This is a genomic window from Streptomyces sp. NPDC046915, from assembly GCF_040644935.1.
Taxonomy (GTDB): Bacteria; Actinomycetota; Actinomycetes; order Streptomycetales; family Streptomycetaceae; genus Streptomyces.
This window is the reverse complement of record NZ_JBEYXB010000011.1, coordinates 1-55,753: the sequence shown is the minus strand read 5'-3', so window position 1 is coordinate 55,753 and position 55,753 is coordinate 1. Positions and strand designations below refer to the sequence as shown.

Below are 55,753 nucleotides of genomic sequence, written 5' to 3'. Positions count from 1 at the left end.
CGGCTCACGCTTCACCGGCGTCGACCACGGGCGTGAGATGGAGGCGACCCTGCGCCTCTTCACGGCCGCCGGCTTCACCCTGGCGCGGACGGTCCAGGCGGCGCGGACAGCGAACATGTACACCATCGGCTTCGTCACCGAGGAGCAGGGCGTGCGGCCCCTCCCGGACGAGCGCCGGGAGGGCTACGACATCGAGGAGCGCGCCCGGCGGATGGCCGACTACCCCCTGGCGGCCGAGGCCGGGAAGCTGCTCTTCGACGATTACGACGACCAGTTCGAGGAAGGCCTCGCGCTGGTGATCGACGGAATCCGGGCGCGCTACGGCGTCGGCTGAGACGCCGGCGAGGAATTCGGCGTCGCCTTCCCCAGCGCCGCCCGCATCCTCGGGGTCAGCGGCTTCTCCACGTAGCGGTTCATCAGCCAGGCGAGGAGCAGCATGAAGGCGACCGTCAGCAGGAAGGTCCCGTAGGACGGAATGTGCAGGCTGCGGTGCAGGACCTTGATGACCACCCAGCCCAGGTGCTCGTGGACCAGGTAGAAGGGGTAGGTCAGCGCCCCGGCCACCGTCAGCCAGCGCCAGTTCGCCCAGTGCAGCCAGCCGAGGGCGATCGCCGCGACCGCGACGAAGCCGAAGGTGACCACCAGCATGATGCCGAACGAGGTGCGGTGGGCGAAGGCGTGCGGGTCCGCGGCGTTCCACAGGCTCCGCACCGCGTAGTGCTGCCCGATCAGCCAGCTGACGGCCACGATGCCCCAGGCGTAGACGTCGCTCCGGTCGCGGTGGACCAGGTAGAGGCCGACGCCGCCGACGAAGAACGGCGCGTACTCCGGCATCAGCACGATGTCGAGCAGCGGCTGGTGCGCGCCCTGCGTGATGGCCGCCGCGAGGATCCAGCCCGCGCAGAAGAAGATCACGCGCCGCCGGCTCGCCCCGGGCAGCACGACCAGCAGTGCGAAGAGGGCGTAGAAGCGGATCTCCGCCCACAGCGTCCAGCACACCCCGAGCACCCGGTCCACGCCCAGCGGCTGCTGGAGCATGGTCAGGTTCACCAGCGCGTCGCTGGGCGACACCGCCTTGAAGGTGACCGCGGGCAGCGCGAACACCGCCGTCACCAGCACGATGGCCAGCCAGTAGGCGGGCAGCAGCCGGGACGCGCGGGAGGCGAAGAACGACTTCAGGGTCCGGCCCCAGCCGCTCATGCAGATCACGAATCCGCTGATCACGAAAAAGACCTGGACGCCGAGGCAGCCGTACGCGAAATACGTGTGCAGGGTGGGGAACTGGTGCTGCGCGGAACTCCCCCAGGCCTTGGTGACATCGCCGCCCCGGCCGCCGTAGTGGTACCCGGCCACCATCAGCGCGGCGATCAGCCGCAGCCCGTCCAGGGCCCGCAGCCGCGGCTCCGGGCGGGGCTTGGCCCGCTCCGGCAGAGGAGGAACCTCGATCGCCGGTGGGGCGGTCATGCTGGTCACGAAATTCCCCTCGACGGGCGTTCCTGTGGGTGTACCAAGGCACATTAGTCCGATTCACAGACATGCCTTGGTTGACGACCCAACGATTAGCCGCCTGGTCCCGGGGCGTTCACCTGAATGTCGTTTTACCTTTCTAATTTTTTCCAGCATCCCCCCACGGAACAGTAAACCCACCTGATCAAAGCTTTGTTTGGCAAAAACCAGGAGTGTCATGACGACGGTCCAGAAGAGGCGTGCACGTGCGCGTGGCGGGGAGCTGGACGAATGCCTGCGCGCCTGCGCGGTGCACAGCGGCAAGCTGGTCGGCAGCATCGACCGGCGCCGTGTGGAACTCGCCGAGCAGCTGCGCAAGTTGCTCGTGGTGTGGGGCACCACCGGCACGGCCGCCGCCGCGCCCGCACCGGCCGGCGCCACCGCGCTGCTCAAGCGTGCCGTCAAGGGCACGGCCGCACCGGCCGGGGGGATGGCCGGAGAACTGCTCGACGCCCTGCTCGCGGTCGCCAACAAGGCGCTCGAGTGCGGGTACGACGACGAACTGAACCTCGCACTCGTCATCAGCGACACCGTGCTCGCCCAGCGCAAGAACTCCCGCGCCGGCTGGCGGCTGCGCGCCCGCCTGCTGGAGACCCTCGGCGACGAGGAAGAGGCGCTGGAGGCGTACGAGAAGTACCTCGCCCTCACCGACGACGACGGCTTCGGCGTCCGCGCCCGGATCGCCGGACTGCGCCTCGCCGGCGAGAAGGAGCGCGAGCTGCTGGGCCTGCTGCGCCGCCAGAGCCCGCGCGCCGGGGAGTTCACCCGCCGCCCCGCCACCGACGTGTGGGCCGAGGGCCTGGCCGCGCACGCCGTCGGCGACTGGACCGAGGCCGAGCCGCGCCTCGTGGGAGCGCTCCTCGCGCTCGCCGCCGACGACGCCCCGGTCGCCGACCGGCAGGAACTGCTCAGCCAGTACCTGGACCTGCGCACCACCGTCCCCGGTGTCGACCTCGCCGCGCTCACCGAGGCCCTCGCCCTCTACGCCGAGCAGCGCCGCGCCCGGATGCGCGGCCCGGTCGCCGACCCGACCATCGGCGGGGTGCGGTGGATCAGCCTCGGCGAGTTCCGCAACCAGATCGCCGGCAAGTCCATCTGCCTGATCGCCAACTCCGGCCGGGTGGGCGCCAGTTCCATGGGCGCGGAGATCGACGCCTACGACCTGGTGGTCCGCTTCAACTCGTACCGGATCGACCCCGGGCACACCGGCAGCCGCACCGACATCCACGCCGCCATCCACAAGCACGGCTTCAACTGGGACCAGCGGGTCACCACCCGGCTCGTCTTTGGCGGCGTCTCCGGCGACTGGAAGTACTCGCTGCGCAACCGCCTGGTACCCGGCGCCCAGACCCACCTCGGCGACGACTCGCTGCGCTGGCCCGTGCGCAACATCGGCAAGCTCGGCACGGACGTCTGGTCGGGCATCCCGACCACCGGCTTCAACATGCTGTGGCTGCTGGACTTCCTCGACGTCAGCCCGAAGCTCGACCTGATCGGCTTCGACTTCTACGAGAGCGGCGCCTACCGCGTCCAGGAAGCGATGAAGCTGGCCATCACCTCCGTGCACGAATACACCAGCGAGAAGGCATGGGTCATGGAGCGGGCCCAGAGCGTGAGCGACATGAGGATTGCCCTGCGATGACCACCACCTCCCCGAACGCGGCCGCCACCCAGGCCCCCCTGACCGACGCGCACGCGCTCACCGGCAAGCGGCGCATCGCCTTCGCCTCCTACGTCGACGAGAACTACCTGCCCGGCTTCCTCGCCCTGCTGCGCAGCCTCGCCCTGTCCAACCCGGGCGTGTGCGAGGACTTCGTCGTCCTCTACGACGACCTGCGCCCCGGCTCGATCGCGAAGATCCGCGCCCTGCACCCGCGCATCGTGCTGCGCCGCGTCGACGACGGCCACTACGACTCGTACAAGAAGGGCGACCAGGACAACTACCTGGTCCGCAAGGCGTACTTCATCCTGGACGTGTTCCGGATCCGCGAGTACGACACCGTCATCACCCTCGACACCGACATGGTCGTCCTCGGCGACCTGGGCGAACTGCTCCAGCTGCGCGAGGGGCTGGCCGCCGTCCCGCAGTTCTTCTACGGGCAGCACAAGCTCAACTCCGGGCTGCTGGTCATCCAGCGCGAGTACCTCAGCGACGCGTTCTGCGCCCGGCTGGACGCCACCGGCCGCAGCGGCGACTACGAGCTCGACAAGCACGACCAGGGCATCCTGAACGCCGTCCTGGACGGCGACTTCATCCGCCTCGACGCCCGCTACAACTTCGTCAAGCGGCGGCTGTCCGGCGACCTGCCCGTCCCCGAGGACACCGCGATCCTGCACTTCACGGGCCGTCACAAGCCCTGGCAGGGCGGCGAGGCCGGCTACAGCCGGGCCGAGGACCGCTGGCGCGAGTTCGAGCTGTCCGACGCGGACTTCCACGCCGCCTACCTCGCCTCCTCCGGCAGCCTCCACCACGACCTGCTCGTCCACTACGGCACCCCGCACGTCGCCCGCACCGGCGACATCGAGACCGCCCGCAAGGTCGCCGCCGCACACATCGGCGCCGGCGACTACCAGAACGCCGTGGACATCCTCAGCGGCGTCCGCATCCCGCTCGACGAGGCCTGGCCGCACGAGGTCCTCGGCCACGCCCTGATGAGCGTCTCCCGGTACGAGGAGGCCAAGGCCCAGCTGCTGCTGGCCACCGCCGCCCCCAACCGGGCCGCCACCTCCTACGCCCGGCTCGCCCAGATCGCCTGGGTGCACGGCGACAACACGCAGGCCCTCAGGCACGCCACGGCCGGCATCTCCGTCGACCCCACCCACCGCTCCAGCCGGCTGTGGGCGCAGCGCGCCTCCGCCGTACCGTCCCAGGAACAGGGCAGCGCCGAGGACCAGCTCGCGCACGTCGCCTTCTACATGGACCGGCAGGGCAACGCGGGCGACAAGCTGCTCCCGGAGAGCGTCCGGCTCGCCTTCGGCCCGGACACCGGCTCCCGCCGCTGGCACCCGGTGCACGCCCACCGCCTCTTCGACGAGGCCGCGCTGACGCGGGTCAACGCCCGCCGGGGCCTGGTCATCGGCGGTGGCGGCCTGTTCATCCCGGACACCATGCCCAACGGCAACAGCGCCTGGCAGTGGAACGTCCCCGACGAGCTGCTGAACCGCATCGACGTGCCGATCGCCGTGTTCGCCGTGGGCTTCAACGCCTTCGACGGCCAGTCCTACCGCGCGGGCCGCTTCCGGGAGTCGCTGCGCCTGCTCGTGGAGAAGTCCTCCTTCTTCGGGCTGCGCAACCACGGCTCGATCGAGAAGGTCCGGGCGATGCTCCCGGCCCACCTGCACGACAAGGTGCGCTTCCAGCCCTGCCCCACCACGGTCACCCGCCGGCTGGTGGCGGGCTGGCAGGACCCGGCCCGCCGCGAGGACACCATCCTGATCAACGCGGCCTACGACCGGGCGGGCCTGCGCTTCGGCCACGACTACGGCTACTTCCTGGCCCAGATGGCGCGGGCCGTCCGGGACCTGGGCGAGCTGGCCGAGGTGCGGTGCGCGGCACACTCCCTCGACGACGAGAAGATCGCCTTCGACCTGCGGCGCGAGCACGGCATCTCGATGCCCGTCATCCCGATGTACGACTTCGACAACGACCAGATCCGCGACCTGTACGCCCGCACCAAGCTGGTGATCGGCATGCGCGGCCACGCCGGAATGATCCCGTTCGGCTGCGGCACGCCCATCATCAGCCTGATCTCGCACCCGAAGATGGCGTACTTCCTGCGTGACATCGAACGGCCCGAGTGGGGGGTGTCCGTGCACGACCGCCACCTCGCCGCCCGGCTGGTCGAGCGCTCGAAGGACCTGCTCGCCGACCACGCGAAGACGGTCGCCGACGTGCACGGCCGGCAGCGGGAACTGTGGAAGGTCACCGAGGCGAACGCGGCCGACCTGCGGATCATCCTGGGCGGCTGACCATGGCGACAGCACTGGCCGGCGATCCGCCGGTCGCCGCCCCGCCGCGCCAGGGCCGCCGCCGCTCACCCCTGTGGTGGGCGGCGGTGGCCCTGCCGTCCGCCGCGGCCCTGGTCTACACCGTGGCCACCCGGCGGCTCACCGGTGACCTCCACTACGTCCTCGCCGCCCTCCGCACCGGCCGGGCGGCCGGCTACTCGCCGTCGGAGGTCTTCACCCACCGGCCGTTCTTCTACCGCTGGTTCGTGGCCGGCCTCGACCGGCTCGCCTTCGGCGGTACGGCGGCGCGCGAGGCCCTGATGGGGGCGGCGGGCGTCCTGCTCGCCGCCGCTGCCGCGTACGCCCTGTACGCGGCCCTGCTGCGCCGGGTCACCGGGCGCGAGGCCGCCTTCACGGCGGGCGCGACCGGGCTCGCCCTGGCCCTCGCGCCCCGTAACGACTTCCTCCAGCCGGAGTGGGCGGCGGTCGTGCTGACGGTGGTCGCCGTCGCCGCCGCCCTCGGTCCCGAGCGGCCGTGGCGGGCGGCGCTCCTCGCCGCGGTGCCGCTCGGACTCGCGGTGATGATGAAGTACTCCACCGCCGCGACCGCCGCCATCGGCGTGCTGCTGGTGTACGTCGTCGACCGGGGCCGGGCCGTCCGGCTCGCCGTGCTCGGCGTACCGGCCGCGGTGGCCCTGCTGGCGCTCAGCCTCCTCGCCGGCTCCCACGAGGGGCAGTGGATGGAGGACATGCCGCTGATCAACCAGTCGGCCCTCAGCCGTACCGGCATCCGTCCGGGGTTCATCCTCGCGCGTTCCGTGGACTTCCTGGCCGACCGGGCCGTCGCCGGCCCGGTGCTGCTGCTCCTGCCCGGGGCGCTGCTGCTGGTCCTGGCCCGGGTGCGCGGGCGCCGGCGGCGGGCCGAACTGCTCGGGGTGGCGCTGTTGATCGGCCTGGCCGCCCAGGCGGTCGTGGTGGTGCAGGGCAACTGGTTCCTGTACCACGCGGCCCAGCTGCCGGTGCTGGCCGCCGCTGCCTGGGGCCTGGCGGTGGGCGGCGCCCGTCGCTCGCCGCCCTGGTGCTTCGGCGCCGTGTCCCTCGTGTACGGCGTCCTGCCCGTGCTGTACGCCGGGGCGCCGGAGGGCGTACAGCGGCCGTGGGTGGTGTGGACGGCGAGCCTGGTGGCGTTGCTCGCGGCGCTGGTGGACGTGCTGTCGGAGAGGCGGGGGGAGAGAAGGCGGCCCCCCCGGGGAGTGCGGTCCGTCGTGCTGGTCGCCCTGACCGGCGTGGTGTGCCTGACCGCGAGCATCTGGCCCGGCTCCCCGCACCTCGTGCTGCACGGCAGGGTGACGATGACCGGCGCCGACTACCTGACCGAGATGCGGCGCACCCAGCGGGAGGCCGACCGGCTGCGGGCCCGGATGCCGGCCGGGGCCCCGGTGCTGTACCTGGCCTTCGGCGACACGACGTACTACGTCGACCACCCCGCCCGGTGCCGCTACCCGATCGCCACCTTCCTCCAGCGCACCCGCTACCTCCCGGACGTCGCGGACCTGCCGTCGTTCAAGGAGAACGCCGACTGCGTCGACCACCACCCCGCCCCGTACGCGGTGCTGGAGCGGCGCTGGTTCCGGCCGGGCATGGTGAATCAGGAACTCTGGCGGCGTGTCACCGCCGTGTACGACTGCCCGCGCGGTGACGCCGGGGCCAGGATGGTCCTGTGCGTGCGCAAGAGCGGCGCCGGGCAGCACGGCTGACCCGGTGCCAGGGGCCCCGGCCGGCACACCGGGGCCCCTCTTCTCAGCGCAGCCCGAGCGAGGCGGTGACCTCGCGGGCCAGCGCCACCGAGTAGCTCTGTCCCCGGTCCTGCGGGTAGATCTGGGCCATCGTCGCCAGGGTGACGCGGCTCATCGGCGTGTCGTGGCCGGGGATCAGCGAGCGGTACTCGGGCGTCACCACCGGCTGGGCGAACCCCGCCCTGGAGAAGTGCCAGTCCTTGATCCAGGACTCGTCGAAGTCCGGGTTGATCCGCCGCAGGTACGGCACGAACCGGGTGAGCAGCTCGGCCGGTTCGGTGGTGAAGCGCCAGTCCTCGCGCTCGACGTAGTTGCCGACGTAGAGGACGTGCCGGCCGCCGTAGACCGCCGGGTCGATCATCTTGGTGTGCTCGACCACCGCGAGGAACGGGAAGTCCGGCTCGTTGATGTTGAGCCAGTAGTACGGGATCACACTGCGGTCCAGCTCCAGCACGAAGCAGGTGGCGCCCAGGTACTGGTTCTTCCACACCGTGTCCTCGGCGGGCAGCCCGGCCGCCTTGGCGAAGGCGGGCTGCGGCGCGGTGACGACGAGGCGGTCGAAGCGGTACGTCGAACCGTCCGCGCAGGTGACGACAGGCGTGTCCCCCTCCTGCCGGATGGTCTCGACGGCCTTGCCGAACTCGACCTTCCCGCCGCGCTCCTCGATCCCGTCCCGCAGGGCGGCGTACACCCGCTCGAACCCGCCGTCCACATAGCCGAGTTCGAAGGTCCGGCAGTGGATGCGGGCCCACAGCCACGCCATCGACACCTGCTCGGCGCGGTCGCCGAACTTGCCCCGCAGCAGCGGCTCCCAGATGGCGGCGGTGGCCTTCTTCCCGGCGTGCCTGCGCAGCCAGGCGAGGGCGGTGAGGTCGTTGTACCGCTCGCCGCCCCGGACGGCCTTCAGCACCGCCGACGACCCGGCGAAGCGCACCGCGTCCACCGGCGAGAACTCCGGGAAGCGGAGCATGTCGAACGGGGTGGTGAAGTCGATGAGCCTCCCGCCCCGGTAGATGCCGGTGGTCGGCTTGTGGAAGCGCAGCGCGTCCCCGAGCCCCAGCTCCTCGATGAGGGCGATCATCGCCTTGTCGCTGCGGAAGATGTGGTGGTAGTAGCGCTCCAGCGGAACCCCGCCCACCTCCAGCGAGGCGGCGAGACCGCCGAGTTCGGCGGCGGCCTCCAGGATGGTCACCTGGTGCCCGGCCCGTACGGCGTCCCAGGCGGCCGTCAGCCCGGTGGCACCCGCGCCGATGATGCCGAGGTTCATGCGAAGCTCCATCTTTTGTTGAGCACGAACTGGAGCGCCAGGACCAGGGGCATCGAGCCCAGCTTGATGAGGTCGGCGTTGATCCCCAGGCCGTCGGTGAAGGCGAGGAAGAGCAGGTCGGTCAGGGCGATGCCGGTCAGGCCGACGGCGTAGAAGCGCAGGAAGCGGACGACCGGCCGGTCGCGGCGTTCGAAGGTGAACCGTGCGTTGAGGGCGAAGTTGTTGGTGATGGCGAGCGTGGTGCTGATCGCGTTGGCGAGCTGTTCGTCCATCCCCGCCCAGTTGTGAAGCAGCAGGAAGACGACGAGGTCGAGGGTGACCCCACTGCCGCCGATGAGGGTGTAGCGGACCAGTTGGCGCGTGGTCCCGGAGGACGACGGGGGCGCCTGGATCCTGGCCGTGGTCTCAGTCATCGGACCCGGAACCGCCGATCACCTCGCGCACCAGATACAGCGGACGGCCCTGCGACTCGCTGTAGATGCGGCCTATGTAGGTGCCGATGACGCCGAGGGAGAGCATCTGGACGCCGCCCAGGAACAGCACGACGCACATCAGCATCGTCCAGCCGGAGACGGTGATCTCGGGCCGGAAGAACTTCATCGCCAGCGCGTAGACGATGCCGGCCAGGGAGAGCGCCAGCACGGTGAAGCCCAGCCGCGTGATCATCTTCAGCGGCGCGGTGGAGAAGCTGGTGACGCCGTCGATGGCGAGCTTGGCCATCTTGCGCAGCGGGTACTTGGTCTCGCCCGCGAAGCGTTCGTCGCGGTCGAAGGCCACCTCGGCCTGCCGGTAGCCCATCGAGGCGACGATCCCGCGCACGAAGCGGCTGCGCTCGCGGTACTTGCGCAGCTCGTCGGCGACCCTGCGGTCCAGCAGCCGGAAGTCCCCGGTGTCCAGCGGGATGTCCACCTCGGTGGAGGCGCGCAGGACGCGGTAGTACAGGTGCGCGGTGGCCCGTTTGAAGGCGGTGTCCTGCCGGGAGCGGCGGCGGGCGTGCACGATCTCGGCGCCCTCGCGCCAGGCGTCGACCAGCTCCAGGCTGACCCGTGGCGGGTCCTGGAGGTCGGTGTCCATGACGATCACCGCGTCGCCCGTGGCCAGGTCCAGGCCCGCGGTGATGGCGAGCTGGTGCCCGAAGTTGCGGGCGAAGTCGACCACCCGGACGCGGCCGTCCTTCGCCGCCAGGTCCGTCAGGAGGGCGAGCGAGCCGTCGCTGGAGCCGTCGTTGACGTAGACCAGCTCGAAGTCGAGCTCCGGGCGGCCGTCGAGCGCGGCGCTCAGTTCGGCGTGGAACGCGGCGATGCCGTCCTGCTCGTTGTAGACGGGCAGCACGTAGGAGATGAGCGGCCGCCGGACCGGAGCCGGCGCCACGGGGGCGAGCACCACCGGAGCCGGGGCGTGGGCGGGCGGACGTATGTCCTGCTGGGTCATCGCGGTCCGCCCGCCGGGCCGAACGGTATGGGCGGGAAGGCTGTCTGCGGCATTGGGGGAAGCTATGGAGGCTCCGTAAACCCCAACCCAACGCTTCCCGACCAGCAGCCGTCTTTCCCGTTGCTCTTCGCCCCTTTCGCCCAGGACGCCCCAAAGGGCCGTCCAGGGCCGCTGGTTGGAAGAGTCCTAGCGTCGTACCGCCTTGCGCAGTGCCCGCGCCCGGCGCACCATCCGCCGGGCCGCGGCGTTTCGGGGCAGGAACGCCAGCCGGTCGGGGATGCCGCCGGGCAGGCCGAGGGAGGTGAGGCGCTTGCGCTTGAAATAGCGCCGGGTGCGCGGGCCGAAGTGGGCGGAGAGGTAGCGTTCGGCCGCCGGTCGCAGCCCCGGGTAGATCTGCGGCTGCATGGCGAAGCCGACCGCGGTGATCAGTTCGCCCAGGGTGCCGGCGCCGATGAGGTCCTCGCCCTTGCCGCCCGCCAGGTCCGGCACCAGCGCGTCGGCGAGGACGACGGGCACCCGGTTGCTGTTCTGGTACGGCGTCAGGCGGTCCAGGAGCCGCGCGGTGCCGAGCCGGGCGACGGGCAGGCCGTAGAACACGGAGGCGGTGAACAGCGCCGTGGAGAAGCAGCCGACGACCAGTGCGGGCGGGGTCTTCTCGAACAGCACCTCGGCGAGCACGGGCACGTCCAGGACGGTGAGGTCCACGCCGAGCTTCGCGGCCTCGGTCTCCAGGGCGCGGCTGTAGCGGGCCGGCGCGGTCGGGTGCGGCTTGAAGACGATCTCGCGGTGGCCGCGCTCGACCGCCCCGCGCATCATCCGCACATGCAGGTCCTCCTCCTCCTCGGGGGAGAGGATGTCCAGCGCGGACAGGTACTGGCCGAGCAGCAGCGCCGCGTTCTCGGGCACCGCGGGCACGTCCGTGACGGTGGCGGTGAGTTCACCCATCGCCTTGAGGAAGGCCTCCGTCGGCACGATCTCGGCCGGTACGTCGAACTCGGTGAGCAGCAGCGGCGTCAGCCCCGGCACCAGGTCCAGGTGGAGCAGGCGGCGCACCCGGGTGCCGACCAGCGGGTCCAGCTTGTTGCGGGTGGGGCCGTAGCTCATCAGGCCGTCGGCGTAGACGTCGATGACGGCCTCGGGGAACAGCTGGGCCATGGTCAGGGCGGGGGCGACCTGGATGGACTCCAGGACCAGCTCCACATCGTCGTCCCCGAGGTCCCACAGCAGCCGCAGATAGCGCTCGAACAGCGGGACGTCGTCCAGGCGAGGGGTCCAGGCGCCGGGGTGGAAGGGGCGGATGACCTCGTTCCAGGACAGCACGTCGTCGAAGTGGTCGCGCAGCGGCTCGAAGCCCGGCATGGCGTCGACGGCCGGGGTGGTCTCCGGGGTCGTGGAGTTGTTGAAGACCAGCAGGAGTCTGCGGTCCTCCTCGTCGAAGCAGTCGGAGTCGAGCGCGGCGGCCAGGGTGGCGGCGCCGTAGAGCGTGGAGACGCAGAAGATCCGCGTGGTACGGGGCATCAGGCAGCCGCCTTCGCTGTGGTGATCCGGCGCCGCAGCCGCCGCAGCTTGGAGGAACGGTCGAAGTCCATGGTGTCGAGTACGTCGACGAGCGCTTCCTGCGGCATGCGCTGGATGGCCGCCGCGCTCATCGACCGCAGCTGCTTGGCCACGGCCGGTTCCCACTTGGATTCGTCCGAGAGATGGTGGGCGATGATCGCGCAGTAGGTGCGCACCGCCTTCGGCAGCAGCCGGTCGGCGTCCGGGTCCGCGGCCGTCTCCTCGATGACCTGGTCGAAGGCGCGGATGAAGTCCAGCTGACGGGCGTCACCGATCTGCGTGAGGGAGGAGGCGACCCCGCGCCGGTAGAAGACGCCCAGCAGGCTCACCACGGCGAACGACTCCGCCTCGCGGTGCAGCTTCCAGATCCACGGCCGGTCCTCGGCCGTGCGCAGCCCGTCGGTGAAGTGCAGCAGGCGCCTGTCCAGCAGCCGGCGGTGGTAGACGCCGGCCCAGGCGTAGGCGTAGTCGACCGAGGTCGACCGGTCGGCGGGCAGGATCGCCTCGCGCGGGTTCATGACCCGGCGGCGCCGCCCGTGCGGCACCCGCTGCACGGTGCGCGCGCGGGCTGTGGCCTGGACATGGTCGGTTCGGACGAAGTCGCAGCCCAGCTCCTCGATGGCGGCCACCAGCTGGGCGTAGTAGCCCGGGGCCAGCCAGTCGTCACCGTCCAGGAACGTCAGGTACTCGCCCTGCGCCGCGTCCAGGCCGGTGTTGCGCGCGGTGGCGAGTCCTCCGTTCTTCTCATGGCGGATGTAACGCACCTGGGCGACGTCGGAAAGCTCCTCGGCCGCGCGTTCGAGAATCGCCGGCGTTTCGTCTTTCGAATGGTCGTCCACCAGGACGAACTCGAAATCGGAACGGGCGTTCAGTCGAAGGCTCCGCAGGGTGTCCGGGGCGTATTGCTGCACGTTGTAGAACGGCACGATCACGGAAAGCTTAGGCACCCGAGAAACCCTAGGAGGCCGCCCGGCTGCAAAACTTTCCGGTATTCGTACGGAGGGTGAACTCAATGTGTCGGAACGGTGCATCCCGTGTACTTCCTGGGCTTCAGCGGGCCAGTTCGGTTTGCGGCGATGTGTTGTTAACTTTTTGTTGAGATGCGGTTGGGCTTTACCTAGGAATTGCTTCCTAGCGTCTTCGTCGTGCCACCAAGTACACCGAAGCCCACGCGAATCGCGGTACTCGCGGACTCCGACACCCGCTGGAAATGGGGTGCGCTGACCGCGGCTCGTATCGCGCCGGGTCAGTCCATGGAAGCCGCAGCGCACGAGGGCGCGCAAGTCGGCCTCGAGCTCCGCGGATTCCTGCTGCGCGGCCGGGCGACACCCACCGCGCGCCAGCTGACCGAGGTGGGCGTCACCGCCGACTCCCTCCGGGAGGTCACGTCCGTCGAGTTCCTGCGCGCCATGGCCGAGGAGTCGTACGACATCGTCGTGCTCGCCCTCGTCGGCGGCGGGGTGCAGGCGGTGCTGCACGGCCTCAAGCGGGTCTGGGAGGGCCGCGCGAAGCGGCCCGTCGTCGTCACCGGCTACGTCGGCGTCGTCTACGAGAAGCTCGCCGACGGCCTGCTGCTGCGGCACGGCGCGGACCTCGTCCTCGCCAACTCCCGCCAGGACGCGGACCGTTTCCGGGCCGTGTACGAGGGCGTGGGTGCCGACGCCGCCGCGGTCACCGAGGTGGCGCTGCCGTTCCTCGGCGGCAGCCCGTACGAGGGTGAACACGAGCCCTACACCGTGGTGTTCGCGGCCCAGCCCTCCGTACCGGACAGCCGCAAGGACCGTACGTACCTGCTGGAGCGCCTGGTCCGGCACGCGCGGCTGCACCCGAACCGCGAAGTGCTGCTCAAACTGCGCTCCAAACCGGGCGAACACACCACCCACATCGAGGAACTGCCCTACCAGAAGCTGGCCCAGCGGCTCGACCCGCCGGCCAACTTCCGCCTGGTGTACGGGAACATGGGCGAGGTCCTCGACCGCACCGACCTGCTGGTGACGATCAGCTCCACGGCCGCGCTGGAGTCCCTGCACCGCCGGATCCCGACCGTCGTCCTCACCGACCTCGGCGTCCGCGAGACCCTCGGCAACCACCACTTCGTCGGCTCCGGCTGCCTCGCCTCCTGGGACCAGCTCGACGCCGGACACCGGCCGGTACCCGAGCCGGGGTGGGTGGCCCGGCAGGGTGTCGCCGCTGGGGGTCCCGCCGCTGGGGGAGGTTCGTACGCCACCGCCTTCGACGCGGCGCGCGAGCGCATCGCCAAGCTGCTCGCCCAGCCCGGCGGGCTGCCGCCGCTGACCCCGTACTACACACCCGCGACCGCGCCCGGCTATCTGCCCGGCATCCTCGCCCGCCACCACCTCGGCCCGGACGGCAGCCCGCTGCCCGGCGCGCCCGCCGCCGACAAGGAGCCCGGACCGGTCCGGCAGATCGTCCGCCGGGCGGCGCGCGGTGCCTACCGCCACGGAGTGCAGCGGGTGGCCCCCGTCATCCGGCGGATGGGGGAGCTGTGAGTCCTCAAGGAGAAATGCCCATGTCCGACACGTCAGTTGGGGTGCGCCGCGTACTCGCCGTGATCCCCGCGCGAGGCGGCTCCAAGGGAGTGCCCGCCAAGAACCTGGCCCCCATCGGCGGCGTCCCGCTCGTCGCCCGCGCGGTTCGCGAGTGCCTGGCCACCCGCCTCGTCACGGACGTGGTCGTCTCCACCGACGACCAGGCCATCGCGGGCGCGGCGCGCGAGGCGGGCGCGGAGGTCGTGCTGCGCCCGGCCGCCATCGCCGGGGACACCGCCACCTCCGAGGCGGCCGTGCTGCACGCGATGGACGCCCACGAGGCCCTGCACGGCGCTCCCGTCGACGTGGTCCTGCTCGTGCAGTGCACCAGCCCCTTCCTCATCCGCGAGGACGTCGACGGCGTCGCCGGGGCGGTCGCCGAGCAGGGCGCGGACACCGCCGTCACCGTCGCGCCGTTCCACGGCTTCGTCTGGCGCCACTCCGACGAGGCGGCCGAGGGCGGCTTCGGGGTCAACCACGACAAGTCCTTCCGCCCGCGCCGTCAGGACCGCCCCCAGGACTTCCTGGAGACCGGCGCCGCCTACGCCATGGACGCGGCCGGCTTCCGCAAGCACCAGCACCGCTTCTTCGGCCGCACGGAACTCGTGCGCACCGACCCCGCGCGCGTGCTGGAGATCGACGACCCGCACGACCTGGCCCGCGCCCGCGCGCTGGCCCCCCTCTTCGACGCGGACCTCCCCGGTTCGCTGCCGACCGCCGACGACATCGACGCGGTCGTACTGGACTTCGACGGCACCCAGACCGACGACCGGGTGCTGATCGACTCCGACGGACGGGAGTTCGTCTCCGTGCACCGCGGCGACGGCCTCGGCATCGCCGCCCTGCGCAGGAGCGGACTGAGGATGCTGATCCTGTCCACGGAACAGAACCCTGTGGTCGCCGCCCGCGCCCGGAAGCTCAAGCTCCCGGTACTGCACGGCATCGACCGCAAGGACCTCGCCCTCAAGCAGTGGTGCGAGGAGCAGGGCATAGCGCCGGAGCGCGTGCTCTACGTCGGTAACGACGTCAACGACCTCCCGTGCTTCGCCCTCGTCGGCTGGCCCGTGGCGGTCGCGAGCGCCCACGACGTCGTACGCGGCGCCGCACGCGCGGTCACCACCGTCCCCGGTGGCGACGGCGCGATCCGAGAGATCGCCAGCTGGATCCTCGGCCCCTCTCTCGATTCCCTCACCAAGTAAGGACATCTCCGCCATGAGCACCAACTCCCGTATCCGCACCTTCGGTTCGCGCGAGGCCGGTCCCGGCCGCCCCGTCTACATCTGCGGCGAGATCGGCATCAACCACAACGGTGAGCTGGAGAACGCGTTCAAGCTGATCGACGTGGCCGCCGAAGCCGGCTGCGACGCCGTCAAGTTCCAGAAGCGCACCCCGGAGATCTGCACCCCGCGCGACCAGTGGGACATCGAGCGCGACACCCCCTGGGGCCGGATGACCTACATCGACTACCGCCACCGCGTGGAGTTCGGCGAGGACGAGTACCGCCAGATCGACGAGTACTGCAAGAGCAAGAACATCGCCTGGTTCGCCTCCCCGTGGGACACCGAGGCCGTCGCCTTCCTGGAGAAGTTCGACGTCCCGGCCCACAAGGTCGCCTCCGCCTCCCTCACCGACGACGAGCTGCTGCGCGCCCTGCGCGCCACCGGCCGCACGGTCATCCTCTCCACCGGCATGTCCACCCCGAAGCAGATCCGCCACGCGGTCGAGGTCCTGGGCAGCGACAACATCCTGCTCTGCCACGCCACCTCCACCTACCCGGCCAAGGCCGAGGAGCTGAACCTCCGCGTGATCAACACGCTGGAGAAGGAGTACCCGAACGTTCCGATCGGCTACTCCGGCCACGAGACCGGCCTCCAGACCACGCTCGCCGCGGTCGCCCTCGGCGCGACGTTCGTCGAGCGCCACATCACCCTCGACCGCGCGATGTGGGGCTCCGACCAGGCCGCCTCCGTCGAGCCGCAGGGCCTGACGCGCCTGGTCCGCGACATCCGCACCATCGAGGCCTCCCTCGGCGACGGCGTCAAGAAGGTCTACGACTCCGAGCTCGGCCCGATGAAGAAGCTGCGCCGCGTCAACGGCGTCGTCGCCGAGGCGGAGATCGCGGCGGCGGCGGGCGAGCCGGTCGCGGTCTGACACCGCGCCACCCTCACCGGGCCACAGTGAGCCCCTTACGACGGGACGGTCGTACGTCGATGAGCCCCCGCGCCGGGAGAACCGGTCCCCGCACTCTCGCGTTCGTGGAGAGTCCGGTGCAGTTGCTGAACGTGCTGGAGTGGGCGCATGTCCACGGCCTGCGCGGGACGGACACGTCCGGCGCGGGCCGCGTGCTGCCCCTGCCCACGCAGGTACGGCGCTCGGCGGACGGCGGTCCGCCGCCGGCCGGCGCGGAGCTCACCGTCGTCGTGCTGGCCCCGACCGACCCCATGACCCGGGGCCAGCTGCGCCGCATGGCCGACCTGGCCCGGGACGAGGGCTACCGGGTCCGCTGGGAGGAGGCCCGGGGCGGTCCGGCCGCGCCCTTCCACACGATCGGCGGGCTCGCCGGGCAACTGCGGCGGGCGGACCGCATCGTCATGGGAGACCCCTTCTCCCGCTATGTACAGCTGCTGCTGACGATCACCCGGGCCAAGGACCTGGTGGTCGTCGACGACGGCACGGCGACGATGGAGTTCGTCGCCCAGCTCGCCCGCGGTGAGCGCCTGGTGCGCTGGCACCGCAAGGGCGGCCGCCCCGGTGCGCGCGACCTGCTGTTCGCGCCGGTGTCCTCCTCGGCCCGGCGCCGGCTGACCCCTGGCGCCGGCCGCCGGGTGGAGGTCTTCTCCTCGATGCCGGTGGAGGAGAGACCGGACGGGGTGACGGTCACGGCCAACGACTTCGGCTGGACCCGGGCCCGCTTCGGCCCGCCCCGCATCACCTCGAGCGCGGACATGGTCGGCACCTCGCTGGTCGAGACCGGGGTCGTCGACGGGGAGCGGTACCTGGAGGCGGTCCGCACCCTGGCCAAGGCCCACGGGGCCACCCGCTACTTCGCCCACCGCCGGGAGAGCGCCGAGAAGCTCCACCGGCTCGCCGCGGAGACCGGACTGGAGATCGTCCGCCCCGACCTGCCGCTGGAGCTGATCGCCCGGCGCGGTCCGATCGGGCGGACGATCCTGAGCTTCCCCTCCACGGTCGTCCACACCCTGCCCCTGGCCCTCGTGGGCACGGGCGTACGGGTCGCCGTGTGCGACATCGACCCCGCCTGGCTCACGGAACACGCCTCCCCCCGCGCCCAGGGCTTCCTGTCCGGAGTCACCGGAACCGCCCGCGACGTACATCGGCTGGCGGCGGTGAGCGCGGTCTGACGCCCGTCCGGCGGAGCGGCCCCGAGGGAATCGGCATGCGTGATCGGTGCGGCGGAGCGGGGCGGACGGGGGTGTCCCCGTGCGTTCGAGCGCGCGCGGGCCGGCAGCCGACGACGACGCCGGCGGGAACTCGCCCGTTCGGAAGAAGACGCGAGCGGGGGACGGCGTGCCGAGCGGCCCCCCCCGCCTCCGGCACGAGCCGGCGGACAGGTCCTAGCCCGCGCTCGCCCCGCCAGGCCCACCGTCCGTGCCGTCCGTGCCGTCCGGGTCGCCCTCGTCCTCCGGCTTGCGGGCCAGGAGGAAGGCCCGGGGGCGCTTCTCGTCCTCGACGGGTGCGCGGACGGTCGTGGCCACGGGTGGCAGGCCCGCCGCCGTGAGCGCGGCGGAGACGGTGTCCGGGGTGCGCAGGTGATAGTCCAGGTCGATCGGGTGGCCGAACCGCTCGGTGAGGCGCAGCCGGCCGCCGCCCTCGTCGAACTGGAAGCACAGGAGCACGTGCCCGCCGGGGACGAGGGTGCGGCGGAACTCCGCGAACGCCGTCGGCAGGTGGTCGTCCGGGACATGGATGACCGAGTAGAGCCCCATGATCCCGCCGAGCGTCCCGTCCGGCAGGTCCAGCGACGTCATCGAGCCCACGTGGAACCGCAGGTGCGGGTGCGCCTCGCGGGCCAGTTCGACCATCCTGGGTGAGACGTCGACCCCGAAGACCGGCACACCGAGGTCGTGCAGCCGGGCGGTGACATGGCCGGGGCCGCTGCCGAGGTCGGCGACCGGGGCCGGACCGCCCGCTCTCACCAGCTCGGCGAAGGCCGAGACCTGGGCCCGGTCCACGGGGTGGAGGCCGAGGCTGTCGGGGAAGCGGTCCGCGTACTCCTTGGCGATCGCGTCGTAGGAGGAGCGGGTGGCGTGGAGGAAGTCCGCGTTCGGTCGGCTCACGGGGGCGCAGATTACCGCCGCTCCCCTCACCCCGCCCCCACCTGCGGGTTTCCTCCCGGAAGTTCCGGTACGTGGACCGCTCCAGCGTGGCTTTGGCGCTGCGTGGTATCCGTTGAGGAAGGAAGGATGGGTGATCCCAGTGCGGCGAAGCCGCGCGAGTTTACCCATCCGAGACAACGGCTATGCGTCGGGCGGTCGGATTTTCTTCCCCTAACGGGTTGAAGTTTTGTTGATCGTGGGTCAGTCGACCGGTCCGGCGTTCTACCCTTCAGAGGGTGAACCAATTGATGTCCCGACAGTCCGAGGCCGACCTTCCCGGCGATACCGTGCTCCCGGGTCTGCTGAGCGAGTCGCTGTACGCCGAACTCGTGGCGTTCCGGCGCGACTTGCACATGCACCCCGAGCTGGGCAACCAGGAGTTCCGTACCACTGCCGCGATCAAGGCGCGGCTCGAGAAGGCGGGGCTGAGGCCCCGTGTCCTCGCCACTGGTACCGGGCTCGTCTGCGACATCGGGGTGGAGCCCGGGGAGGACCTCGGCGGCACACCCATCCTGGCGATGCGGGCCGACATCGACGGGCTTCCCATCCCGGACACCAAGACCGAGTGCGCGTACCGGTCCACCGTGCCGGACCGGGCGCACGCCTGCGGCCACGACGTGCACACCACGGTCGTGCTGGGCACCGGGCTCGTGCTCGCCCAGCTGCACGAGAAGGGCCTGCTGCCCCGGCCCGTGCGGCTGATCTTCCAGCCCGCCGAGGAGGTGCTGCCCGGGGGCGCCGCCGACGTCATCGCGTCCGGGGCGCTGGAGGGGGTGGGCCGGATCATCGCCGTGCACTGCGACCCCCGGGTCGACGTGGGCCGGATCGGGCTCAGGCCGGGGCCGATCACCAGCGCCTGCGACCGCCTGGAGATCGCGCTCGACGGACCCGGCGGCCACACCGCCCGGCCCCACCTGACCACCGACCTCGTGACCGCCGCGGCCAGGGTCGCCACCGACGTGCCCGCGCTGGTCGCCCGGCGGGTCGACACCCGCAGCGGCCTCGCCGTGACCTGGGGACGGATCGAGTCGGGGCACGCGCCGAACGTGATCCCGCAGCACGCCGAGCTCTCCGGGACCGTACGGTGCCTCGACATCGACGCCTGGCGGCTGGCGCCCGACGTGCTGCACGCGGCGATCGACGAGGTCGCCACCCTGCACCGGGCCAAGTCCGAGATCAACTACGTGCGCGGAGTGCCGCCGGTCGTCAACGACGCCGAGGTCACCGAGCTGCTGCGGGACGCCATGGCCGCGCGGCGCGGCATCGAGTCCGTCGAGGGCACCGAACAGAGCCTCGGCGGGGAGGACTTCTCCTGGTACCTCGAGCACGTGCCGGGCGCCCTGGCGCGGCTCGGTGTGCGCACGCCGGGTGAGCGGACCGTGCGCGACCTGCACCAGGGCGATTTCGACGCCGACGAGCGCGCCATCACGGTGGGCGTGGAGCTGTTCACCGCCGCCGCGCTGCTGGATGCCGTGCAGTAGGGCGTGGGTGGGGAAGGGGCGCCTGGTTGACGCCCCTTCGTCCCCTTGTGACACCCGGGCGTAACCGAAGACCGGCACTTGTGACCGGGGGTCGGCACGAATCGATAACGGCCCGGGAAAACCCCGTTCCCCTCCTCTTCTACGCGCGTTACTGTGCGCCGAACTCGCCACCACTGGCGGCAATGCGCCACCGGGCGGCACATTGGGGAAGTACGGGCCGGTGACGGTGCCGTGGGGTTGAAGGGGTACTGCTGTGCGTCTGATCTCTCGGAGGACGAGATTCTCCCAAGCTGCGGTGACCGTCGCGGTCATCGCCCTCGCGGCCGCCGGGTGCGGCAAGTCCAGCACGGAGTCGAGCACCAGTAGCTCCAAGGACGGCAAGTACTCCGGCAAGGGCGTCGGCCTGGCGTACGACGTCGGCGGCAAGGGCGACCAGTCCTTCAACGACGCCGCCTACGCGGGCTTGCAGAAGGCCGAGGCCGAGTTCAAGATCGGCGGCCGGGATGTCGAGCCGACGGACAACGAGTCGGACGCGGACAAGGTGCAGCGTCTGGAGACTCTGGCGAAGGCGGGTTACAACCCGGTCATCGGTGTCGGTTTCGCGTACGCGCCGGCGGTGAAGGAGGCCGCGGGGAAGTTCCCGAAGGTGACCTTCGGCATCATCGACGACGACAAGGTGCAGACGAAGAACGTCGCCGACATGCTCTTCCACGAGGAGCAGTCCTCGTACCTCGCCGGTGTCGCGGCCGCCAAGGCGACCAAGAAGAACCACATCGGCTTCATCGGTGGCGTGGACGTCCCGCTGATCCACAAGTTCGAGGCGGGCTTCAAGCAGGGTGCCCAGTCGGTCAACCCGAAGATCAAGATCGAGTCGCAGTATCTGACCCAGACGCCTCAGGAGGGCGGCTTCTCCAGCCCCGACAAGGGTGAGAACGCGGCCAACGGCCAGATCGACGCGGGTGCCGACGTCCTCTACGCGGCCGCCGGCCTCTCCGGCCAGGGTGTGATCAAGTCCGCCGCCGAGCACAAGGTGTGGGCCATCGGCGTCGACTCCGACCAGTACAAGCAGGCCGCGCTGGCCAAGTACAAGGACTACATCCTCGGCTCCGCCCTGAAGAACGTCGGTGGCGCCGTCTACGACCTTGTCAAGTCGGTCCACGAGGGCAAGCCGCTCAGCGGCGACGTCCGAGGCGACCTGAAGTCCGGCGGCGTCGGCTTCGCCGACTCCAACCCGAAGTACAAGGCGCTGACCGACGTGGTCTCGGCCGTGGACAAGGCCAAGCAGGACATCATCGACGGCAAGGTCACCGTCAAGACGCAGTGAGTGCGCCGCTGGCGCCGACGAGCACTGACGAGTGCTGACGAGGAAGCCCCGTGCCGATGCGGCACGGGGCTTCATCATGCTGTCGAGAGCGCCGAGTACGCCCTCGGGGCGGATCGGATCAGAGCCGGTCCGTCTCGATGCTCATCCGGTAGACCTCGACGCCGGACGCCCTCGGGTTCGTGGAGCAGACGCCCTTGGAGGTCTCACCGGCGCGGGTGTTGACCCACTTGCCGAAGACGTTGAACGTGTGGCCGTTGGGGCCGATGCAGACCACCTTCACCCGGTGGGTGTCGAAGCGGGTGTCTCCCCCGGTGCACTTGCCGTACCCGGTCGCCCGGTCGCCGGACATCCAGGTCGTGCAGTTCGTGGACGCCATCGCGGGCGTCGCCACGCCCACCACGGTGGCCGACAGGGCTATGCCGGCGCCCGCCGCAGCGGCCGCGAGCTTGTTCAGTTTCATGATCCTCCCCAGGATCAGAAGAGAACCGCGGGCTGGTCGGGCCCACGGGGATGCGCATCTCGATCACGGATACTGCACGGTGGGCATTCGCGGAAAGATCGACCCCGGGAAGGATCTTTGTGCACTGCGTGCCTGGTAGATGTCACCTCTCCAGGGCAGTGGCCGAAAGTTCGAAACGGTCGCATAACACTCTGGCAAGGTGGGGTTCTCCCCATAGGTCTACGCGCGTTACGCTGCGGCGGAACCAGCGCCTGGTTTGGGCGCTTGCACAAAGGAGTCACGTTCCATGCGCCGGGTGTCCCGTATCACGATTGCAGGCGTTGCGACCGCAGCGCTCGCCGTCACCGTTTCTGCCTGTGGCAGCTCGTCCACGTCCTCCTCCTCTGCCGGTGAGGGCAAGTCCAAGGGCATCGGCCTGGCGTACGACGTCGGCGGCAAGGGTGACCAGTCCTTCAACGACGCCGCCTACGCGGGCTTCGAGAAGGCCCAGAAGGACTTCGGCGTCAGTGGCCGGGATGTCGAGCCGCAGGACGGCGAGTCGGACGCGGACAAGACGCAGCGCCTGGTGACTCTGGCGAAGGCGGGTTACAACCCGGTCATCGGTGTCGGTTTCGCGTACGCGCCGGCGGTGAAGGAGGCCGCGGGGAAGTTCCCGAAGGTGACCTTCGGCATCATCGACGACGACAAGGTGCAGACGAAGAACGTCGCCGACATGCTCTTCCACGAGGAGCAGTCTTCGTACCTCGCCGGTGTCGCGGCGGCGAAGGCGACCAAGAAGAACCACATCGGCTTCATCGGTGGCGTGGACGTCCCGCTGATCCACAAGTTCGAGGCGGGCTTCAAGCAGGGTGCCCAGTCGGTCAACCCGAAGATCAAGATCGAGTCGCAGTATCTGACCCAGACGCCTCAGGAGGGCGGCTTCTCCAGCCCCGACAAGGGTGAGAACGCGGCCAACGGTCAGATCGACGCGGGTGCCGACGTCCTCTACGCGGCCGCCGGCCTCTCCGGCCAGGGTGTGATCAAGTCCGCCGCCGAGCACAAGGTGTGGGCCATCGGCGTCGACTCCGACCAGTACAAGCAGGCCGCGCTGGCCAAGTACAAGAAGTACATCCTGACCTCGGCCCTGAAGAACGTCGAGGGCGCGGTCTACGACCTGTCCAAGTCGGTCATCAAGGACAAGAAGCCGCTGTCGGGCGACGTCCGCGGCGCGCTGGACAACGGCGGCGTCGGCCTGTCCGACTCCAACCCGGCCTTCAAGGGCAACGCCGACATGCAGGCCGCGATCAAGAAGGCCGAAGAGGGCATCAAGAGCGGCAGCATCAAGGTGAAGACCTCCTGACGATCTAGGTCAGAAGCCTTGGCCAACAGAGCGCTGTAATGGCAGCGTTACGGCCACGGAACGGGGTGCGGAGAGGATGACCTGCCCGCGCCCCTGCCCTTGTCTCCCGCCTGCCGCGCGACGCCTGGCACGCACGCTCGCCGCGTTGCCGAATCGCCCACGTGGCTCCGCCACGAGGGCGCCTCGGCGCCTTGCGATCGCACGCACCAGACGCCGCGCGGCCCGCCCTTCGGGCGGACAACGGGAGACAACGGCAGGGACGCCCCCGTTCGCGCGGCAGAATGCTCGGAACGGATCGGGTACTTGTGATAGGGCCGATCAGATCCGGGCACTATTTAAAGCAGGGGCGCTACGCGCGTAGAGTGGCCCCTTTCCCGAGGAGAGTGCGCCATCGACGCGTCCAGCAGCCCTCCGCTCACCGCTCAGTCGACAGTCGCGGTAGAGCTCGCGGGCATCACCAAGCGATTCCCGGGTGTCGTTGCCAACCACGACATCCACCTGATGGTCCGCAAGGGCACCGTGCACGCCCTGGTCGGCGAGAACGGCGCCGGCAAGTCGACCCTGATGAAGATCCTCTACGGCATGCAGAAGCCGGACGAGGGCACCATCGCGATCGACGGCGAGCAGGTGAGCTTCTCCAGCCCCGCGGACGCCATCGTCCGCGGCATCGGCATGGTCCACCAGCACTTCATGCTGGCCGACAACCTGACCGTGCTGGAGAACGTGGTGCTCGGCAGCGAGAAGCTGTACGGCATCGGCGCCGGCGCCCGCAAGAAGATCAAGGAGATCTCCGACCGGTACGGCCTGGGCATCCGCCCGGACGTCCTGGTCGAGGACCTCGGCGTGGCCGACCGCCAGCGCGTGGAGATCCTCAAGGTCCTCTTCCGCGGCGCGCGCACCCTGATCCTCGACGAGCCGACCGCCGTGCTCGTCCCGCAGGAGGTCGACGCGCTCTTCGACAACCTGCGCGAGCTGAAGTCCGAGGGCCTGTCCGTCATCTTCATCTCCCACAAGCTGGGTGAGGTGCTGTCCGTCGCCGACGACATCACCGTCATCCGGCGCGGTACGACGGTCGGGACCGCGATCCCGTCCGAGACCACGCCGCGCCAGCTGGCCGAGCTGATGGTCGGCAGCGAGCTGCCCACCCCGGAGACCGCCGAGTCCACGGTCACCGACCGGGCGGTGCTGGAGGTCAGCAACCTCACCGTCCACGCCCGTGGCGCCGTCTCCATGGGCACGGAGGAGGAGCCCTCCGCCGGGGGCCTCACCGAGTTCGCGCCCGCGGGCGAGGTCAAGAAGGTCCTCGACGACGTCACCTTCACCATCCACGCCGGCGAGGTCATGGGCATCGCCGGTGTCGAGGGCAACGGCCAGACCGAACTGATCGACGCGCTGATCGGCACCAAGCACGCCGACTCCGGCCGGATCGTGTTCCTCGGCGAGGACATCACGCCCTGGCCCACCCGCAAGCGCCGCAAGTCCGGCGTCGGCTACATCCCCGAGGACCGGCACCGCCAGGGCCTGCTGCTGGAGTCCCCGCTCTGGGAGAACCGCATCCTCGGCCACGTCACCGAGAAGCCCAACGCCAAGGGCTTCTGGCTGAACCCCAAGGGCGCCCAGGCCGACACCCGCCGGATCGTCGAGGAGTACGACGTCCGCACCCCCGGCATCGACGTCACCGCGGCCTCCCTGTCCGGCGGCAACCAGCAGAAGCTGATCGTCGGCCGGGAGATGAGCCACGACCCGAAGTTCCTGATCGCGGCCCACCCCACCCGGGGTGTGGACGTCGGCGCCCAGGCGCAGATCTGGGACCGTATCCGGGAGGCCCGCCGCGAGGGCCTGGCCGTGCTGCTGATCTCGGCCGACCTGGACGAGCTGATCGGTCTGTCGGACACCCTGCGCGTCATCTACGACGGCAGGCTGGTCGCCGACGCCGACCCGGCCACCATCACGCCGGAGGAGCTGGGCTCGGCCATGACGGGTGCCGCATCCGGTCACCTGGAGCACGAAGAGACCGCCCCCGAGGGCGACGACAACGCCGGTCCGGAGGACGAGGCCCGATGAAGAAGTTCGACAAGGAGCGGGTGCTCGTCGCGGTGGCCGGACCGGTCATCGCGCTCGTCCTGGCGATCGTGCTGACCTCCGTGGTCCTGCTCGCCTCGGGCAAGAACCCGATCGAGCCGTACACCCTGATGCTCCAGCAGCTGCCGTACTCGGACATCCAGGTGCTGATCATCAACCAGGCGTCGCTGTACTACATCGCCGCCATCGCGGTCGCCCTCGGCTTCCGCATGAACCTGTTCAACATCGGCGTCGACGGCCAGTACCGCCTCGCCGCGGTGATGACCGCCGTCGTCGGCGCGCACGTGGGCCTGCCCGCCGTGCTCCAGGTTCCGCTGCTGCTCCTGGTCGCCATGAGCACCGGCGCCTTCTGGGCCGGTATCGCCGGTGTCCTGAAGGTCACCCGCGGCGTCAGCGAGGTCGTCGCGACGATCATGCTGAACTCGATCGCCACCGCCGTCATCGGCTACGTCACCCTCACCGACGTGTGGGGCGTGCAGGTCGGCGACAACGTGACGACCGGTGTCATGAAGAAGTCCGGCTGGTTCCCGGGCATCAACCTGGGCTCGGACGTCGGCTCGATCTACGGCCTGGTCTTCCTCGCCGTCCTCCTCGGCGTCGGCTACTGGATCGTCCTCAACCGCACCCGCTTCGGTTTCGACCTGCGCGCCACCGGCGCCTCGGAGACCGCCGCCGCGGCCTCCGGCGTCGACGCCAAGCGCATGGTGCTGATCTCCATGCTGATCTCCGGCGCCATCGCGGGCCTGGCCGGACTGCCGCTGCTGCTCGGCGACACCCACACCTACAGCCTGAGCTTCCCCGCGGGCCTCGGCTTCACCGCCATCGGCATCGCCCTGCTGGGCCGCAACAACCCCGGCGGCATCGCACTCGCCGCCCTGCTGTGGGCCTTCCTCGACAAGGCCTCGCCCGCCCTCGACTACGCGACCCCCGTGGCGTACGACAAGGAGATCGCCACGATCATGCAGGGCCTGATCGTCTTCGCGGTCGTCATCTCGTACGCGGCCGTCCAGCAGTGGGCCCTGCGCCGCCAGCAGCGCCAGGTCGGCGCCGAGCTGGCCGCGGCCGCCGCCCAGAACACCAACAAGGAGGTGGCTGCCTGATGTCCACCGCGACCATCGCCAAGCCGCAGGCGAAGCAGCCCGGCAAGGGCGGCCGCCGTATGTCGCTCCCCGTACTCCTGCTGGTCATCGCTGGTGTGCTGGCGCTGACCTCGATCGTCCGCCTGATCACCGGCGCGGACGGCATCACCTCGGTCGGGCAGATGTCCACCGCGCTCCAGCTCGCGGTGCCGATCGGTCTCGCGGGCCTCGGCGGCCTGTGGGCCGAGCGCGCGGGCGTCGTCAACATCGGCCTCGAGGGCATGATGATCCTCGGCACCTGGTTCGGCGCCTGGGCCGGCTACCAGTGGGGCCCGTGGGTGGGTGTCGTCTTCGGCATCATCGGCGGCGCGCTCGGCGCCGTCCTGCACGCCATCGCCACGGTCACGTTCAACGTCAACCACATCGTCTCCGGTGTGGCGCTGAACATCCTGGCCCTCGGCGTGACCCGCTACCTGTCGAAGTTCACCTTCGCCAACGCCCCGCAGGGCTCCACCAAGCAGTCCCCGCCGATCGACTCCCTCGGCGACTTCAGCATCCCCGGCCTGTCGGACTGGCTGAACACGCTCAACGGGAAGCACTGGTTCCTGGTGTCGGACATCGCGGGCCTGCTCGGCGGTCTGGTCACCGACCTGTCGCCGCTGACCGTCGTCGCGGTCGCCCTGGTCCCGGCGACCTGGTGGGTGCTGTGGCGGACCTCCTTCGGTCTGCGCCTGCGCTCCTGCGGCGAGAACCCGGTGGCGGCCGAGTCCCTCGGCGTCAACGTGTACAAGTACAAGTACATCGCGGTGATCATCTCCGGCGGCTTCGCCGGCCTCGGCGGCGCGTTCCTGTCCATCGTCGCCTCGAACGTCTACCTCGACGGCCAGACGGCCGGCCGCGGTTACATCGGTCTCGCCGCGATGATCTTCGGCAACTGGATGCCGGGCGGCCTCGCCCTCGGCGCCGGCCTGTTCGGCTACACCGACAGCCTCAACCTGCGCGGCGGCACGGTGAACGTCCACGCGCTGATCCTGCTGCTGGCGATCCTGCTGGTGTTCGGCGCGGCCTACCTGGCGTGGAGGAAGAAGTACGTCCCCGCCGTCGTCACGGTCGTCATCGCCGCCCTGATGTTCCTCTGGTACAGCTCCACCAACGAGGTCCCGCGCCAGCTGGTGACGGCCACCCCGTACCTGGTCACGCTGCTCGTCCTGTCGCTGTCGGCGCAGAAGCTGCGCATGCCGAAGGCGGACGGCCTGCCGTACCGGAAGGGGCAGGGCAAGTGACCCCGGCCCCGGCCGCTGCCGCCGGCTTCGACTGGGAGGCGCTGCGGGCCGAGGCCCGGGAGGCCATGTCCCACGCCTACGCCCCCTACTCCGGCTACCCGGTCGGCGTGGCGGCCCTGGTCGACGACGGGCGCACGGTCACCGGCTGCAACGTGGAGAACGCCTCCTACGGGCTGGGCCTGTGCGCCGAGTGCGGGCTCATCTCGCAGCTCCAGCGCACCGGGGGCGGCCGTCTCACGCACTTCACCTGCGTGGACGGCACCGGCGGCCTGCTGGTGCCGTGCGGCCGCTGCCGCCAGCTGCTGTACGAGTTCGGCGGGCCGGAGCTGCTCCTGGACACCCCCGCGGGCGTGCTCCCGCTCTCCGAGATGCTGCCCCAGGCCTTCGGCCCGGACCACCTCACCAAGTAACTCCCGCACGGCCCCTCTGACACGCCTTTCAGGGGGGCCGTGCACCTTCGCAACCCCGGAAGGGAAACCCATGGCCATGGACGCCATCTCCGTCATCCGCACCAAGCGGGACCGCGGTGAACTCAGCGACGAGCAGATCGACTGGGTCATCGACGCGTACACACGCGGCGAGGTCGCCGACGAGCAGATGTCCGCGCTCGCGATGGCCATCCTGCTCAACGGCATGAACCGCCGTGAGATCGCCCGCTGGACCGCCGCGATGATCGCCTCCGGCGAGCGCATGGACTTCTCCTCGCTGTCCCGCCCGACCGCCGACAAGCACTCCACCGGCGGCGTCGGCGACAAGATCACCCTGCCCCTGGCCCCGCTGGTCGCCGCCTGCGGCGCGGCCGTCCCGCAGCTCTCCGGCCGCGGCCTCGGCCACACCGGCGGCACCCTCGACAAGCTGGAGTCGATCCCCGGCTGGCGCGCCCTGCTCTCCAACGAGGAGATGCTGCACGTCCTGGACACCACCGGCGCGGTGATCTGCGCGGCGGGCGACGGCCTGGCCCCGGCCGACAAGAAGCTGTACGCGCTCCGTGACGTCACCGGCACGGTGGAGGCGATCCCGCTGATCGCCTCGTCGATCATGTCGAAGAAGATCGCGGAGGGCACGGGCTCCCTGGTCCTGGACGTGAAGGTCGGCTCCGGCGCCTTCATGAAGACGATCGAGGACGCCCGCGAACTGGCCTCCACGATGGTCGGCCTCGGCACGGACCACGGCGTGAAGACGGTCGCGCTCCTCACGGACATGTCCACCCCCCTGGGCCTGACGGCGGGCAACGCCCTCGAGGTCCGCGAGTCGGTCGAGGTCCTCGCGGGCGGCGGCCCCGCGGACGTCGTCGAGCTCACCGTCGCCCTGGCCCGCGAGATGCTCGACGCGGCCGGCGTGAAGGACGCCGACCCGGCGAAGGCCCTGGCCGACGGCTCGGCGATGGACGTCTGGCGGCGCATGATCGCGGCCCAGGGCGGCGACCCGGACGCTCCGCTGCCCACGGCCAGGGAGCAGCACGTGGTGAAGGCCCCCGCCTCCGGTGTCCTCACCCGCCTCGACGCCTACGGCATCGGCGTCGCCGCCTGGCGCCTCGGCGCGGGCCGCGCCCGCAAGGAGGACCCGGTGCAGGCGGGCGCCGGCGTGGAGATCCACGCCAAGCCGGGCGAGCCCGTCCGCGAGGGCGAGCCCCTCCTCACCCTGCACACCGACACCCCCGAGCGCTTCGAGTACGCGCTTGAGTCGGTGGCGGGCTCCTTCGACATCGCGCCCGAGGGCACCGAGTTCTCGGCGTCGCCGGTCGTGCTGGAACGCATCGCCTGACCAGGGCCCGCGGCCGGAGGCCGAGGGTGTCACGCATCGTCGCGGTGAACGGGACCGGTGGACCTCCGCCGGTCCCGTTCGGCGTGGCGGACGACCCTCACCCCAACGCCGCCGCCACCCCCACCAGCACCGGTACCGAAACCACCGTGGAGAGCAGGACCGACTCCCGGGCCAACGACTCGGCCACCCGGTAGCGGCTCGCGTACGTGAAGAGGTTCTGCGCGGCCGGCAGGGCCGACGTCACCACCACGTCCAGCAACTCCGCGCCGTGCAGCCCGAAGACGCCCCTCGCCGCCACCCACGCCACCAGCGGTTGCCCCACCGACTTCAACGCCACCGACAGCAGCACCAGGTGCCGGTCCCGCCCCCGGCCGGGGGCCGCGCTGCCGTGCAGGGACATGCCGAAGGCCAGCAGGGCCGCCGGGACGGACATGTTGCCGATCAGGGTGAGGGGATCCATGACCGGCCCGGGGACCCTCCAGCCCGCCGCCGACACCAGGACCCCGGAGAGGGAGCCCACCGCAATGGGGTTGCGCAGCGGGGTCAGCAGGCGCCGCCACACCGTGCCCTTCTCGCCCTTGCCGGAGAGGTCCAGGACCGTCAGGGCGACGGGGGTGACCAGGACGACCTGGAACAGCAGCACCGGCGCCACCAGGGACGCGTCACCCAGGACGTACGCGGCGATGGGGATGCCGAGGTTGCCCGAGTTGACGTAGCCCGAGCACAGGGCCCCGATCGTGGTGCGGCCCACGCCCCAGTGGCGTAGGGCGCCCACCGCCACGAACGCCCCCATGGCCGCGGCCGTGCTCAGCGCCGTCACCAGCAGCCTGCCGGAGAACAGCATCGCGAGGTCGGCCCTGGCCAGGGTCGTGAAGAGGAGCGCGGGACCCGCCACGGTGAACGCCAGTCCGGTCAGCACCTCCCGGCCCTGATCGCCGAGCGAGCCGCGCCGCCCGAGCACATAGCCCACCCCGATGACGACCGCGATCACCGCGAACCCGCTCAGCACCCCCTGCACAGGCCCACCCTCCGGCGGAGCGGGTGAGCGGGTCAATGTGATCTCTGCCGGGCAGGGGCAGGGCAGGCGGGCGCCGCGATGAGTTACGGCTGTCTCGCCGGTCTACCGTACGTGGACGCGAAGACACCCCCTGTACTCGTGCTGGCCGGCCCCGTCACCCGGGACGAGGTGCCGGGACTGTGTGACGACGTGCGGGCGCTGTTGCGATGCGCCGGAGGTGGAGTCGTCGTGTGCGATGTGGCCGGGCTCGGGCCCCCCGGGCTCGGCGTCGTCGACCTGCTCGCCCGGCTCGAGCTGGCCGCGCGCCGGGCCGGGGGCCGAATACGCCTGAGGGACCCCGCCCCGGCGCTACGCGTCCTGCTCGACCTCGTCGGGCTCCGCTTCCAGGTGGAGGGGCAGGTCGAAGAGGGGGAACCAGCGCTTGGTGTCGAGGAAGAAGTGGAACCCGGTCAGCCGGCCGTCTGATATCTCCAGGATCTGGACGGACCAGGGGGTGAATCTGCCCGTCTCCGGGTCCGGCTTGTACTGGGCGAAGCCGGGCAGGCCGTTGACCTGCACCGGCACCAGCCGGGAGCCCGCGCAGGCCGCGCCGAGGGTCGTCATGAAGCCGGTGATGTCGTCGTGGCCGGTCAGCCACAGGTCGAACGGCGGCATCGTCATGACGGCGTCCTCGTGGAGCAGGGCCGTCAGCGCGGTCATGTCGTAGCCCTCGAACGCCTTCACATAGCGCTCCAGAAGCTTCTGCTGCTCCTCGTCCAGCGGGTCGGACACCGCAGCCCCGGCGGCCTTGTCGTCCCGCTCGGCGAGCGTCGCCCGAGCCCGCTGGAGCGCGCTGTTGACCGAGGCGACCGTGGTGCCGAGCAGCTCGGCGACCTCGCTCGCCTTCCAGGCCAGCACCTCGCGCAGGATCAGCACGGCCCGCTGCTTGGGCGGCAGCTGCTGGAGCGCGGCCATGAACGCGAGCCGGACCGACTCCTTGGCGACGGCGGCCTCCGCCGGGTCCACGACCGCCGGCAGCACACGGGCGTCCGGCATCGGCTCCAGCCAGGTGTGGTCAGGGCGGGGGGAGAGGGCCGCCTGGGCGAGCGGCGTCGACTCCGTGAGATCCATCGGCCGGGCGCGCTTGTTGCTCGCGGACAGCATGTCCAGGCAGACGTTCGTCGCGATCCGGTACAGCCAGGAACGCAGGCTGGAGCGGCCCTCGAACCTGTCGTAGCTCCGCCAGGCGCGGACCATGGTGTCCTGCACCGCGTCCTCCGCCTCGAAGGACGACCCGAGCATGCGGTAGCAGTACCCCGTCAGCTCGGTCCGGTGCTTCTCCAGTGCGACGTCGAGGTCCGTCGTCGCCGTGCCGCTGTTGCCCATGGTCCACCCCTGGCCGTCCCTGTCGCGCGCCGTCGCGCCCAGCACCTCGGAAGCTACCGCAGCCCACTGACAATGGCCCCCGGAGCGCACGAAAGCCCAGGTCAGCGACGTATCGGGCGACACGGACCACGCCGGACCCGGCAAACCCCTGCTGGGACCGGGCTCAGTGCGCGCCCACCGGCTCCCGCCGGGCCGCGACCCGGGCCGCGCGGGAGCCGAGCACCGTGATCGTCACGACGCCGAGGACCGCGAGGACGCCGACCCCGACCGTGCCGGTCCAGCCGGCCGCGTGGAAGGCCGTCGCGCCGAGCGTGCTGCCGACGCTGGAGCCGATGTAGTAGGAGGACTGGTAGAGCGCCGAGGCCTGGGCCCGGCCGGTCGTCGCCGTCTTGCTGACCGCCGAGGACGCGACCGCGTGGCCCGCGAAGAAGCCCGCGGTGATCAGGACCAGGCCCAGCAGGACCAGCGGGAGCGAGGCCGCGAGGGACAGGAACAGGCCCGTCGCCGTGGTGCCGCCGGCCAGGTACAGCGCGCCGCGCCGGCCCAGCCGGCCGACCAGCCGGCCCGCCGTCGACGCCGAGACCGTACCGACCAGGTACACCAGGAAGATCGAGCCGACGATGCCCTGCGGCAGCCCGAACGGCTCCTCCGTCAGGCGGTAGCCGATCACCGTGTACACGCCGCCGAAGACGGTCATGAACAGCGCGCCGATCGCGTACAGGCGGCGCAGCAGCGGATCGGCGAGGTGGTCGCGGACCGTGCGGGCCAGCACACGCGGGCGCAGCGAACCCGGCGTGAAGTGCTTCGGGGCCGGCAGCAGCAGCCGGAACGCCAGCGCGCAGGCCACCGCGATCACGCCGACCACGCCGACCGCGATCCGCCAGCCCCACTCCTGGGCCACCCAGCCGGTGATCACCCGGCCGCTCATACCGCCGACGCTGTTGCCCGCGACGAACAGCCCGATCGCCGTGACCAGCGCCTTCGGCCTGACCTCCTCCGCGAGGTACGCCGTGGCCGAGGCGGGCAGCCCGGCCAGCGCCGCCCCCTGGAGCGCCCGCAGCACCACCAGCGCGCCCAGCGAGGGCGCGAAGGGCACCAGCATCCCGACGGTCACCGCCACCACCAGCGAGGCCGTCATCACCGTACGGCGGCCGAAGCGCTCCGACAGCGCGCTCATCGGCAGTACGAACAGCGCGAGACCGCCGGTCGCCGCCGCCACCGTCCAGCTCGCCTCGCTCGCCGCCACCCCGAACTCGCCGGAGATCAGCGGCAGCAGGGCCTGTGTGGAGTACAGCAGCGCGAAGGTCGCGACACCGGCCAGGAAGAGCGCGAGGCTCATCCGGCGGTAGCCGGGCCCGCCCGGGGCCATCCGGGAGTCGGAGGGGGCGGAAAGGGACCTTGCGGCGCCCACGACGGTGGACGCCCCGGTATCGGCGGGAGACATGCCTCGAACCTACGGACGCTCCCGCTCATCCGTCCAATGCATGGAATCGCCATAATCGTTCCCATGGTGCATCAGCCGAGGTCACAAGAGCGTCTGTCACAGTCCAGTGACACAGAAGACATCGTCACCACACTCGCGCCACGCCTGGCGTACTTCGCCGGCGTCGCCCGCACCGAGCACGTCACCCGCGCCGCCCAGGAGATGAACGTCCCGCAGTCCACGCTCTCCCGGGCCATGGCCCGCCTGGAACAGGACCTGGGCGTCGACCTGTTCGCCCGCCGCGGCCGCACCGTCGCCCTCACCCCCGCCGGCCGTACCTTCCTCACCTCCGTGGAAAGGGCCCTCGCCGAGGTCGGGCGGGCCGCCGACGAGGTGCGCGCCGACGCCGACCCGACGACCGGCAAGGTCGCCTTCGGTTTCCTGCACACCATGGGCGCCGAGACGGTCCCCGGCCTCATCCAGGCCTTCCGCGCCGACCACCCCCGCGTCCGCTTCAGCCTCGTGCAGAACTACGGCGAGGCGATGCTGGAGCGCCTGCGTGCCGGTGAACTGGACCTCTGCCTGACCTCCCCGGTGCCCGACGCCCCCGACCTGGTCGCCCGTCGCCTCGACGAACAGAAACTCCGCCTGGTCGTCCCCGCCGACCACCCCCTGGCCGCCCGCAGGCGCATCCGTCTCGCCGAGGCGGCCGACGAAACCTTCGTCACCCTGGAGCCCGGCTACGGCCTGCGGCGCATCACCGACGACCTCTGCAAGGAGGCGGGCTTCAAGCCCCGCATCGCCTTCGAGGGCGAGGAGGCGGAGACCCTGCGCGGCCTGGTGGCGGCGGGGCTGGGCGTGGCGCTCCTGCCGCCTCCGGTGTTCCCGCGCCCGGGAGTCGTGGAGCTGACGGTCACGGCGCCACGAGCGGCACGGGAGATCGGCGTCGCCTGGATGGTGGGCCATCCGGACACGCCCCCGGTGGCCGCCTTCAAGCAGTTCCTGCTGTCGAGGCGAGGGAGCCTGCTGCCGTGAGGCCTCAGCCCTTGCGGATCGACTGCCCGAACCCCGCGGCCAGCGGCATCCGCAGCCCGATCGGCGGCGGCGCGGCCAGCGCGTCCTCCAGGGGGCGTGCGAAGGCGTGCCCGAACAAGGACCCCATCGCGAAGTCCGATACCAGCGCCTGCACTTCACTCCGGTACTGGTGCAACCCGTGTCCGTCCGAGTGCACTTCGAACCGGCACACCTCCCGGTTGGCCTTCTTCGCCCGGACCGCCAGCCGGAACGACAGCTCAGGGTCGCTGCGCTCGTCGTTCGTACCGTGCACCATCAGGACCCGCCGTCCCACCAGCTGCTTCACCGGTTCGGGGGGAGCGGCCACGTCGTCCTCGGGCAGCCACGGAGCGACCGCCACGACGGAGGTGACGGCTTCGTGTCCGGCCGCCCGGAGGGCCGCCCGTCCGCCCATGCCGACGCCGACCAGGCAGACGGGGACGTCGCCGTAGCGCCGTACGACCTCGTCCGCCGCCCAGGACGCGTCGCCCGCCAGATGGGCCTCGCTGCCGTTCCAGCCGCGATAGCGGTAGTGGACGACATGGGTGGCGAGGCCCTCCTCGCGGCCCGCGCGAGCGAGCCGGCGCCCGAGGGCGCGGACGAAGGCCGTCGCCCAGACGGGGGACGGCCGTCGGGCGGATACCTCCTCGCCGCCGGGCAGCAGCAGAACCGCGCCGCTCACCGACGTCGGTTCCGGGCCGACTGCCCCGCCCAGCCGGGCCGTTCGGGCCGGTGTCACATCCTGTGCCATGACAGAACAGTGTCAGAAGTACCGGTGTACGCCACCCGTCCGTGCGGTCACCGTTACGTATCGACGAATTCGTACACCGGGTGATCTACGCGCGTAGGAGTTAGAGTGCGGAAATGATGAGCCAGACTGCACCGAGCCAGGCGGCATCGACCGGTGGCGTCCCGTCGCCGGACCAGATCCGCCGGGCGCCCAAGGTTCTGCTGCACGATCATCTCGACGGAGGCCTCCGCCCCGGAACCATCGTCGAACTCGCCCGCGAGACAGTCCCCCACAGCCCTGAAGGCGTGGGAGGTGCCCCCATCGACCAGCTCCCGGAGACCGATCCCGACAAGCTCGGCACGTGGTTCGCCGAGGCCGCCGACTCGGGATCCCTGGAGCGGTACCTGGAGACCTTCTCGCACACCGTCGGTGTGATGCAGACCCGCGACGCGCTGGTCCGGGTGGCCCGCGAGTGCGCCGAGGACCTGGCCGAGGACGGCGTCGTGTACGCCGAGGTCCGCTACGCGCCCGAGCAGCACCTGGCGGGCGGACTCAGCCTCGAGGAGGTCGTCGAGGCCGTCAACGAGGGCTTCCGGCAGGGAGAGGTGATCGCCCGCCGCAACGGTCACCGCATCCGGGTCGGCGCCCTGCTCACCGCCATGCGGCACGCCGCCCGCGCCCTGGAGATCGCCGAACTCGCCAACCGCTACCGCGACCTGGGCGTCGTCGGCTTCGACATCGCGGGCGCCGAGGCCGGATACCCGCCCACCCGGCACCTGGACGCCTTTGAATTCCTGAAGCGGGAGAACAACCACTTCACCATCCATGCCGGCGAGGCCTTCGGGCTGCCGTCCATCTGGCAGGCCCTCCAGTGGTGCGGCGCCGACCGGCTCGGGCACGGGGTGCGGATCATCGACGACATCCAGGTCCACGAGGACGGCTCCGTGAAGCTCGGACGGCTGGCCTCCTACGTCCGGGACAAGCGCATCCCGCTGGAGCTGTGCCCGAGCTCCAACCTCCAGACCGGGGCCGCCGCCTCCTACGCCGAGCACCCGATCGGGCTGCTCCGCCGCCTGCATTTCCGGGCAACAGTTAATACTGATAATCGCTTGATGTCCCACACCAGCATGAGCCGGGAATTCGAGCATCTCGTCGACGCCTTCGGATACACGCTCGACGACATGCAATGGTTTTCCGTCAATGCGATGAAGTCGGCGTTCATCCCTTTCGATGAACGACTGGCCATGATCAATGACGTCGTCAAGCCGGGATATGCCGAGCTGAAATCCGAATGGCTGTTCCGTCAGACGGCGTCTACCAGCGGTTCCGTGGATTCCGGGAGCTGACGGGGGTCGACGGGCCGCACGGAATGCGGACAGGGGTTCACAAACCGTCCGCATTTCGATGTTTGCGGGGCTGGCCTGGCGTGTTTACGGTCGTGGACCGCTCAGTTCCCGTAATCCACTTTAGGACGCATCCACCATGAAGCAGTCTGCTGCCAAGACCCTCGGAGTCGCCGCCGTCGGCGTCGCCATCGCCGCCGTCGGCGCGGGCACGGCCAACGCGGCCCCGTCCGTCCCGAACACCGCCCAGGCGCTGGACCAGGTCTCCAAGACGGTGCCGGCCGAGACCGTCGACAAGGCGCTGCCGGGTACCGGATCGACGATCGCCCAGACCCGGCCCGCGGCCGTGGCGGGCGCCGCCGCCGCCCAGCCGGCCGCCGAGCAGGCGATGCGGCAGGGTCCGACCTCGCCGGTCGGCAAGCTGCTCGGTGGTCTGCCGCTGCTCAAGGGCCTCCCGCTCGGCTGACCGAGCCGCCACGCCCGCCGCTGGGGCGCGCCCGTCACGTACCGGGCGCGCCCCAGCGGTGTATCGCGGCAGTGGGACTACCAGGCCGTGCGCGCCTTGTCCTCCGAGGGCAGCAGGATCCACAGCGCTATGTAGAGCAGGAACTGCGGACCGGGCAGCAGACAGGACAGCAGGAAGATCACCCGCATCGTCGTCGCGGAGGTGCCGAAGCGCCGCGCCAGCGCTGCGCACACTCCGCCGATCATGCGGCCGTTGGTGGGGCGGGCAAGGGCGGTCATGGTCGGCTCCTTCGTGAGCGTCGGCGGAGGCGGCCGGTGCGGCTGCCTCATCTGACATCCACGGTACGGAGACGAAGGGGACGAAGCGTCGCTCTACGGTGCGATGCCGACCCTGGGAATCGTCGGGGTCCGACCCTGAGAGGTCTCCTCCTGCGGAGCCGCCGTACGCCGGACGCGCTCGCCCCTGCGGCGCAGCCAGGACCGGCCCGCCGGGACGAGGGCCAGATGGGCCAGGACCACACCGGCGGTGTTCAGCAGCAGCGAGTCCACGTCGACGACCCGGCCGGGCACGCCCGTCTGGAGCAGCGCGATGCCCGTGGAGACCAGGGCGCCGGTGGTGGCCGTACGGATCAGGGAGGCGAGCGGGGAGACGGCGAGCCTGCCGTGCGCCATCGGCAGCAGCACACCCAGCGGGGCCAGCAGCGCGAGGCCCTCACCGATCCGGCGGGCCGCCTCGGGCCAGCCCAGCGCCAGGTCGGCCCGGATCCCGGCCAGCGGGTGCAGGTTGGCGGGCATCACCCAGGGGACGTCCAGCGGTCGCAGCATGAGCCAGGCGACGAGCGCGAGGTGTGCGACCAGGAGAGTACCCCCTGTCACACGGACGCGGATCGCGGCGCTGCCGCCGATGGAGCCTTGACGCTGCACGCCCCCCTAGACGCGCCCGCGTGCACGATCGGTTCCGGATCCGGCAGGCGTACGTGCGTGCGGCTTTCGCCACACCTCGTGTCGACCGCCCCGTCAGCTCGCCGTAACCCAGTGCCCCGGCAGGCAACGTCCGCCCTGTCGCGACGCCCGGCACGCTCCGGCCGGGGAGGGGACCCCCGGAGCACGCACCGAACGCCGCTCCTCGACGGCCGAACGTTGCCTGCCGGAGTACTGGTCAGCTCGCCGTGACCTCGCTGGACGGCGGCTTCGCGGTGCCCGGCTCGGAGCGTACGTCGTCGGTGCACTCGTAGCGGCGCAGCGGCTCGCGGTCCGGACCGCCCAGGATCACCGAACCGTCCCCCTCGGCCGCCGCCGAGTCGGAGAGCGTGCACACGATCTGCGCGAGGGCGTACGCGGTGAGCCGGCCGGGAGCGGTGCTCAGGCGCAGCGCGTCCTCGGGGTCCTTCGGGCGCGGCCCGCCCACGGTCATGCCGCCGCGCACGTACGTCGTGTAGCCGGCGTCCTTCTCGCTCGCGGACGGTGACTGGGCGAGCTGGTCCAGGAGTGCCTGGGCCACGATCACCCGCCGCTTGGCGTCCGCGGTGCCGTCCGGGACGCGCACCGACCGGTCCACGGTGACCAGCGACGAACCGCACAGCAGGAAGACCTGCACGGGCACCCCGTGCGAGGACTGCGTGGTGAGGTCCGGCTGGGCGAGCGAGCAGGGCACCCGGGAGGGCGCCGCGCCGAAGTCCGTCGGCACCTGGGTGGCCCGGATCCCGCAGCCCGTGAGCAGCGCGGCGAGCGCCGGGAGCGCCAGCAGGCGTCGTACGTTCATGACGCCCCCTCCTTGGAACCATCGGCCTTGGCTTCGCTCTCCTCCGTCAGCGCCGAGGCGTCCTTCGGCAGCCGCATCGTGAACACGGCGCCGCCCTCGGGCGAGTTGGCGGCGGTGATCCCGCCGCCGTGGATGTTGGCGTTCTCCATCGCGATGGACAGGCCCAGCCCGCTGCCCTCGGAACGCGGCCGCGAGGCGCTGGCCTTGTAGAAGCGGTCGAAGACGTGCGGCAGGACGTCCTCGGGGATGCCGGGCCCGTGGTCGCGCACCGCGACGACCAGGTCGTCGCCGTCGATGCGCACCGAGACCCGCACCGGCGAGCCGCCGTGCTTGAGCGCGTTGCCGATCAGGTTGGCGAGGATGACGTCCAGGCGGCGCGGGTCGAGCCGGCAGTGGATGCCGCGCTCGGCGTCCAGCTCGACGGCGTCCAGCCAGGCACGGGCGTCGATGCAGGCGGTGATCTGGTCGGCGATGTCGACGTCGTCCAGGACGAGGCGGGCGGTCCCCGCGTCGAAGCGGGTGACCTCCATCAGGTTCTCGACGAGGTCGTTCAGCCGCCGGGTCTCGCTCACCACCAGCCGCACCGCGGGCTCGATCATCGGATCCATGCTCCCGGACTCCGCCTCCAGCTCCTCCTCCAGCACGTCCGTCACGGCGGTGATGGCGGTCAGCGGCGTACGCAGCTCGTGCGACATGTCGGCCACGAACCGCCGGGACGCGTCGTCCCGCGCGGCCATGTCCGCGACCCGCTTCTCCAGCGCCTCCGCGGCATTGTTGAACGTCCGGGACAGATCGGCGAGTTCGTCGGTACCGGAGACCCTCAGCCGGGTGTCCAGCCTGCCCTCGCCGAGCCGGCGGGCGGCCACGCCCAGGCGGTGCACCGGCTTCAGCACGGTCGTCGCGGCGGCCTGCGCGAGCAGCGCCGCGCCGATCAGCGCCAGCCCGGTGGCGATGCCCAGCGACCAGGCGAGCGAGTTGAGGTCCTTGGCCTCCGGCTCCAGCGACTTGACCATGTACCCGGTCGGTCCGCCGCCGATCACCTTCGTCCCGGCCACCAGATACGGGGTGCCGTGGTCGACGACCCGCTGCCAGTACAGGTGGTACGGCGACTTGCTGCCGTCGGCCACCTTCTGCTGCTTGTTCACCGCGGCCCGCAGCGAGCGCGGCACGTCCTCCAGCGCGAAGCCGTTCAGGCCGCCGGAGTTGCCGTACACGGTCTTGCCGTTCGCGTCCGCCGCGACCAGCAGCACGCTGAAGCGCTGGCTGCTGGCCGCCATCTGACCGGCGGTGCGTTGCAGTTCGTCCTGGGTGGCGGGCGCGGGCAGCGCACCGGCCCGGTTCTGCATCTCCTGCTGGAAGTCGCGCAGCACCGCGTCCTGGGCGCGGGTCAGCACCGCCTCCCGGTTCAGCCAGTACGCGATGCCCGACGCCGACACCGCGGCGGTGAGGGCGACCAGCCCGAAGACCACGACCAGCCGCAGCCGCAGACTGGTGAAGCGCAGCCGCGACACAGCTCCCTTACGACCCGCGGACCAGCCGCGGAAGCCCCCTTGCGCGTCGGTCACTGAGGGTTGTCCAGCCGGTAGCCGACACCGCGCACGGTACGGATGAGCGTGGGGGACGACGGCACGTCCTCGACCTTGGCGCGCAGCCGCTGGACGCACGCGTCCACCAGCCGGGAGTCACCGAGGTAGTCGTGCTCCCACACCAGCCGCAGCAGCTGCTGCCGGGACAGCGCCTGTCCGGGCCGCCGGCTCAGCTCCAGCAGCAGCCTCAGCTCGGTCGGCGTCAGCTGGAGGTCCTCGCCGTTCTTCGTCACGGTCATCGCGGAACGGTCGATGACGAGGCTGCCGAACGTCGCGGAGTCGCTGGACTCCCGCTCCCCGCGCCGCAGCACGGCCCGGATCCGGGCGTCGAGGACCCGCCCCTGCACGGGCTTGACGACATAGTCGTCCGCTCCCGACTCCAGCCCGACCACCACGTCGATGTCGTCGTTGCGGGCGGTCAGCAGGATGATCGGCAGCTGGTCCGTGCGCCGGATGCGCCGGCACACCTCGAACCCGTCGATGCCGGGCAGCATCACGTCCAGCACGATCAGGTCCGGCCGCTGCTCACGGAGCAGCTTCAGCCCGTCCTCGCCGGTGGCAGCGGTGGCAACCCGGTGGCCCTGGCGCGTAAGAGACAGCTCCAGGGCCGTACGGATGGCGTCGTCGTCCTCGATCAGCAACAGGGAAGGCACGGGCTCATTCTGGCCCATGGAGAGCCTCTCGGACGACCTGTGGGCCGTGGTGACCCCACTTCCGGTGATCAGAGGCCCCGGACCGGCTCGTAACGCCACCACCTGTGTGCACTGTGTGACAGCGGTGTGGCCGACCCCTGTGACAGGTCTGTGACAGTCGGCGGACATGGCCATGAAGTCCCGTCGGCAAGCTTTTCGGCACAGGCAAGGAACACCGGCCTGAGCGAGACGAACACCGGAAGTCCACGACGGGGGGCGCGAGATGAACACGCTGCACGGCACCACCACCAGCGCAGTGATCACGCGTCTGCACGACGTGCACCGGGGTTCCGAGAAGTCCGGTGCCGTGAGCGGGCGGGGGTGCGCTCGCGGCACCGGGCGTCAGCACCCGGTCTACATGTCGGTCGTTGACGGTCACACGGGGGAATCGCACGGGGGAGCCGCGTACGGGGAGGCCTCGGGGGAGCGCCGCTCGCTGACGGAGGTGGAGTTCACCGCCTACGTCCAGGAGCGCCGCGCCTCCCTGTACGCCACCGCCTACCACCTCACCGGTGACCGCTACGAGGCCGAGGACCTGCTCCAGAGCGCGCTGTTCTCGACGTACAAGGCGTGGGACCGGATCAGTGACAAGGCGGCGGTCGGCGGATACCTCCGCCGCACCATGACCAACCTGCACATCAGCGCCTGGCGGCGCCGCAAGCTCAACGAGTACCCGACCGAGGAACTGCCGGAGACGCCCGGCGACACGGACGCGATGCGCGGCACCGAACTGCGCGCGGTCCTGTGGCAGGCGCTGTCCCGGCTGCCCGAACTCCAGCGCACCATGCTGGTCCTGCGCTACTACGAGGGCCGCACGGACCCGGAGATCGCGGAGATCCTCGACATCAGTGTCGGCACGGTGAAGTCCAGCATCTGGCGGTCGCTCCGCCGGCTGCGCGAGGACGAGGTCCTCAGCTTCGGCCGTGACGAGGAATACGCCTTCGGGGAGCTGGTCGCCTGAAGGTCGGGTGGGACGGGGGAGTCCCACCTGGGGGGAACACGGGGGAAGCACGAGGGGAAAAGGGGAAAGCACGGGGGATCGGGGGAAACAGCGGGGAACTCCGTCACGGGGGACGTGGACGGAGTGGCGGGACTGGAGGGCCGGGGGGGTCCGTCCAGTCCCGCTTCTTTTGTGCGTGTTCTTGTGCCGGTTCTTGTGCCGGGTTCTCGCGCGTACGACCTCGGGTCAGGCCGCCGTACGGGCCCGGGGCTGCCGTCCCGCCGCCGCGGCCGCCAGCCGGCCCAGCGCCTCGTCCCGGTCGCAGCCGTGGGCGCCCAGTGAGACCTGACGGGCGACGATCGTGCGCTCCGCCCGCATCAGCCGCCAGCCGCGGCGCAGCAGGAACGGCACCGACTTGCGGCCCTCCTTCAGGTCCCGCAGGAAGCGCCGCCGGAAGGTGGTGACCGGCCCGCGGGTCAGGCAGAGCGCGTCCGCCAGCACCCCGAGCTCACGGCAGCGCTCGACGATCTCGGCGGCGAAGATGCCCTCCGCGATGAACAGCGGGGTACGGCCGATGCTCAGCGTCTCCTCGCCGGTACGGGCGCTCAGCGAGATGTCGTACACCGGTACGGGTGTCGACCTCGTGGCGCACAGCCGGGTGATGGCCTCGACCGCGACGTCCGCGTCCCACGACAGCGGATGGTCCCAGTCGATGTCCGAACTCCCGTCCACCAGTGGCAGCGTCGGGTCGTCGCCCTCCTTGTAGAAGTCGTCGAGGCGCAGGACAGGGAGCCCGGAACGGGCGGCGACGAGTGACTTGCCCGAGCCCGAAGGGCCGCACAGCAGCACGACGCGGGCGGGGGACGGAGGATGAATGCTCACGGAACACCAGTTTGACGCATGGTGGGCCCGCTGCCGACCCCGCGGGTCGGCTTTGGAGCGCGTGTCACACCTCAACTACCCTTCGTGTCGACCGCATTACCCTGCGCATCAGAAGGTGGCACCAGCAATGGCACGACACGCGTCCCCCCACAACCTCGCGGCGCGGCGCGCCCTGACCGTCCTCGCGGCCGCCGGAGCGGCCCTGGGCGCGGGTGCGGCGACGGCGTCCGCGGACCCCGTCTCCGTCGAGGGCGCGCACGGCCCGCTGTCGCTCAGCGACCTGGATCCGCAGGCGGGCGCGCAAGCGGTGGGCGACTCGGTGTCCTACACCACCGGTTCGGTCGCGAGCCTCAAGCCCAACCCCCTCGCGGGCACCGGTTCCGACCCGCTGGACAACGCCGTCGGCACCCAGGTCGCCGACTTCCGGCCGATGAGCTCGAAGGCGCTGACCGGGCCGGTGACGGATGCGCATTCGGTCGGTTCGGTGCCGGTGGTCCGGCAGGTGGTGGGGACGCCGGGCGGTGGAAAGGGCTGACGCCCGCGCCTCTGACGCCCGTGCCGCCGGTTCCCGTGCCGCCGGTTCCCGTGCCGCCGGTTCCCGCGCGTCCGACTCCCGCGCGTCCGACGCCCCGCACGAAGGAGAGCCGCGCCTCCCCCGGACGGAGGGGAAGCGCGGCTCCCGTCTGGGCCGGCCGGGCCGTCAGTAGGACGAGCCGGACGCGCCGAGCGACCCCGTCGGGTGCCAGACGGTCTTGGTCTCCAGGAAGGCCGTCATGCGGTCGAGGCCCGGAGCCGCCGACCAGTCGTCCACAGGCTGTGGACGAAGGACGCGCTTGAGGTTGTCCGCCGCCGCGATCTCCAGCTCCTTCGCCAGCGCCTCGTCGGCGCCCGCGAGGTCGATCGCGTTGACGTCCTGGTGCGCGGCCAGCGGCGCCGCGATCTCCGCCGTACGGCCGGACAGGACGTTGACCACGCCACCGGGCACGTCGGAGGTGGCCAGCACCTCGCCCAGGGACAGCGCGGGCAGCGGAACCTTCTCGGAGGCCACGACGACCGCCGTGTTGCCGGTCGCGATCACCGGGGCGACGACGGAGACCAGGCCGAGGAAGGACGACTCCTGCGGGGCCAGCACCGCCACCACGCCCGTCGGCTCGGGCGAGGAGATGTTGAAGAACGGGCCCGCGACCGGGTTCCCGCCGCCGGTCACCTGGGCGATCTTGTCGGTCCAGCCCGCGTACCAGACCCAGCGGTCGACGGTCGCGTCCACGACCGCGGCGGCCTTCGGCTTCGACAGGCCCTCGGCCTCGGCCACCTCCCGGACGAACTGCTCCCGGCGGCCCTCCAGCATCTCCGCGACGCGGTAGAGGACCTGCCCGCGGTTGTACGCCGTGGCGCCCGACCAGGCACCGAACGCCTTGCGCGCGGCGACCACCGCGTCACGGGCGTCCTTGCGGGAGGAGAGGGGAGCGTTGGCCAGCCACTTGCCCTTTGCGTCGGTCACCTCGTACACCCGGCCGCTCTCGGAACGCGGGAACTTCCCGCCGACGTACAGCTTGTAGGTCTTGAAGACGCTCAGACGCTGCTGCTCGGACTTGTCAGACATCGAGGTACGCCTCCAGGCCGTGGCGGCCGCCCTCGCGGCCGAAGCCCGACTCCTTGTAGCCGCCGAACGGCGAGGTCGGGTCGAACTTGTTGAACGTGTTGGACCAGACGACACCGGCGCGCAGCTTGTTCGCGACGGCCAGGATCCGCGAGCCCTTCTCGGTCCAGATGCCCGCCGACAGGCCGTACTGCGTGTTGTTCGCCTTCGCGACCGCCTCGTCCGGGGTGCGGAAGGTCAGCACCGACAGCACCGGGCCGAAGATCTCGTCGCGGGCGATGGTGTGCGCCTGGGTGACGTTCGTGAAGAGCGTCGGCGCGAACCAGTAACCGGCGGTGGGCAGTTCACAGGCGGGCGACCAGCGCTCGGCGCCCTCCGCCTCGCCCTGGTCGGCGAGCGTGGTGATCCGGGCCAGCTGCTCGGCGGAGTTGATCGCGCCGATGTCGGTGTTCTTGTCGAGCGGGTCGCCCAGGCGGAGGGTGGACAGCCTGCGCTTGAGGGAGTCGAGGAGCTCGTCGCGGATCGACTCCTGGACCAGCAGGCGCGAGCCCGCGCAGCAGACCTGGCCCTGGTTGAAGAAGATGCCGGTGACGATTCCCTCGACGGCCTGGTCGATCGGGGCGTCGTCGAAGACGATGTTGGCGCCCTTGCCGCCCAGCTCCAGGGTGAGCTTCTTGCGGGTGCCGGCGACCGTGCGGGCGATCTCCTTGCCGACGGCGGTGGAGCCGGTGAAGGCGACCTTGTTCACGTCCGGGTGCGCGACGAGCGCGGCGCCCGCGTCGCCGTACCCCGGAAGGATGTTGACGACGCCCTTCGGCAGGCCCGCCTGGCGGCAGATGTCCGCGAAGAACAGCGCCGAGAGGGGCGTGGTCTCCGCCGGCTTCAGGACGACCGTGTTGCCGGTCGCCAGCGCCGGGGCGATCTTCCACGCCAGCATCAGCAGCGGGAAGTTCCACGGGATGACCTGGCCGGCGACGCCCAGCGGCCTGGGGGTGGCCCCGAAGCCCGCGTGCTCCAGCTTGTCCGCCCAGCCCGCGTAGTAGAAGAAGTGCGCGGCGACCAGGGGCAGGTCGGCGTCGCGGGTCTCCTTGATGGGCTTGCCGTTGTCCAGCGTCTCCAGGACGGCCAGCTCACGGCTGCGCTCCTGGATGATGCGGGCGATGCGGAACAGGTACTTGGCGCGCTCCGAGCCGGGCAGCGCCGACCACTTCTCGAAGGCCTTGCGGGCGGCCTTCACCGCACGGTCGACGTCCTCGGAACCGGCCTGCGCGACCTCGGAGAGAACTTCCTCGGTGGACGGGCTGACCGTCTTGAAGACCTTGCCGTCGGCCGACTCGGTGAACTCGCCGTCGATGAAGAGGCCGTACGAGGGCGCGATGTCGACGATCGCGCGGGACTCGGGGGCGGGTGCGTACTCAAAAGCCATGATGGATCAGTCCACCGTCACGTAGTCGGGGCCGGAGTAGCGGCCGGTGGCCAGCTTCTGACGCTGCATCAGCAGGTCGTTCAGGAGCGAGGAGGCGCCGAAGCGGAACCAGTGGTTGTCCAGCCAGTCCTCGCCGGCGGTCTCGTTGACCAGGACGAGGAACTTGATCGCGTCCTTGGTGGTCCGGATGCCGCCGGCCGGCTTCACACCGACCTGTACCCCGGTCTGCGCGCGGAAGTCCCGCACGGCCTCCAGCATGAGCAGGGTGTTGGCGGGCGTGGCGTTCACCGCGACCTTGCCGGTGGAGGTCTTGATGAAGTCGGCGCCCGCCAGCATGCCGAGCCAGCTCGCGCGCCGGATGTTGTCGTACGTCGACAGCTCGCCGGTCTCGAAGATCACCTTCAGCCGGGCGGAGGTCCCGCAGGCCTCCTTCACCGCGACGATCTCGTCGTACACCTTCAGGTACCTGCCCGCGAGGAACGCCCCGCGGTCGATGACCATGTCGATCTCGTCGGCGCCGGCGAGCACGGCCTCGCGGACGTCGGCCAGCTTCACGTCGAGCGCGGCGCGGCCGGCCGGGAAGGCGGTGGCGACCGAGGCGACCTTCACGCCCGAGCCGGCGACGGCCTCCTTCGCGGCGGTCACCATGTCGGGATAGACACAGACGGCCGCGGTCGCGGGGGTCGTACGGTCGGTCGGGTCGGGGTGCACGGCCTTGGCGCCGAGCGCCCGGACCTTGCCCGGGGTGTCCGCGCCTTCCAGCGTGGTCAGGTCGACCATCGAGATGGCGAGGTCGATGGCGTACGCCTTCGCGGTGGTCTTGATGGAACGGGTGCCGAGCGAGGCGGCGCGCGCCTCCAGGCCTACCGCGTCGACGCCGGGCAGCCCGTGGAGGAAGCGGCGCAGCGTGCTGTCGGACGCGGTGACGTCAGCGAGAACAGCGGATGCAGCGGGTGCAGTACTGGGCATGGTCACCAGCCGAGCATATCTACGCGCGTAGCGGCTGTACACCCCCGGGTGCCGTCGCATGCCGCTCCGCCGCGGGCGAGCACCCCGCACGAGCACCTCTTACGGGCACCTCGTACGAGCACTGCCGGCGGCGTCGGGCAGAATCGGGACCATGACGACCCCGCACGACCAGTCACCCGCGCCGCAGCCCCCGGTGCCCGCCGCCAAGGACCGGATCTTCCGCTCTCCGATGGCGATCGCGGGCGGTGTCGTGCTGCTCGCCCTCGTCGGGTGGCTCGGCATCGACGCGCTGATCAAGGGGGACGGCCGTACCCCGTGGCTGGCGCTCGCCGGGCTCATCCTCGTCGTCCCCCTGGTGATCGCCTTCACCCTGCGCCCGGCGGTCTTCGTGAACGACGACCGGCTGCGCGTGCGCAACCCCTTCCGGGTGATCACGCTGCCCTGGGGCCAGGTCGCCACCCTGCGCTCCGGCTACTCCAACGAGGTCGTCGCCAAGTCCGGCGCCAAGTTCCAGCTGTGGGCCGTCCCCGTCTCGCTGCGCGCCCGCAAGAAGGCCACCCGGCAGCAGGCCCGCGCCGCCGGGACGGACACGCGCACGGGCCGTGGACCCGGAATGCCGGGCCGCGGCGGCCCAGGCTTCGGCGGCCTGGGCGGCTCCACCGTGCCGGACCGCCCGACCCGGGCCGAGACCGACCAGATCATGGACGACCTGCGCGCGCTCCAGGAGGGCCGCGAGCAGGCGGAGACGGCACAGGGCGAGGTCACGGTCCGCTGGGCGTACGAGATCGCGGCACCGGCGGTGGCCGGGGCGGTCCTGCTGGCGATCCTGCTCGCGACGGGCTGAGCGGACCCGCCCCCGCGGGCGACGGGACGGAGCGGTGGGCGGCACCACCGTGCGACGTGCCGGTGGTGCCGCCCAGGCTCTGCCGGACGCGAACGGCTGTACTGCCCAGTACTACTCGGCGTCGATGCGCCAGGTGTTCTGGGGCCAGGTGTCCGGGTCGCGGCCGTTCACGCTCAGCGGTGTGATCTGTTCCTGATACGTGACGTTGCCGTCCGGGGTCTTGGTCATGGTGTGCTGGACCTGCCACGACGCCCAGTCGCCGCACGCGTCGCTCACCACGTCGACGGGTATGGGCAGGCACTGCTTGAGATCGATCCGCGTGGACATCACGCGCTGATTCGGGCCCAGCGACACGGTGTCAGGGCCCGACGTCTTCACCTCCGCGCCGAACACGCCGACCTTGTCGCCGGCGTCGGACTCGGTGATGGCCTCGCTCCACGAGGTGGTGTCGCCGGAGGAGCAGGCGGTGATGTTCATCGCCACGGTGCCCTCCATGCCGCCGGTGTGGTTGTTCATGATGTGGTACTTGCGGTGCGATGGCGCACACGGACTCGGCGTCGGCGGAATCGGGTTCGCCGATGCCGCCGGGGCCGTTACTACTGCAAATCCAGTGACAGCGGCAGTGGCCAGCGAGACCGCGCATGCCTTCTTCATGGTGGTGCGTATGTGCACGCTTTTCCCCATAGGTAGTCCTGGTGTTGCCCGGCCCACCTTAGGTAGCCCTTATGCGGCTCGACAGGGATCCTGAGGTGCTTTCACCGGATTGCTGCCGTTTTCACCGCGTGGTCATGCCGGGATATACCAGGCATCCAGTCGGGGTGGTCCAGGCGAAGAAGCGGGCACCCGGGCCACCCCGACGGCTCAGATGCCGGCGGCCGCCGAGAGGTCGCGCTTGACTGCCGAGAGGAGTTCGGCGGCGCGGGCGCGCAGGGCCGGGAGCCCGGCGTGCGTGGCGACCGGCACGACGACCTCCAGGTAGCACTTCAGCTTCGGCTCGGTGCCGCTGGGCCGCACGATGACCCGGGCGCCCTGGAGGGTGTAGCGCAGGCCGTCGGTGGGCGGCAGCCTGTCGGTCCCCCGGGTGAGGTCCTCGGCCCTGGTGATGGCGAGCCCGGCCAGCTCGGTCGGCGGCTGCTCGCGCAGGCGCCGCATGGCGTCGGAGATGACCGACAGGTCCTGCACCCGCACCGAGAGCTGGTCGGTGGCGTGCAGACCGTGCTCCACGGCGAGGTCGTCGAGGAGGTCGAGGAGGGTGCGGCCCTCCTCCTTCAGCTCGGACGCCAGCTCGGTGATCAGGAGCGCGGCGGTGATGCCGTCCTTGTCGCGTACGCCGTCCGGGTCGACGCAGTAGCCGAGGGCCTCCTCGTAGCCGTAGCGCAGCCCCTCCGCGCGGGCGATCCACTTGAAGCCGGTGAGGGTCTCCTCGTACGGCAGGCCCGCCTTCTCGGCGATCCGCCCGAGCAGGGAGGACGACACGATGGACTCGGCGAAGGTGCCGGTCGCCCCGCGCCGGACGAGGTGGGCGGCGAGCAGGGCGCCGACCTCGTCGCCGCGCAGCATGCGCCAGTCGCCGCCGTCCGGGACGGCCACGGCACAGCGGTCGGCGTCCGGGTCGTTGGCGATGACGAGATCGGGCTCCGCCTGCCGGGCCGTCGCGAAGGCCAGGTCCATCGCGCCCGGCTCCTCCGGGTTCGGGAAGGCCACGGTCGGGAAGTCCGGGTCCGGCTCGGCCTGCTCGGCGACCAGCACGGGCTCCGGGAAACCGGCCCGCGCGAACGCGGCCAGCAGCACGTCCTTGCCGACGCCGTGCATCGCCGTGTAGACGGCACGGGCGGTACGGGGGGAGCCCTCGGCCAGGACGGCGTCGGTACGGGCGAGGTAGGCGTCGAGGACGGAGTCGTCCAGGGTCTCCCAGCCGGACTCCGGGCGGGGCACGTCGTCGAGCGAGACGATCGCGTCGATCTCCGCCGCGATCTCCGCGTCGGCGGGCGGCACGATCTGGGAACCGTCGCCCAGGTACACCTTGTAGCCGTTGTCCCGGGGCGGGTTGTGGCTCGCCGTGACCTCCACGCCGGCGACCGCGCCGAGGTGCCGGACGGCGAAGGCCAGGACGGGCGTCGGCAGCGGCCGGGGCAGCACGACCGCGCGCAGGCCCGCGCCCGTCATCACGGCGGCGGTGTCCCGGGCGAAGTCCGCCGACTTGTACCGGGCGTCGTAGCCGACGACGACTGTTCCGTCGCCCTGACCCTTCTTCCTCAGATATGCCGCGAGTCCGGCGGCGGCCCGGACGACCACGGCCCGGTTCATCCGCATCGGCCCCGCGCCCAGCTCGCCCCGCAGCCCCGCGGTACCGAACTGGAGCGTCCCGCTGAACCGTGCGGCGAGCTCCTCGACGTTCCCGGCGTCGATCAGCGCGGCGAGTTCCTCACGGGTCTCCACGTCGGGGTCCTCGGCCAGCCACGCCTTGGCCCGTGCGATGAGATCGTCGTGCACGTCGGGTCAACCTCTCGTTGGTGTTGCTGCTTGCTCGTGCCGGTCGCCGGCGGCTGCCGCCCCCAGACCCCCGCGTCGGTCCTGAACGGGCCTCGTCCTCAAGCGCCGGACGGGCTGAGTAATACCGACCTGGACTGAAGATGCCCACGGGGTGCAGGGGACGCAGTCCCCGCCGGGGTCCGGGGCGGAGCCCCGGGGTGAGCCCCGGCCCGCGAGCCGGCTCGGCCGCGCCTTACAGCCGGCCCAGCACGCGCGCGAGCAACGTTCCCATCCGCGCCGCCGAGTCCCGCCCCGCCTGGAGGACCTCCTCGTGGTTCAGCGGCTCCCCGGTCATGCCGGCGGCGAGGTTCGTCACCAGGGAGATCCCGAGCACCTCCGCCCCGGCCTCCCGCGCCGCGATGGCCTCCAGCACCGTGGACATGCCCACGAGGTCCGCTCCGATCACCCGGGCCATCCGGATCTCGGCCGGCGTCTCGTAGTGCGGGCCGGGGAACTGCGCGTAGACGCCCTCCTCCAGCGAGGAGTCGATCTCCTTGCACAGCGCCCGCAGCCGCGGCGAGTACAGATCGGTCAGGTCCACGAAGTTCGCCCCGACGATCGGCGAGGTCGCCGTCAGGTTGATGTGGTCGCTGATCAGCACCGGCTGCCCGGGTCGCATGCCCTCGCGCAGACCCCCGCATCCGTTGGTGAGCACCATGGTCTTGCAGCCCGCGGCCACCGCCGTACGCACGCCGTGCGCCACGGCGGCGACACCGCGGCCCTCGTAGTAGTGCGTACGTCCCAGGAAGACCAGCGCGCGCTTGTCGCCGATGACGTACGAGCGGACCTTGCCCCCGTGGCCCTCGACGGCCGGCGCCGGGAACCCGGGCAGCTCGGTGACCTGGAACTCGGCGGCGGGAGCCCCCAGGGCGTCGACGGCCGGTGCCCAGCCGGAGCCCATCACGAGGGCGACGTCGTGGGTCTCGGCGCCGGTGAGCTCGCGCAGGCGGGCGGCAGCCGTGTCGGCGGCGGCGTACGGGTCGCCCTGGATGTCGTCCGGAAGAAGAGATGCGTTCACGCGGACGAGCGTAGCCGGTCCGGGCCTACGCGCGTAGATGACGGAGCTCACGGGAATGCGATCGTTGTCTTGTCGTTTCCGACGAGCCACGGCGGCGATGCCCGGTCAGCCCTCGCCCGGGATGAGGACGTCCTTGTCGTTGAAGACCTCGACGATGAAGATCAGCAGCCGGCCGCGGCTGACCGTGTACTCCACCATGACGTTCTGGGTGAGCCGGATCGTGCGGTCGTCCCCGGTGGAGCTTATGGGGCGGGACACCGGGAGGAAGGGATCACGGGCCAGGAGCGCGATGCCCTTGTCGAACGCGATGCGCTGCTGGTCGTCGAGCCGGTCGCGGGCCGCGGCGGCCTGCTCGGTGTAGTACACGTCGTACTGGGCGATGGGGGCCATGGCGCCCTCCCGTTCCTGCTTCGATCGGCCCAATTTTAGAGCCCAACCGCCTCAGCAGGGCCGTTTCCGCAGCTCCATCACGTAATCGTGGGGCGCCCCCGCCGACTCCGCCGCGTCCGCGAGCTCGCCGAGGTAGCGCGCCGACGGCAGCCCGCCCTCGTACCCGTTCAGCACGTACACCCAGGCCGGCTCCGAGCCGTCCAGCGTGTGCACCCGTACCCGCATCCGCCGGTAGATGCCGAGGCCGACGCCCTCCCAGCGGTCCATGGACTCCTCGTCCATCGGCGCGATGTCGTACAGCGCGACGAAGACCTGCGAGACGGGGTCCTCGACGAGCGTCGCGAGCGCGCCCTCCCAGCCCAGTTGCTCGCCGCCGAAGGTCAGCCGCCACCCGTTCAGCCAGCCGGTGGCGCGCAGCGGCGAGTGCGGGGCGCGGCGGGACATCAGCCGTGCGTCGAGATTGCCGGCGTACGCGGCGTAGAGCGACGACATGGGTCGAGGGTACGGCAGCGGGAACTCCCACCCCCGCCATCCCGGCAGTAACCTCTGAAGGGTGGGCCGGCGCCCCCGGGCGGAAGCACATCGAGGCGTGCGGGACAATGGAGTACGTGACTCGGATCGTGATCATCGGTGGCGGACCCGGCGGATATGAAGCGGCGCTGGTGGCCGCGCAGCTCGGCGCGGAGGTGACCGTCGTCGACTGCGACGGTCTGGGCGGGGCGTCGGTGCTGACCGACTGCGTGCCGTCGAAGACGCTCATCGCGACGGCCGAGGTGATGACCACCTTCGACTCGTCGTACGAGGAGCTGGGCATCATCGTCGCGGACGACACCCCGCCGCTGGAGCAGGCGGCCCGGGTGGTCGGGGTCGACCTGGGGAAGGTCAACCGCCGTGTGAAGCGGCTCGCCCTCGCCCAGTCGCACGACATCACCGCCTCCGTCACGCGGGCCGGCGCCCGGGTCCTGCGCGGCCGCGGCCGGCTGGAGGGCATGCAGGCCCTCGACGGCTCCCGGAAGGTCGTCGTGCGCGCCGCCGACGGCACCGAGGAGACGCTCGTCGCCGACGCCGTCCTCATCGCCACCGGTGGTCACCCGCGCGAGCTGCCCGACGCCCAGCCCGACGGCGAGCGCATCCTCAACTGGACCCAGGTCTACGACCTCGACGAGCTTCCCGAAGAGCTCATCGTGGTCGGCTCCGGTGTCACGGGTGCCGAGTTCGCCGGCGCCTACCAGGCCCTCGGCTCCAAGGTCACCCTCGTCTCCTCCCGCGACCGCGTGCTGCCCGGCGAGGACCCGGACGCCGCCGCCGTCCTCGAGGACGTCTTCCGCCGCCGGGGCATGAACGTCATGGCCCGCTCCCGCGCCCAGTCCGCCAAGCGCGTCGGCGACCGGGTCGAGGTCACCCTCGCCGACGGCCGCGTCATCACCGGCTCGCACTGCCTCATGGCCGTCGGCGCGATACCCAACAGCGCGGGCCTCGGTCTGGAGGAGGCGGGCGTGCGGCTGCGCGACTCCGGGCACATCTGGACCGACCGGGTGTCCCGGACCAGCGCGCCCGGCGTGTACGCGGCCGGAGACGTCACCGGTGTCTTCGCCCTCGCCTCCGTCGCCGCGATGCAGGGACGTATCGCCATGTACCACTTCCTGGGCGACGCGGTGACCCCGCTGAACCTCAAGACGGTCTCCTCGAACGTGTTCACCGACCCCGAGATCGCCACCGTCGGCTACAGCCAGGCCGACGTCGACGCGGGCAAGATCGACGCGCGGGTCGTGAAGCTGCCGCTGCTGCGCAACCCGCGCGCGAAGATGCAGGGCATCCGCGACGGCTTCGTCAAGATCTTCTGCCGTCCGGGCACCGGAATCGTCGTCGGTGGTGTGGTCGTGGCGCCGCGCGCCTCGGAACTCATCCACCCCATCTCGATCGCCGTCGACAACAATCTGACGGTCGAACAGATCGCGAACGCCTTCACCGTGTACCCGTCCCTTTCGGGCTCGATCGCCGAAGTGGCACGGCAGTTGCACACTCGTAAGACGGGTGTCGAGGTCTGACGGCCGGATCCAAGTACCCGCTGGTCACGGGGAGTTGTCGACCATGCGTGCGGCATAGGCGGGACGGATAGGTCCTATACCACTTCCGACCCTACTGTGCGAACAACTTCTGCTATTCGGCGCAAACTGCTGAAAGCAGACGGTCGCCCGCGTTACTGTCAGTTTCGTGTTCGCTGCAGAACGTCGCCAATTGATCCTCGAAATGGTGCGAGCGAATGGGGCCGTGTCGCTCCGTGAGCTCGCCCGTGTCGTCCAGACCTCCGAAGTGACCGTACGACGGGACGTGCGGGCACTGGAGGCAGAAGGACTCCTCGACCGCCGGCACGGCGGTGCGGTACTGCCGGGCGGGTTCACGCGGGAGTCCGGCTTTCCGCAGAAATCCCATCTCGCGACCGCCGAGAAGACGGCCATCGCCGACCTCGCGGCGGGCCTCGTCGAAGAGGGCGAAGCCATCGTGGTGGGGGCGGGGACCACCACGCAGGAGCTGGCCCGTCGGCTCGCCCGGGTGCCCGGCCTGACCGTCGTCACCAACTCCCTGCTCGTCGCCCAGGCGCTGGCGCACGCCAACCGCGTGGAGGTCGTGATGACCGGGGGGACCCTGCGGGGCTCCAACTACGCCCTGGTGGGCTCCGGTGCCGAGCAGTCCCTCCAGGGGCTCAGAGTCTCCAAGGCCTTCCTCTCCGGAAGCGGTCTGACCGCCGAGCGCGGGCTGTCCACGTCCAACATGCTGTCGGCGTCCGTCGACCGCGCGCTGGTGCAGGCGGCCGCGGAGGTCGTGGTCCTCGCCGACCACACCAAGCTGGGCACGGACACGATGTTCCAGACGGTCCCCACGGACCTCATCACCCGTCTGGTCACCGACGAGCCTCCCGGCCACGACGACCGTGCCGCCACCGAACTCCAGGCCCTCGCCGACCAGGGGGTGCAGATCGCCGTGGCCGGGGCGTCGGGAAGCCCGGGGGGTGACCAGGTCCCGGCGCGCCAGCAGCGCCGGGACGTCCCCCTCCCCGGCCCCCGCCGCAGCCAGGTCCCCGGCCCAGGACTCCGCTCGGCCAGCGTCCTGGGCGCCGAACAGCCCACGGCCCCCGACCGCCCCCGAGTCGCGGACATGCGCCGCCGCTGACTGCTTCCTAGCCCTTCAGGCCCCTGAGGGTCAGTCGTAGCAGTCGGTCCGCCAAGTCGGGGTCGGCCGGGGACTCCTCGGCCGCGAGGGCGATGGCGTGGGTCAGCTGGAGGAGGTCGCCGATGGAGACGTCGGTCCGGACGGCGCCCGACTCCTGAGCGCGCGCCAGCAGCGCGCCGCCCGCCTCGCGGATCGGGGTGCTGCACCGGGCCAGCGCGGAGGAGGGCTCGGCGGTCACCGACATCAGCGCCCGCGCCAGGCCGCGGTACTCACCGGCGTGCGTGACCATCTCGCGCAGCCATGTCACCAGCGCGGAGCAGGGCTCGGGGGAGTCGAGGAGCTCGCGGGCGCGGGTGAGGAGTTCGCTCACCGCGTCCTCGAAGACCGCGCTCATCAGTGCGTTCCGGTTCGGGAAGTGCCGGTACAGCGTGCCGATGCCGACGCCCGCGCGACGGGCCACGTCCTCCAGGGAGGCGTCGGTGCCGTGCGCGGCGAACGCGGCGCGGGCCTCGGCGAGCAGCCGCTCGTGGTTCCGCCGGGCGTCCGCCCGCATGGCCCGCGGGACGACGGGCGCCGCCGCCGTGTCCCCGTCCCGTGCGGTCTCCTCGGCGGTCGTGCCCCCCATGGCCTCCACCTGCCCTCCACCTGTCCTCTCTCGCGCCCCGACTCGCCTCCAGGATGCCATCGGGCCGGAAACGGCGAGGCGCCCGGCGGACGAGCTGTTCGTCCGCCGGGCGCCTTGTGTCCCGTACACCTGCCGGCAGATCAGTCCTTGATCTCGCAGATGGCCGCGCCGGAGCTGATGGACGCGCCGATCTCCGCGCTGAGGCCCTTGATGGTGCCGGCCTTGTGGGCGTTGAGGGGCTGCTCCATCTTCATGGCTTCGAGTACGACGATCAGGTCGCCCTCGTTGACCTCCTGGCCCTCCTCGACGGCGACCTTCACGATCGTGCCCTGCATCGGGGAGGCGAGGGTGTCGCCGGAGGCGACCGGGCCGGACTTCTTCGCCGCGCGGCGCTTGGGCTTGGCACCCGCGGCCAGGCCGGTGCGGGCCAGCGACATGCCCAGCGACGACGGCAGGGAGACCTCCAGCCGCTTGCCGCCCACCTCGACGACGACCGTCTCGCGGCCGGTCTCCTCCTCCGCCTCGGCGTCGGCCGGAGCGGTGAAGGGCTTGATCTCGTTGACGAACTCGGTCTCGATCCAGCGGGTGTGGACCTGGAAGGGCTCGCCGGAGCCGGTCAGCTCGGGGGCGAAGGCCGGGTCGGTGACCACCGCGCGGTGGAAGGGGATGGCGGTGGCCATGCCCTCGACCTGGAACTCCTCCAGCGCGCGGGCGGC

At 71.1% G+C, this 55,753-nt stretch carries 53 protein-coding genes (1 of these 53 cut by a window edge); 25 read left to right on the top strand and 28 right to left on the bottom strand.

Going from position 1 to position 55,753, the window contains the following annotated elements; all coding sequences use genetic code 11:
- On the top strand, nt 1-334 hold the 3' portion of the coding sequence (locus ABZ915_RS27305) for a TetR/AcrR family transcriptional regulator C-terminal domain-containing protein (RefSeq protein WP_361808481.1). 317 nt of this gene lie to the left of the window's left edge; only the last 334 of its 651 coding nucleotides appear in the window; its start codon lies off the left edge, out of view; it ends in the stop codon at nt 332-334.
- Here the strand turns inward: ABZ915_RS27305 and ABZ915_RS27300 are convergent.
- A complete protein-coding gene (locus ABZ915_RS27300) occupies nt 319-1,464 on the bottom strand; it encodes an acyltransferase (RefSeq protein ID WP_361809079.1) in 1,146 nt (381 codons plus the stop codon). The genes ABZ915_RS27305 and ABZ915_RS27300 overlap by 16 nt on opposite strands.
- 220 nt (nt 1,465-1,684) lie before the next feature.
- Here ABZ915_RS27300 and ABZ915_RS27295 point away from each other — a divergent pair, with 220 nt between their 5' ends.
- Genes ABZ915_RS27295 through ABZ915_RS27285 form a run of 3 tightly spaced genes read left to right on the top strand, consistent with a single transcriptional unit; the run spans nt 1,685 to nt 7,211 of the window.
- On the top strand, nt 1,685-3,148 hold the full coding sequence (locus ABZ915_RS27295; RefSeq protein WP_361808478.1) for a glycosyltransferase family 29 protein: 1,464 nt from the start codon (nt 1,685-1,687) through the stop codon (nt 3,146-3,148).
- Entirely contained in the window at nt 3,145-5,475 is a 2,331-nt protein-coding gene (locus tag ABZ915_RS27290) for a glycosyltransferase (RefSeq protein ID WP_361808475.1), read from the top strand. Before ABZ915_RS27295 ends, ABZ915_RS27290 begins: the two co-directional genes overlap by 4 nt.
- Before the next feature lie 2 nt (nt 5,476-5,477).
- A complete protein-coding gene (locus ABZ915_RS27285) occupies nt 5,478-7,211 on the top strand; it encodes a hypothetical protein (RefSeq protein ID WP_361808472.1) in 1,734 nt (577 codons plus the stop codon).
- A gap of 43 nt (nt 7,212-7,254) precedes the next feature.
- Here the strand turns inward: ABZ915_RS27285 and ABZ915_RS27280 are convergent, their stop codons facing one another.
- The 5 genes from ABZ915_RS27280 to ABZ915_RS27260 all read right to left on the bottom strand — a co-directional run bounded on the left by ABZ915_RS27280 (nt 7,255) and on the right by ABZ915_RS27260 (nt 12,452).
- Nucleotides 7,255-8,517 carry an NAD(P)/FAD-dependent oxidoreductase gene (locus ABZ915_RS27280; RefSeq protein ID WP_361808469.1) on the bottom strand — a complete coding sequence of 421 codons (1,263 nt, stop codon included), beginning with the start codon at nt 8,515-8,517 and terminating at the stop codon, nt 7,255-7,257.
- On the bottom strand, nt 8,514-8,930 hold the full coding sequence (locus tag ABZ915_RS27275; RefSeq protein ID WP_361808466.1) for a GtrA family protein: 417 nt from the start codon (nt 8,928-8,930) through the stop codon (nt 8,514-8,516). Before ABZ915_RS27275 ends, ABZ915_RS27280 begins: the two co-directional genes overlap by 4 nt.
- Nucleotides 8,923-9,948 carry a glycosyltransferase family 2 protein gene (locus ABZ915_RS27270; RefSeq protein ID WP_361808463.1) on the bottom strand — a complete coding sequence of 342 codons (1,026 nt, stop codon included), beginning with the start codon at nt 9,946-9,948 and terminating at the stop codon, nt 8,923-8,925. The genes ABZ915_RS27275 and ABZ915_RS27270 overlap by 8 nt, the downstream gene beginning before the upstream one ends.
- Nucleotides 9,949-10,134: 186 nt before the next feature.
- Nucleotides 10,135-11,466: an alpha-2,8-polysialyltransferase family protein gene (locus ABZ915_RS27265; protein WP_361808460.1), complete on the bottom strand. Its 1,332-nt coding sequence runs from the start codon at nt 11,464-11,466 to the stop codon at nt 10,135-10,137.
- A complete protein-coding gene (locus ABZ915_RS27260; RefSeq protein ID WP_361808457.1) occupies nt 11,466-12,452 on the bottom strand; it encodes a glycosyltransferase family 2 protein in 987 nt (328 codons plus the stop codon). The genes ABZ915_RS27265 and ABZ915_RS27260 overlap by 1 nt, the downstream gene beginning before the upstream one ends.
- A 198-nt stretch (nt 12,453-12,650) precedes the next feature.
- Here ABZ915_RS27260 and ABZ915_RS27255 point away from each other — a divergent pair, with 198 nt between their 5' ends.
- The 4 genes from ABZ915_RS27255 to ABZ915_RS27240 are packed head-to-tail and all read left to right on the top strand — an operon-like array spanning nt 12,651 to nt 17,416.
- On the top strand, nt 12,651-14,015 hold the full coding sequence (locus ABZ915_RS27255; RefSeq protein WP_361808454.1) for a DUF6716 putative glycosyltransferase: 1,365 nt from the start codon (nt 12,651-12,653) through the stop codon (nt 14,013-14,015).
- A 20-nt stretch (nt 14,016-14,035) separates the two neighbouring features.
- Entirely contained in the window at nt 14,036-15,253 is a 1,218-nt protein-coding gene (locus ABZ915_RS27250) for an N-acylneuraminate cytidylyltransferase (protein ID WP_361808451.1), read from the top strand.
- Nucleotides 15,254-15,266: 13 nt separating this feature from the next.
- The gene (locus ABZ915_RS27245; protein WP_361808448.1) at nt 15,267-16,205 is read left to right on the top strand and encodes an N-acetylneuraminate synthase family protein; all 939 of its coding nucleotides are present in this window, start codon (nt 15,267-15,269) and stop codon (nt 16,203-16,205) included.
- Nucleotides 16,206-16,264: 59 nt separating this feature from the next.
- Nucleotides 16,265-17,416, top strand: a complete 1,152-nt coding sequence (locus ABZ915_RS27240; RefSeq protein WP_361808445.1) for a hypothetical protein — start codon at nt 16,265-16,267, stop codon at nt 17,414-17,416.
- Between the two features lie 213 nt (nt 17,417-17,629).
- Here the strand turns inward: ABZ915_RS27240 and ABZ915_RS27235 are convergent, their stop codons facing one another.
- Entirely contained in the window at nt 17,630-18,352 is a 723-nt protein-coding gene (locus ABZ915_RS27235) for a class I SAM-dependent methyltransferase (RefSeq protein WP_361808442.1), read from the bottom strand.
- A 287-nt stretch (nt 18,353-18,639) separates the two neighbouring features.
- Between ABZ915_RS27235 and ABZ915_RS27230 the strand changes: the two genes are divergently transcribed.
- Together ABZ915_RS27230 and ABZ915_RS27225 are read left to right on the top strand one after the other, a co-directional pair.
- Nucleotides 18,640-19,872 carry an amidohydrolase gene (locus tag ABZ915_RS27230; protein ID WP_361808439.1) on the top strand — a complete coding sequence of 411 codons (1,233 nt, stop codon included), beginning with the start codon at nt 18,640-18,642 and terminating at the stop codon, nt 19,870-19,872.
- Nucleotides 19,873-20,167: 295 nt separating this feature from the next.
- Nucleotides 20,168-21,196, top strand: a complete 1,029-nt coding sequence (locus tag ABZ915_RS27225) for a BMP family ABC transporter substrate-binding protein (protein WP_361808436.1) — start codon at nt 20,168-20,170, stop codon at nt 21,194-21,196.
- A 118-nt stretch (nt 21,197-21,314) separates the two neighbouring features.
- Here ABZ915_RS27225 and ABZ915_RS27220 read toward each other — a convergent pair whose 3' ends face one another.
- A complete protein-coding gene (locus tag ABZ915_RS27220) occupies nt 21,315-21,656 on the bottom strand; it encodes a hypothetical protein (protein WP_361808433.1) in 342 nt (113 codons plus the stop codon).
- 286 nt (nt 21,657-21,942) lie between these two features.
- Between ABZ915_RS27220 and ABZ915_RS27215 the strand changes: the two genes are divergently transcribed.
- The 6 genes from ABZ915_RS27215 (at nt 21,943) to ABZ915_RS27190 (ending at nt 29,203) form a co-directional block, all read left to right on the top strand.
- Complete coding sequence (locus ABZ915_RS27215) at nt 21,943-22,995, top strand: BMP family ABC transporter substrate-binding protein (RefSeq protein WP_361808431.1); 1,053 nt, start codon at nt 21,943-21,945, stop codon at nt 22,993-22,995.
- A 501-nt stretch (nt 22,996-23,496) separates the two neighbouring features.
- Nucleotides 23,497-25,059: an ABC transporter ATP-binding protein gene (locus ABZ915_RS27210; protein WP_361808428.1), complete on the top strand. Its 1,563-nt coding sequence runs from the start codon at nt 23,497-23,499 to the stop codon at nt 25,057-25,059.
- On the top strand, nt 25,056-26,177 hold the full coding sequence (locus ABZ915_RS27205; protein WP_361808425.1) for an ABC transporter permease: 1,122 nt from the start codon (nt 25,056-25,058) through the stop codon (nt 26,175-26,177). The genes ABZ915_RS27210 and ABZ915_RS27205 overlap by 4 nt, the downstream gene beginning before the upstream one ends.
- A complete protein-coding gene (locus ABZ915_RS27200) occupies nt 26,177-27,439 on the top strand; it encodes an ABC transporter permease (RefSeq protein ID WP_361808422.1) in 1,263 nt (420 codons plus the stop codon). Before ABZ915_RS27205 ends, ABZ915_RS27200 begins: the two co-directional genes overlap by 1 nt.
- The gene (locus ABZ915_RS27195) at nt 27,436-27,849 is read left to right on the top strand and encodes a cytidine deaminase (protein ID WP_361808419.1); all 414 of its coding nucleotides are present in this window, start codon (nt 27,436-27,438) and stop codon (nt 27,847-27,849) included. The genes ABZ915_RS27200 and ABZ915_RS27195 overlap by 4 nt, the downstream gene beginning before the upstream one ends.
- Before the next feature lie 70 nt (nt 27,850-27,919).
- Nucleotides 27,920-29,203, top strand: coding sequence for a thymidine phosphorylase (locus tag ABZ915_RS27190; RefSeq protein ID WP_361808416.1), 1,284 nt, complete (start codon nt 27,920-27,922; stop codon nt 29,201-29,203).
- A gap of 97 nt (nt 29,204-29,300) precedes the next feature.
- On the opposite strand, the gene ABZ915_RS27185 is transcribed toward ABZ915_RS27190, so the two are convergent.
- Nucleotides 29,301-30,221, bottom strand: coding sequence for an AEC family transporter (locus tag ABZ915_RS27185; protein ID WP_361808413.1), 921 nt, complete (start codon nt 30,219-30,221; stop codon nt 29,301-29,303).
- Nucleotides 30,222-30,299: 78 nt separating this feature from the next.
- On the opposite strand from ABZ915_RS27185, the gene ABZ915_RS27180 reads away from it, so the two are divergent.
- The gene (locus ABZ915_RS27180) at nt 30,300-30,686 is read left to right on the top strand and encodes an STAS domain-containing protein (protein ID WP_361808410.1); all 387 of its coding nucleotides are present in this window, start codon (nt 30,300-30,302) and stop codon (nt 30,684-30,686) included.
- Here ABZ915_RS27180 and ABZ915_RS27175 read toward each other — a convergent pair.
- Both ABZ915_RS27175 and ABZ915_RS27170 read right to left on the bottom strand, forming a co-directional pair.
- Nucleotides 30,570-31,586: a sigma-70 family RNA polymerase sigma factor gene (locus tag ABZ915_RS27175; RefSeq protein WP_361808407.1), complete on the bottom strand. Its 1,017-nt coding sequence runs from the start codon at nt 31,584-31,586 to the stop codon at nt 30,570-30,572. The two genes, ABZ915_RS27180 and ABZ915_RS27175, sit on opposite strands and share 117 nt — an antisense overlap.
- A 163-nt stretch (nt 31,587-31,749) precedes the next feature.
- Nucleotides 31,750-33,030 carry an MFS transporter gene (locus tag ABZ915_RS27170; RefSeq protein WP_361808404.1) on the bottom strand — a complete coding sequence of 427 codons (1,281 nt, stop codon included), beginning with the start codon at nt 33,028-33,030 and terminating at the stop codon, nt 31,750-31,752.
- A gap of 63 nt (nt 33,031-33,093) precedes the next feature.
- Here ABZ915_RS27170 and ABZ915_RS27165 point away from each other — a divergent pair, with 63 nt between their 5' ends.
- Nucleotides 33,094-34,044, top strand: coding sequence for a LysR family transcriptional regulator (locus tag ABZ915_RS27165; RefSeq protein WP_361808401.1), 951 nt, complete (start codon nt 33,094-33,096; stop codon nt 34,042-34,044).
- Nucleotides 34,045-34,048: 4 nt separating this feature from the next.
- Here ABZ915_RS27165 and ABZ915_RS27160 read toward each other — a convergent pair whose 3' ends face one another.
- Nucleotides 34,049-34,813 carry an alpha/beta hydrolase gene (locus ABZ915_RS27160; protein ID WP_361808398.1) on the bottom strand — a complete coding sequence of 255 codons (765 nt, stop codon included), beginning with the start codon at nt 34,811-34,813 and terminating at the stop codon, nt 34,049-34,051.
- A gap of 113 nt (nt 34,814-34,926) precedes the next feature.
- Here ABZ915_RS27160 and ABZ915_RS27155 point away from each other — a divergent pair, with 113 nt between their 5' ends.
- Both ABZ915_RS27155 and ABZ915_RS27150 read left to right on the top strand, forming a co-directional pair.
- Entirely contained in the window at nt 34,927-36,138 is a 1,212-nt protein-coding gene (locus ABZ915_RS27155) for an adenosine deaminase (protein ID WP_361808395.1), read from the top strand.
- A 136-nt stretch (nt 36,139-36,274) separates the two neighbouring features.
- A complete protein-coding gene (locus tag ABZ915_RS27150; protein WP_361808392.1) occupies nt 36,275-36,601 on the top strand; it encodes an ATP-binding protein in 327 nt (108 codons plus the stop codon).
- Between the two features lie 77 nt (nt 36,602-36,678).
- Here the strand turns inward: ABZ915_RS27150 and ABZ915_RS27145 are convergent, their stop codons facing one another.
- The 5 genes from ABZ915_RS27145 to afsQ1 form a co-directional block, all read right to left on the bottom strand.
- The gene (locus tag ABZ915_RS27145) at nt 36,679-36,879 is read right to left on the bottom strand and encodes a PspC domain-containing protein (protein ID WP_132856267.1); all 201 of its coding nucleotides are present in this window, start codon (nt 36,877-36,879) and stop codon (nt 36,679-36,681) included.
- Nucleotides 36,880-36,972: 93 nt separating this feature from the next.
- Nucleotides 36,973-37,524, bottom strand: coding sequence for a VanZ family protein (locus tag ABZ915_RS27140; RefSeq protein WP_361808388.1), 552 nt, complete (start codon nt 37,522-37,524; stop codon nt 36,973-36,975).
- A 235-nt stretch (nt 37,525-37,759) separates the two neighbouring features.
- Nucleotides 37,760-38,362: a hypothetical protein gene (locus tag ABZ915_RS27135; RefSeq protein ID WP_361808385.1), complete on the bottom strand. Its 603-nt coding sequence runs from the start codon at nt 38,360-38,362 to the stop codon at nt 37,760-37,762.
- Entirely contained in the window at nt 38,359-39,927 is a 1,569-nt protein-coding gene (locus ABZ915_RS27130; RefSeq protein ID WP_361808382.1) for a HAMP domain-containing sensor histidine kinase, read from the bottom strand. Before ABZ915_RS27130 ends, ABZ915_RS27135 begins: the two co-directional genes overlap by 4 nt.
- Nucleotides 39,924-40,601, bottom strand: coding sequence for a two-component system response regulator AfsQ1 (gene afsQ1 / locus ABZ915_RS27125; RefSeq protein WP_361447381.1), 678 nt, complete (start codon nt 40,599-40,601; stop codon nt 39,924-39,926). The genes ABZ915_RS27130 and afsQ1 overlap by 4 nt, the downstream gene beginning before the upstream one ends.
- Nucleotides 40,602-40,863: 262 nt before the next feature.
- Here afsQ1 and ABZ915_RS27120 point away from each other — a divergent pair, with 262 nt between their 5' ends.
- The gene (locus ABZ915_RS27120; RefSeq protein ID WP_361808379.1) at nt 40,864-41,601 is read left to right on the top strand and encodes a SigE family RNA polymerase sigma factor; all 738 of its coding nucleotides are present in this window, start codon (nt 40,864-40,866) and stop codon (nt 41,599-41,601) included.
- A 225-nt stretch (nt 41,602-41,826) separates the two neighbouring features.
- Here ABZ915_RS27120 and ABZ915_RS27115 read toward each other — a convergent pair whose 3' ends face one another.
- Nucleotides 41,827-42,429, bottom strand: a complete 603-nt coding sequence (locus tag ABZ915_RS27115) for a uridine kinase (protein ID WP_361809076.1) — start codon at nt 42,427-42,429, stop codon at nt 41,827-41,829.
- A 160-nt stretch (nt 42,430-42,589) separates the two neighbouring features.
- On the opposite strand from ABZ915_RS27115, the gene ABZ915_RS27110 reads away from it, so the two are divergent.
- Nucleotides 42,590-42,997, top strand: a complete 408-nt coding sequence (locus tag ABZ915_RS27110) for a hypothetical protein (protein ID WP_361808376.1) — start codon at nt 42,590-42,592, stop codon at nt 42,995-42,997.
- A 165-nt stretch (nt 42,998-43,162) separates the two neighbouring features.
- On the opposite strand, the gene ABZ915_RS27105 is transcribed toward ABZ915_RS27110, so the two are convergent.
- From ABZ915_RS27105 to deoC, 3 genes are read right to left on the bottom strand one after another with little or no spacing between them, the layout of a single operon-like run.
- On the bottom strand, nt 43,163-44,065 hold the full coding sequence (locus ABZ915_RS27105; RefSeq protein WP_361808373.1) for an aldehyde dehydrogenase family protein: 903 nt from the start codon (nt 44,063-44,065) through the stop codon (nt 43,163-43,165).
- Nucleotides 44,058-45,488, bottom strand: a complete 1,431-nt coding sequence (locus ABZ915_RS27100) for an aldehyde dehydrogenase family protein (RefSeq protein WP_361808370.1) — start codon at nt 45,486-45,488, stop codon at nt 44,058-44,060. The genes ABZ915_RS27105 and ABZ915_RS27100 overlap by 8 nt, the downstream gene beginning before the upstream one ends.
- A gap of 6 nt (nt 45,489-45,494) precedes the next feature.
- Entirely contained in the window at nt 45,495-46,457 is a 963-nt protein-coding gene (gene deoC / locus ABZ915_RS27095; protein WP_361808367.1) for a deoxyribose-phosphate aldolase, read from the bottom strand.
- 151 nt (nt 46,458-46,608) lie between these two features.
- Between deoC and ABZ915_RS27090 the strand changes: the two genes are divergently transcribed.
- Nucleotides 46,609-47,301 (top strand): PH domain-containing protein, encoded by a 693-nt coding sequence (locus ABZ915_RS27090; protein WP_361808365.1) that lies wholly within the window; start codon nt 46,609-46,611, stop codon nt 47,299-47,301.
- A gap of 111 nt (nt 47,302-47,412) precedes the next feature.
- Here the strand turns inward: ABZ915_RS27090 and ABZ915_RS27085 are convergent, their stop codons facing one another.
- From ABZ915_RS27085 to ABZ915_RS27065, 5 genes are all read right to left on the bottom strand, one after another.
- Entirely contained in the window at nt 47,413-47,817 is a 405-nt protein-coding gene (locus tag ABZ915_RS27085; protein ID WP_361808362.1) for a hypothetical protein, read from the bottom strand.
- 345 nt (nt 47,818-48,162) lie between these two features.
- A complete protein-coding gene (locus ABZ915_RS27080; protein WP_361808359.1) occupies nt 48,163-49,794 on the bottom strand; it encodes a phospho-sugar mutase in 1,632 nt (543 codons plus the stop codon).
- A gap of 232 nt (nt 49,795-50,026) precedes the next feature.
- On the bottom strand, nt 50,027-50,851 hold the full coding sequence (locus ABZ915_RS27075) for a purine-nucleoside phosphorylase (RefSeq protein WP_361808356.1): 825 nt from the start codon (nt 50,849-50,851) through the stop codon (nt 50,027-50,029).
- Nucleotides 50,852-50,956: 105 nt separating this feature from the next.
- Entirely contained in the window at nt 50,957-51,241 is a 285-nt protein-coding gene (locus ABZ915_RS27070) for a hypothetical protein (protein WP_361808353.1), read from the bottom strand.
- Between the two features lie 51 nt (nt 51,242-51,292).
- Nucleotides 51,293-51,733 (bottom strand): gamma-glutamylcyclotransferase, encoded by a 441-nt coding sequence (locus tag ABZ915_RS27065; protein WP_361808350.1) that lies wholly within the window; start codon nt 51,731-51,733, stop codon nt 51,293-51,295.
- 107 nt (nt 51,734-51,840) lie between these two features.
- Here ABZ915_RS27065 and ABZ915_RS27060 point away from each other — a divergent pair, with 107 nt between their 5' ends.
- Nucleotides 51,841-53,289, top strand: coding sequence for an NAD(P)H-quinone dehydrogenase (locus tag ABZ915_RS27060; protein ID WP_361808347.1), 1,449 nt, complete (start codon nt 51,841-51,843; stop codon nt 53,287-53,289).
- Nucleotides 53,290-53,479: 190 nt separating this feature from the next.
- Nucleotides 53,480-54,412, top strand: coding sequence for a DeoR/GlpR family DNA-binding transcription regulator (locus tag ABZ915_RS27055; protein ID WP_361809073.1), 933 nt, complete (start codon nt 53,480-53,482; stop codon nt 54,410-54,412).
- A gap of 7 nt (nt 54,413-54,419) precedes the next feature.
- Here ABZ915_RS27055 and ABZ915_RS27050 read toward each other — a convergent pair whose 3' ends face one another.
- Entirely contained in the window at nt 54,420-54,965 is a 546-nt protein-coding gene (locus ABZ915_RS27050) for a TetR/AcrR family transcriptional regulator (protein ID WP_361809070.1), read from the bottom strand.
- Between the two features lie 212 nt (nt 54,966-55,177).
- Nucleotides 55,178-55,753, bottom strand: a 576-nt coding sequence (locus ABZ915_RS27045; protein WP_361808344.1) for a biotin/lipoyl-containing protein, incomplete at its 5' end; no start/stop codon positions are given.

Bases quoted from the DNA above. Each gene is read 5' to 3' on its own strand.
- ABZ915_RS27300 (WP_361809079.1), bottom strand. From the start codon at position 1,464: ATGACCGCCCCACCGGCGATCGAGGTTCCTCCTCTGCCGGAGCGGGCC.
- ABZ915_RS27295 (WP_361808478.1), top strand. From the start codon at position 1,685: ATGACGACGGTCCAGAAGAGGCGTGCACGTGCGCGTGGCGGGGAGCTG.
- ABZ915_RS27290 (WP_361808475.1), top strand. From the start codon at position 3,145: ATGACCACCACCTCCCCGAACGCGGCCGCCACCCAGGCCCCCCTGACC.
- ABZ915_RS27285 (WP_361808472.1), top strand. From the start codon at position 5,478: ATGGCGACAGCACTGGCCGGCGATCCGCCGGTCGCCGCCCCGCCGCGC.
- ABZ915_RS27280 (WP_361808469.1), bottom strand. From the start codon at position 8,517: ATGAACCTCGGCATCATCGGCGCGGGTGCCACCGGGCTGACGGCCGCC.
- ABZ915_RS27275 (WP_361808466.1), bottom strand. From the start codon at position 8,930: ATGACTGAGACCACGGCCAGGATCCAGGCGCCCCCGTCGTCCTCCGGG.
- ABZ915_RS27270 (WP_361808463.1), bottom strand. From the start codon at position 9,948: ATGACCCAGCAGGACATACGTCCGCCCGCCCACGCCCCGGCTCCGGTG.
- ABZ915_RS27265 (WP_361808460.1), bottom strand. From the start codon at position 11,466: ATGCCCCGTACCACGCGGATCTTCTGCGTCTCCACGCTCTACGGCGCC.
- ABZ915_RS27250 (WP_361808451.1), top strand. From the start codon at position 14,036: ATGTCCGACACGTCAGTTGGGGTGCGCCGCGTACTCGCCGTGATCCCC.
- ABZ915_RS27245 (WP_361808448.1), top strand. From the start codon at position 15,267: ATGAGCACCAACTCCCGTATCCGCACCTTCGGTTCGCGCGAGGCCGGT.
- ABZ915_RS27240 (WP_361808445.1), top strand. From the start codon at position 16,265: ATGAGCCCCCGCGCCGGGAGAACCGGTCCCCGCACTCTCGCGTTCGTG.
- ABZ915_RS27230 (WP_361808439.1), top strand. From the start codon at position 18,640: ATGTCCCGACAGTCCGAGGCCGACCTTCCCGGCGATACCGTGCTCCCG.
- ABZ915_RS27220 (WP_361808433.1), bottom strand. From the start codon at position 21,656: ATGAAACTGAACAAGCTCGCGGCCGCTGCGGCGGGCGCCGGCATAGCC.
- ABZ915_RS27215 (WP_361808431.1), top strand. From the start codon at position 21,943: ATGCGCCGGGTGTCCCGTATCACGATTGCAGGCGTTGCGACCGCAGCG.
- ABZ915_RS27210 (WP_361808428.1), top strand. From the start codon at position 23,497: ATGGTCCGCAAGGGCACCGTGCACGCCCTGGTCGGCGAGAACGGCGCC.
- ABZ915_RS27205 (WP_361808425.1), top strand. From the start codon at position 25,056: ATGAAGAAGTTCGACAAGGAGCGGGTGCTCGTCGCGGTGGCCGGACCG.
- ABZ915_RS27200 (WP_361808422.1), top strand. From the start codon at position 26,177: ATGTCCACCGCGACCATCGCCAAGCCGCAGGCGAAGCAGCCCGGCAAG.
- ABZ915_RS27190 (WP_361808416.1), top strand. From the start codon at position 27,920: ATGGCCATGGACGCCATCTCCGTCATCCGCACCAAGCGGGACCGCGGT.
- ABZ915_RS27180 (WP_361808410.1), top strand. From the start codon at position 30,300: ATGAGTTACGGCTGTCTCGCCGGTCTACCGTACGTGGACGCGAAGACA.
- ABZ915_RS27175 (WP_361808407.1), bottom strand. From the start codon at position 31,586: ATGGGCAACAGCGGCACGGCGACGACGGACCTCGACGTCGCACTGGAG.
- ABZ915_RS27170 (WP_361808404.1), bottom strand. From the start codon at position 33,030: ATGTCTCCCGCCGATACCGGGGCGTCCACCGTCGTGGGCGCCGCAAGG.
- ABZ915_RS27165 (WP_361808401.1), top strand. From the start codon at position 33,094: ATGGTGCATCAGCCGAGGTCACAAGAGCGTCTGTCACAGTCCAGTGAC.
- ABZ915_RS27160 (WP_361808398.1), bottom strand. From the start codon at position 34,813: ATGGCACAGGATGTGACACCGGCCCGAACGGCCCGGCTGGGCGGGGCA.
- ABZ915_RS27155 (WP_361808395.1), top strand. From the start codon at position 34,927: ATGATGAGCCAGACTGCACCGAGCCAGGCGGCATCGACCGGTGGCGTC.
- ABZ915_RS27150 (WP_361808392.1), top strand. From the start codon at position 36,275: ATGAAGCAGTCTGCTGCCAAGACCCTCGGAGTCGCCGCCGTCGGCGTC.
- ABZ915_RS27145 (WP_132856267.1), bottom strand. From the start codon at position 36,879: ATGACCGCCCTTGCCCGCCCCACCAACGGCCGCATGATCGGCGGAGTG.
- ABZ915_RS27135 (WP_361808385.1), bottom strand. From the start codon at position 38,362: ATGAACGTACGACGCCTGCTGGCGCTCCCGGCGCTCGCCGCGCTGCTC.
- ABZ915_RS27120 (WP_361808379.1), top strand. From the start codon at position 40,864: ATGAACACGCTGCACGGCACCACCACCAGCGCAGTGATCACGCGTCTG.
- ABZ915_RS27110 (WP_361808376.1), top strand. From the start codon at position 42,590: ATGGCACGACACGCGTCCCCCCACAACCTCGCGGCGCGGCGCGCCCTG.
- ABZ915_RS27105 (WP_361808373.1), bottom strand. From the start codon at position 44,065: ATGTCTGACAAGTCCGAGCAGCAGCGTCTGAGCGTCTTCAAGACCTAC.
- ABZ915_RS27100 (WP_361808370.1), bottom strand. From the start codon at position 45,488: ATGGCTTTTGAGTACGCACCCGCCCCCGAGTCCCGCGCGATCGTCGAC.
- deoC (WP_361808367.1), bottom strand. From the start codon at position 46,457: ATGCCCAGTACTGCACCCGCTGCATCCGCTGTTCTCGCTGACGTCACC.
- ABZ915_RS27090 (WP_361808365.1), top strand. From the start codon at position 46,609: ATGACGACCCCGCACGACCAGTCACCCGCGCCGCAGCCCCCGGTGCCC.
- ABZ915_RS27085 (WP_361808362.1), bottom strand. From the start codon at position 47,817: ATGAACAACCACACCGGCGGCATGGAGGGCACCGTGGCGATGAACATC.
- ABZ915_RS27070 (WP_361808353.1), bottom strand. From the start codon at position 51,241: ATGGCCCCCATCGCCCAGTACGACGTGTACTACACCGAGCAGGCCGCC.
- ABZ915_RS27065 (WP_361808350.1), bottom strand. From the start codon at position 51,733: ATGTCGTCGCTCTACGCCGCGTACGCCGGCAATCTCGACGCACGGCTG.
- ABZ915_RS27060 (WP_361808347.1), top strand. From the start codon at position 51,841: ATGGAGTACGTGACTCGGATCGTGATCATCGGTGGCGGACCCGGCGGA.
- ABZ915_RS27050 (WP_361809070.1), bottom strand. From the start codon at position 54,965: ATGCGGGCGGACGCCCGGCGGAACCACGAGCGGCTGCTCGCCGAGGCC.